The organism is Pseudoxanthomonas sp. 68-E7 (assembly GCF_057773145.1).
In genome coordinates this window covers 485369-540207 of the sequence record NZ_JBYMTI010000002.1, presented here as the reverse complement: position 1 = coordinate 540207, position 54839 = coordinate 485369, and the positions used below count along the sequence as shown (strand labels likewise).

Below are 54839 nucleotides of genomic sequence, written 5' to 3'. Positions count from 1 at the left end.
CCGGCACAGCGCAGCCAGCGCGGGCCAGCCGTCGGCATCGACCGCGGGGATGACCTGGTGGACGACCCCGGCATCGCGCGCGCGACGGATCACCGCGTCGCGATCGCCGTCGAATTCCGCGGCATCCAGGTGGCAATGGCTGTCGATCAGTTGCACGTCAGCGCGACGGCCGGCCGGACTCCAGGGGCGGGGCGGGATCCTTGCGACGCTTCCAGTTCGCCAGCAGCAGCGTACCCAGGCCGAACACCAGCTCGTCCAGGAACGGAATCGGATCGATGCCCGGCGGCAGCAGTACGCTCAGGACGAACAGGCCGGCGGTGATCTTGAACAGGGTCGGGTAACGCAGTTTCCGTGCCCATTCCAGCACGGGCAACAGCAGGGGATTGGCCACGGCGCAGGTCTCCGGAGGGACGATGGGGCGACACGCTAGCACGTCGCGCAGGACTGCGCCGCCGTTCACGAAAAGTACGATTTCGTCTGCAAGAAACGGGGCTTGGTTCAGGTTCGTAGTGGTGGAATGATGCGGTAATGTGACTCGGGCGAGGCCCGCAATGGAGGCTGCGATGAAGAACAACACCACCATGATTCTGGTCGCTGCCGGCGCGCTGCTGGTGGGCGGCGTGGCGACTGCCGCTTTCATGAAGGGCGGTGACAAGGCCGCGGGCACCCCGACGGCGGAGACGGCGCCGCTGACGGATCCGGCGCTGGCCACGGATGACGCCGCGGCGACCGACAACGTGATCCCGGCCGACGCCCTGCAGTACGCGGACGTGCTCAACGTCAAGCCGGTGACCACCAGCGAGAAGCTGTATGCGACCGTGATCGGCACCGAGCCGGTGCGTGAAACCACCACCACCAGCACCCCGCACGAGGTGTGCGAGGACGTGGTCGTGCAGGAGCGCCTGCCCGAGCGTGACGGCAATACCGGCGGTACCGTGGCCGGCGCGGTCATCGGTGGCCTGCTCGGCAACCAGGTCGGCAAGGGCAGTGGCCGCAAGGCCGCGACCGTGGCCGGCGCGGTGGCCGGTGGCGTGATCGGCAACCAGGTGGACAAGCGCCACGTCGGTGGCCGGGTGGTCGAGCGCACCGAGCGCCAGTGCCACACCGAGACCGCCAGTTCCCAGTCCTCGCGGGTGACCGGCTACAACGTCACCTACCGCAATGCGGACGGCACCACCGGCACCATGCGGATGGACAGCAAGCCGGGTAGCCGCATCGCGATGGGCAACGGCGAAAAGGTCGTGGGTTACGACGTGACCTACCGCCTGGACGGCCAGGAGAACACCCTGCGCATGGACCAGAAGCCGGAAAGCGATCGCCTGCCGGTGATCGACGGCAAGGTGGTCACCCAGACCGCTTCCGCGGCGACCCCCGCCAAGGGCTGAGCCCGGTCCCCGACGTTTCCACGCAACACCCCCCGAAAGGCCGGCGAAATGCCGGCCTTTCCTTTACGACCTGAAGGCTTACCGCCCGGACGGAGCAGCCCATACAATGCGGGATTGTCCGAACCGGCACGAATCCCGCATGGCCCTGAACCCGTACGACCTGTTTGATGTCCGTTCCCTGCTGTCCGAAGAAGAGCGCGCGGTGCAGGACACCGTGGCCCGCTTCACCGACGAGCGCGTGCGTCCCATCATCGGCGAGGCATTCGACCAGGGCAGGTTCCCCAAGGAACTGGTGCCCGAAATCGCCGATCTCGGCCTGCTCGGTTCCTCGCTGCCGGAAAAGTACGGCTGCGCCGGCCTGAACGGGGTCAGCTACGGTTTGATCTGCCAGGAACTGGAGCGTGGCGACAGCGGCATCCGCAGCTTCGTCAGCGTGCAGTCCTCGCTGTGCATGTACCCGATCTACGCCTACGGCAGCGAAGAGCAGCGCCAGCGCTGGCTGCCGGACATGGCCGCCGGCAAGGTGATCGGCTGCTTCGGCCTGACCGAACCGCACGGTGGTTCCGATCCGGCCAACATGAAGACCAACGCCCGCCGCGACGGCGACGATTGGGTGATCAACGGCTCCAAGATGTGGATCACCAACGGCAACCTGGCCGACATCGCCATCGTCTGGGCGCAGACCGACGAGGGCATCCAGGGTTTCGTACTGGAGAAGGGCATGCCGGGCTTCACCGCCCAGGAAATCAAGCACAAGATGAGCCTGCGCGCCTCGGTGACCAGCGCGCTGTTCTTCGACAACGTGCGCGTGCCCGATGCCAGCCGCCTGCCCAACGTGAAGGGCCTGAAGGGTCCGCTGGGCTGCCTGACCCAGGCGCGCTACGGCATCACCTGGGGCCCGATCGGCGCGGCCATCGCCTGCCTGGACGAGGCGCTGAACTACTCCAAGGAACGCATCCTGTTCAACCGCCCGGTGGCGGCCACCCAGAGCGCGCAGATCAAGCTGGCCGAGATGGCCCGCCGGATCACCCTGGCGCAATTGTTGTCGCTGCAGCTTGGCCGGCTCAAGGATGCCGGTACCCTGCAGCCGCAGCAGGTGTCGCTGGCCAAGTGGAACAACTGCCGCATGGCCATCGACATCGCGCGCGAATGCCGCGACCTGCTCGGCGGCGCCGGCATCACCACCGAGCACGCGGCGATCCGCCACGCGCTGAACCTGGAATCGGTCATCACCTACGAAGGCACGGAAACCGTGCACCAGTTGGTCATCGGCCGCGAACTGACCGGGATCAGCGCGTTCTGATCCGGACGTGATCCAAACCCGCCGCCGGCGCGATGATCGCATCGGGGCAGGCGACGGTGCGGACGCGTGGTCCGTGCCGTCCGCCATCCGTCGTGACAAAGGTGCAGGCCCATGAGCATCTTCGATCTGCAACTGGAAACCGAACGCCTGTGGTTGCGACCACAGCGCCGCGAGGACTACGAGCCGTGGGCGGCGTTCGTCGCCGACGAGGAGGCCACGCGCTACATCGGCGGGACGCAGGCGCGTTCGATGGCATACCGCAGCCTGGCGGCGATGGTCGGCTGCTGGCAGATGGAAGGGTTCGCGATGTTCTCGGTGATCGAGAAGGCCAGCGGTCGCTGGGTGGGGCGGGTGGGGCCCTGGTGCCCGCTGGGTTGGCCCGGCACCGAGATTGGCTGGAGCATCGCGCGCGAAGCGTGGGGTCGCGGTTATGCGCCGGAAGCGGCGCGCGCGGCGGCCGACTGGGCGTTCGCCGCGCTGGGCTGGGACGAGATCATCCATACGATCGATCCGGACAACCGGAACTCGAAGACGGTCGCGGCCAAGCTCGGCTCGCGCTTTATGCGCATGGGCGAGCTGCCGGCGCCGCATGAGGGCAAGCCGGTCGAGATCTGGGGACAGTCGCGCGAGCAATGGTTCGCTCAAGGAGGAAAAGTCGCATGAGCCAAGGTATCGACGAACTGACGCTGGAAACCGAACGCCTGATCCTGCGTCCGCCGCGACGCGAGGATTTCGATGGTTTCGCCGAACTCCAGGCCGACGAGGAAGCCGCTCGCTTCATTGGTGGCGCGGTCACCCGTCCGGAAGCCTGGCGCCGGTTCCTCTGGCAGCCCGGGTCCTGGTGGCTGAGCGGCTTCGGCATGTTCGCCGTGATTGAACGTGCCAGCGGCGAGTGGCTGGGGCAGTTGGGACCGTGGAAGCCGGAAGGCTGGCCGGGCAATGAAGTGGGGTGGGCATTCCGGCAGGCGGCGCAGGGCAAGGGCTATGCGCTGGAAGCGGCCCGGCCCGCCATCGACTGGGCGTTCGACAACCTGGGCTGGACCGACGTCATCCACTGCATCGACGCGGAAAACCGGCCGTCGCAGAAGCTGGCCGAGCGCCTGGGGTCGCGCAAATTGCGCCAGACCCGGTTGCCGCCGCCGTTCGAGTCGATCGAACTGGATGTCTGGGGCCAGAGCCGCGACGCCTGGCGTGCGGGACGCGGCGGATGACGGCATCCGCGGTCATCGATGCGCGCCTGATGGCCACGCTGGCCGGCCTGATGCCAATCGCACGCGCGTGTTTCCGGGATCCCTGGTGGATCATCGGCAGCGCCGCGATGCAACTGGCGGGTGTCGAGGGGCCGGAGCCGAACGATGTCGACCTGCTGTGCAGCGCGCGGGATGCCGACGCCCTGGCCGAGGCGTGGGCGGCGCATCGCGACGATCACCATCGTCCCGCCGACGACGGCCGTTTCCGGTCCCGCTTCGCGCGTTTCGCGCATCTGCCGATGCCGCTGGAAGTGATGGGCGATCTGGAAGTCCGCGTGGCGGACGACTGGCAGCCCGTACGGGTGGCGTCGGAGTGGCGGGTGGAGGTGAACGGCCATGCGATCAGCGTGCCGGCGCTCTCCGAGCAGCAGCGCATCCTGACCCTGTTCGGCCGCGAGAAGGATCTGGCCAAGGCCGCGCGCATCGCCGGGTTCGTTGCCGCCCGGGGGCCGCATGTCCACTGAAATCCTCACCGTCCATGGCTACTCTGCGTCCGGCAACTGCCACAAGGTGCGCCTGCTGCTGGAACAACTGGGGCGCCCCTACCAGTGGAGGGAAGTCGACAGCCCGAACGGCGCCACCCGCACGCCGGGCTATCTGGCGAAGAATCCCAATGGCAAGGTGCCGATGCTGGAGCGTGCCGACGGCCGCATCCTGACCGAATCCAACGCCATCCTGTGCTGGCTGGCCGAAGGCAGCGCCTACCTGCCGACCGATGCCTGGCAGCGCGCGCAGGCGATGAGCTGGCTGTTCTTCGAGCAGTACAGCCACGAGCCCTACGTGGCGGTGGCCCGTTTCATCCGCGGCTGGACGCCGCCGGATTCTCCGCGTCGCGCCGATCTGCCGCGCCTGATCGAACGCGGCGAGCAGGCGCTGGCGGTGATGGAGCGCCACCTGCGGGAGGCCGACTGGTTCACCGGCGAGGCTTACGGCATCGCCGACATCGCCCTGTTCGCCTACACGCATTGCGCCGCCGACGGCGGTTTCGATCTGTCGAAGTTTCCCCGCATCACCGCCTGGCTTGAGCGCGTCAGCGCCATGCCGGGCTTCGTCCCCCTGCCTGCGGTCGCCGACGACGTCGCCGAACGCCTGGCGAATTCCTGAATCCAGCCACGAGTGCCATGACCGTCCAGACCATTCCCGCCCGCATGAAGGGCCTCAACCGCGCCGAAATCTGTGACCAGAACTTCATCGAGTTCGTGAAGATCTGGAACGGCCGCTCCAACGGCGGCGTCGCCGGCGCGATCCTGCCGGGCAGCGCGCTGGATCGGCAGGGGTTTGCCGAGTTGCTGGAATCGCAGCTGATCTCGCGCCACCTGGACCTGATGGCGCGGGTGCTGCGCGTGCAGAACAAGGTCTTCTACACCATCGGCAGCTCCGGCCACGAAGGCAACGCGATGGTCGCGCGGCTGACCCGGCATACCGATCCGGCGTTCCTGCATTACCGCAGCGGCGGCTTCATGGCCGAGCGCTTCCGCAAGCTGCCAGGGATGGATCCGGTGATGGATTCGGCGCTGTCCTTCGCCGCCAGCGCCGAGGATCCGGCGTCCGGCGGGCGCCACAAGGTCTGGGGCAGCAAGCCATTGTGGGTGCTGCCGCAGACCTCGACGATCGCCTCGCACCTGCCCAAGGCGCTGGGCACCGCGATCGCCATCGAGCAGGCGCGGCGCATCGGCCATGCCTCGCCGATTCCGGAAGACAGCATCGCGATCTGCTCGTTCGGCGATGCCTCCAGCAATCACGCCACCGCGCAGACCGCGTTCAACGCCGCGGCCTGGACGGCCTACCAGAAGCTGCCGGCGCCGGTGTTGTTCGTGTGCGAGGACAACGGCATCGGCATTTCGGTGAAGACGCCGGATGGCTGGGTGGGGCGCAATTTCCGCGATCGCGCCGACCTGGATTATTTCTACGCCGATGGCCTGGATCTGGCCGCCGGTTACGGTCAGGTGCAGGCGGCGGTCGAGCATTGCCGCAACACCCGCCGGCCGACCTTCCTGCATCTGCGCACCACCCGGATCATGGGCCACGCCGGTACCGACTTCGAAATCGAATGGCGGCCGATCGAGGAACTGGTGGCCGTGGAAGCGACCGATCCGCTGTTGCGGTCCGCGGCGATCGCGCTGGAATCCGGACTGATGAGCCGCGAGGAGCTGCTGGCGTTCTACGAGCGCATCCGCCAGCGCTGCTTCGCCGCCGCCGAGGAAGCCGATCGCCGGCCCAAGATCACCACCCTGGAAGAAGTGATCGCGCCGCTGGCGCCATACACCCCGGACAAGGTGGCCGCCGAAGCCGCGCGCGCCGCGCCGCACGACAAGCGCGTGGCCGCGTTCGGCAGCGAGGAGAAGCTGCCGGAGAAGCTGCCGCCGCGCCATCTGGCGATCCAGATCAACAACGCGCTGCACGATCTGTTCTGCAAGTATCCCGAGACCCTGCTGTTCGGCGAGGACGTGGCGCAGAAGGGCGGCGTCTACACCGTCACCAAGGGCCTGCACAAGGCGTTCAAGGGCAGCCGCGTGTTCAACACGCTGCTCGACGAGACCATGATCCTCGGCCTGGCCCAGGGCTATGCCAACCTGGGCATGCTGCCGCTGCCGGAAATCCAGTACCTGGCGTACTTCCACAACGCCTGCGATCAGATCCGCGGCGAGGCGGCCAGCCTGCAGTTCTTCAGCAACAACCAGTACCGCAATCCGATGGTGGTGCGCATCGCCGGCCTGGGTTACCAGCGCGGTTTCGGCGGGCATTTCCACAACGACAACTCGATCACCGCGCTGCGCGATATTCCCGGCCTGGTCGTGGGTTGCCCCTCGCGCGGCGACGATGCGGCGATGATGCTGCGCACGCTCGCGGCGCTGGCCAAGGTGGACGGACGCGTGACCGCGTTCCTGGAGCCGATCGCGCTGTACATGACCAAGGATCTGTACGAGCCCGGCGACGGCCAGTGGCTGTTCCCGTACCCCGCGCAGGATCAGGCGATGCCGCTGGGCGAGGGGCGCGTCTACGACGCCGATGCCGACGACCTGGTCATCTTCAGCTACGGCAACGGCGTGCCGATGAGCCTGCGCGCCGCGCGCAGCATCAAGGCCAGGCACGGCTGGAAGGTGAGGGTGGTGGACTTGCGCTGGCTGGTGCCGCTCAACGAGGCGTTCATCGTCGAACAGGCCGCGACCGCCAAGCGCATCCTGGTGGTCGACGAAGGCCGGCATTCGGCCGGCGTGGGCGAGGGCATCATCACCGCGATTGCCGAAGGCGGCTATCGCGCGCGTCCCTTCCAGCGCGTGGTCGGCACCGATACCTACACGCCGCTGGCCGGGGCCGCGTTCCTGGTGCTGCCCGGCGACGAGGACATCGTGGCGGCGGCGGACCGGCTGGCCTGAGCCGCGCGCGGCATCGCGGCGGGCATGGGGCCCGTCGCGGTGCTGCTATGCTCGTGGCCCGTCCATTGTCGCAGGAGATCCCCATGCCAGCACCGGTCGTGGCCATCATCATCGGCAGCCTGCGCAAGGATTCCTTCAACCGCCAACTGGCGGGCGCGGTGCAGCGGCTGGCCGCGGAACGTTTCGTGTTCCGCACCCTGGAGATTGGCGATCTGCCGCTCTACAACCAGGACGACGACGCGGATTTCCCGGCGGCGGGCCTGCGCTTCAAGCAGGGCATCGAACAGGCCGACGCGCTGTTGTTCGTGACGCCCGAGTACAACCGTTCCATGCCGGGCGTGCTGAAGAACGCCATCGACGTGGCGAGCCGTCCCGCCGGCAGCACCACCTTCGCCGGCAAGCGCGCCGGCATCATCGGCACCTCGCCGGGCATGCACGGAACGGTTTCTTCGCAACAGCATTTGCGCAACGTCCTGGCGGCGGTGGATGTCGCGGTGCTGCCGCAGCCGGAAATCGCCATCCAGTTCAAGGAAGGCCTGCTCGACGCCGAGGGCAATATCGTCGACGAGCGTGCCCGCAGGCGCCTGCTGTCGTTCCTGGATCGCTTCGAGGCCTGGCTGCGCTGATTGATCGGGCGGGATGATCAGGCGCGGCGCGGGAGCAATTGCGCCAATCCCTGCCGCAGGCGCGCGGGCAGCGGCGCGTCCAGCGGGCCCTCATCCACCAGCTGCGCTGCCAGCAGGCGCCGGAACGGCGCGACCTGCTGTCCGGCGCGCAGGATCGTTTCCCGCAGTTTCCGCATCGGCGGGCGGTCATCGGTGAACACGCGGACCACGGCGCCGGTGGCCAGGTACAGCGGCAGGCTGCCGGCGCGGTGCCTGCGCTGGTAGCGTGCCAGCAGCGTATCGCTGCCCAGGTCGCGGCCCTGCGCCCGAGCGATGCGGGCCATCCCGGCCAGCCGTTCCACGCTGGCCAGGCCCAGATTGAATCCGTGCGCGGTTACCGGATGCATGCCCACCGCGGCGTCGCCGGCGACGGCGAAGCGCTGGCCGACGAAGCGGCGCGCGTACACGCCCACCAGTGGATAGACATGGCGGCTGCTTTCCAGCGTCATCGCACCCAGGCGATGGCCGTAGCGTTCGCGCATCTGCGCGGCGAACCCGTCGGCCGGCAGTTCCTGCAGGCGACGCGCCTCCGCATGCGGCACGGTCAGCACCGCCGACGAGAGCTGCTCGCGCAATGGCAGCATCGCCAGGGTCTGGCCGTGACCGAACCACTCCCAGGCGACGCCGTGATGCGGGAGCTCGTGCCCCATCCGGCAGACCAGCATGCTCTTGCCGAAGTCGTACTGGCTCGCGCCGATGCCGAGCGCGCGGCGGGTCTCGGAGAAACGGCTGTCGGCGGCGATCAGCAGCGCGCCCTGGAGACGGCGTCCGTCCTGCAGCGTGACTTCGGCATGCTCTGGCGTGGTCCGCACCGATTCGACCTGCACGTTGGGATGCCAGTCCAGTGTCGGCATGTCCTGGATGGCACGCCAGGCCGCTTCGCGGATGCGGTGGTTGGGAACCAGGCTGCCAAGTTGCTGCTTTCCCACCAGGTCGCCTTCCACGGTCATCCAGTTCGGCGATTCGCCGTCCATGACCCGCGCCGCGCGCAGCGGGGCGATGTCGTCCTGCGGGATGTGCTGCCACACACCAAGTTCGCGCAGCAGCCGGATCGAGGCATGGGTGAGGGCGATTTCACGGCCGTCGAAGGCCGGTGCGGCGATGGCCGCTTCCGGTTGCCGTTCGAGCAGGGCGACCTTCAGTGATTGCTGGCCCAGGGCCCGCGCCAGGCACAGGCCGGCGGGTCCGGCACCGATGATGATCACGTCGTGGCGCATGCAACGTCCTTGCGGAAGGGAACTGTCCGCAGTGTAGGCATCCGCCGGCGCGCGTAATTGACCTGGATCAAGCTGGCGCGGATGGCGTCAATCCAGCAGCGGCGTTTCCTTCAGGGCGATGCCGTCGGCGGCAAGCGTGGCGGATTCCCGCTCCAGCGGCATCACCGCGAGGGACACGGCCGGAACGCCGTCCTGCACGCAGATGACTTCGCCGATGTCGCGGACGCCGTCACCGACCGCGCTGCCCGGATGAGGTGGTGCGTCGCTTTCGAACAGCACCAGTGCGCGCTTGGCCTTGCCGAGGAAATGGGTGCGGGCGACGATTTCCTGACCCGGGTAGCAGCCCTTCTTGACGCTGTAGGCGTGCAGGCGATCCAGCGACAACTGCTGCGGTGTCCATTGCTCGCGCTGGCCCTCGGGCAGGCGCGGCAGGCCATGGCGCAGATCGTGCCGTCGCCAATCGGCGACAGGGGTGATGCCGGCGGTCGCTTGGCCGCCTATCCGCCAATGGCGCGCACCGCCGGCGTCGCTGCGATCCAGTTCCAGGCCGTCGGCGGATTCGCCGAGCAGGGCACCGCTGGCCTGCGCTGGCGGCGCCATCACGCCCCGGACCGGCAGATCCGGGCGTACGGCGATCTTCAACTTTCGTCTGAATACATAGCGTTGCAGGGTGGCCGCGAGGGTGTCGACCGGGAAGTCGGGCACCACCATCAGCAGTTCCTGTTCACCGCGACGGGCGAGGGCGAACAGCGCAATCACGCGCCCTTTGGGCGTCAACCACGCGCTCCACTGCCATTGCCCCACCGCCAGCGAGGCCACTTCGCTGCTGAACTGGGCATGCGCGAAAGCCACGGCATCCGGGCCTTCCAGGCTCAGGACCGCATGGTCGGACAGCGCTGTCGCGGGTGTTTCCGGAGGGGGCAGGTTGTCAGCCAAGGGGGTGGGGATTAAAATTTTGTGCACTGCGAGACCCCTATGATAGGCGAAACAGCTCCCATCCCTGACGCCGACGCCGGAACACTGCCGTCCGAAAACGCGCCTGTCGCCCCTTCCGGCGAACGCGCGCCACCGGCGCCAGCGCAGAAGGAAATAGGGGGGCGTGACGGGCCGGAACCGACGCGCTACGGGGATTGGGAAAAAAACGGGCGCTGCATCGATTTCTGATCCGCAGCATTGAGCCAACGCGGTCGCGTGACCGCCCAGCCGAGAAAGAGTCAGCGAATGGCGACACACCAACGTCCGCTTTCCCCCCATCTGCAGGTCTACCGCTGGCAGATCCAGATGGCGACCTCCATCCTGCACCGGGGGACCGGCATCTTCCTGGCCCTGGGCGCACTGGTGATTGCCGCCGGCCTGATGGCGCTGATGCTGGGACCGGAATCCTGGAACTGCTTCACCGACATCGCCGGCGCCTGGTATGGCCAGGCCTTCCTGTTCGCCTGGACCTGGGCGTTCGCCTACCACCTGTGCAACGGCATCCGCCACGTGGTGCAGGATTTCGCCATCGGCTTCAGCATTCCCGCCTTCATCCGCAGCAGTTGGCTGTCGGTGCTGGGCAGCCTGCTGATCACCGCGCTGGTCTGGGTGTGCGCGCTGTCGGGAGGTGCCGCATGAGCCGCTTCCGTACTCCGCTGAAGAACGTGCGTGGGCTGGGTTCGGCGAAGACCGGCACCGCCCATTTCGTCAACCAGCGCCTGACCGCCACCGCGCTGGTCCTGCTGGGCATCTGGTTCCTGGTGTTCGTGGTCAGCCTGCTCGGCGCCGACTACGTAACCGCCACCGAGGCCGTGTCGCGTCCCTGGAACGCGGTGCTGCTGGTGGGTTTCCTGATCGCCATGTTCTGGCACGCGCAGCTCGGCCTGCAGGTCGTGCTGGAAGACTACGTCCACCACTCGCTGCTGGCCCTGGTGGTCCAGACCGCGGTGCGCTTCATCGCCGTGCTCGGCGCCATCATCAGTGTTTTCGCGGTGGCCCGCATCGCGCTGGGGAATTGACCAAATGTCCGCTTACAAGATCACCGAACACAAGTACGACATGGTCGTGGTGGGCGCCGGCGGCGCCGGCCTGCGCGCGACCTTCGGCCTGGCGGCCAAGGGCCTGCAGACGGTCTGCCTGACCAAGGTCTTCCCGACCCGTTCGCATACCGTGGCTGCGCAGGGCGGCATTTCCGCCGCGCTCGGCAACATGGGCGAGGACGACTGGCGCTATCACTTCTACGACACCATCAAGGGCTCGGATTGGCTGGGCGACCAGGACGCCATCGAGTACATGTGCCGCGAGGCGATTCCGGCCATCATCGAGCTGGAGCACTACGGCGTTCCGTTCAGCCGCACCGAAGAGGGCAAGATCTACCAGCGCCCGTTCGGCGGCATGACCACCCGCTACGGCGAAGGCCCGCCGGCCCAGCGCACCTGCGCCGCGGCCGACCGCACCGGCCACGCGATGCTGCACACCCTGTACCAGCAGTCGCTGAAGCACGATGCGCGCTTCATGATCGAGTACTTCGCGCTGGACCTGATCTTCGACGAGGAAGGCGTCTGCCGCGGCGTGCTCGCGCTGGACATGGCCGAAGGCTCGCTGCACCTGTTCCGCGCCCACGGCGTGGTGCTGGCCACCGGCGGCTACGGTCGCGCCTACTTCAGCGCCACGTCCGCCCACACCTGTACTGGTGACGGCGGCGGTCTGGTGATGCGCGCCGGCCTGCCGATGCAGGACATGGAGTTCGTGCAGTTCCACCCGACCGGCATCTACGGCGCCGGCTGCCTGATCACCGAAGGCGTGCGCGGCGAAGGCGGCATCCTGCGCAACAGCAACGGCGAGCGCTTCATGGAGCGCTATGCCCCGCACTACAAGGACCTGGCGTCGCGCGACGTGGTTTCGCGCTCGATGACCATCGAAATCCGCGAAGGCCGCGGCGTCGGCGAGCACAAGGATCACATCCTGCTCGACCTGACCCACCTGGGCCCGGAAGTGATCAACGAGAAGCTGCCCGGCATCGCCGAAAGCGCCCACATCTTCGCCGGCGTGGACGTGACCAAGCAGCCCATCCCGGTCATCCCGACCGTGCACTACAACATGGGCGGCATCCCGACCAACTACCACGGCGAAGTGGTGCGCAAGGTCGGCGACAACCCGGACGCGGTGGTGCCCGGCCTGTATGCGATCGGCGAGGCCGCCTGCGTGTCGGTCCACGGCGCCAATCGCCTGGGCTCCAACTCGCTGCTGGACCTGGTGGTGTTCGGTCGCGCGGTGGCCAATCGCTGCGCCGAGACGATCAAGCCGGGCGGCTCGCACAAGCCGCTGGCCGGCGACGCTTGCGACAAGGCGCTCTCGCACCTGGACAAGCTGCGCAACGCCAATGGCGACACCCCGACCGCGGTCATCCGCGACCGCATGCAGCGCACCATGCAGGCCGACGCCGCCGTGTTCCGCACCAGCAAGACGCTGAAGGAAGGCTGCGACAAGATGACCGACATCTTCGGCTCCTTCGAGGACGTGAAGGTGAGCGATCGCTCGCTGGTCTGGAACTCGGACCTGATCGAGACCTACGAACTGCACAACCTGCTGCTCAACGCGGTGGCGACCATCAATTCGGCCGAGCAGCGCCACGAGAGCCGCGGCGCCCACGCGCACGAGGACTATCCCGAGCGCGACGACGCCAACTGGCAGAAGCACACCCTGGTCAGCGTCGACGAGCAGGGCAAGTGCAGTTTCGATTTCCGCCCGGTGCACATGTACACGTTGACCGATGACGTCGACGTGGTGCCGCCGAAGCCGCGCGTTTACTGATCGGGAGAGACAGAGCAATGGCCGAATTCGCACTCCCGAAGAACTCGCGCGTCCAGAAGGGCAGGCATTTCCCCGCCCAGGGCGCCAAGAACCCGCGTACCTTCAAGATCTACCGCTGGAACCCGGAAGACGGGCAGAACCCGCGCCTGGACACCTACGAGGTGGACCTGGCGGCCTGCGGCCCGATGGTCCTGGACGCGCTGATCAAGATCAAGAACGAGATCGACCCCACGCTGACCTTCCGCCGCTCCTGCCGCGAAGGCATCTGCGGTTCGTGCGCGATGAACATCGATGGCACCAACACGCTGGCCTGCACGCGCGCCATCAGCGACTGCAAGAAGGCCGAGGTGCCGATCTACCCGCTGCCGCACATGGACGTGGTCAAGGATCTGGTCCCGGACCTGACCCACTTCTACGCGCAGTACGCCTCGATCAAGCCGTGGATCCGCACCCAGACCCCGGCGCCGCCGGATCGCGAGCGCCTGCAGTCGCCGGAAGATCGCAAGAAGCTGGACGGCCTGTACGAGTGCATCCTGTGCGCCTGCTGCTCGACCAGCTGCCCGAGCTACTGGTGGAACGGCGAACGCTACCTGGGCCCGGCGATCCTGCTGCAGGCCTATCGCTGGATCATCGACTCGCGCGACGAGGACACCGGTGCGCGCCTGGACGATCTGGAAGATCCGTTCAAGCTGTATCGCTGCCACACCATCATGAACTGCGCGCGGACCTGCCCGAAGGGCCTGAATCCGGCGTTGGCGATCGCGGAAATCAAGAAGCTGATGATGGAGCGTCGCGCCTGACGCCATGGGCAGCGCTCCCGCCACTGCGATCCTCTGGCCCGCGGTGGCGATGGCGGGACTGACCTTCCTGGTGTGGATCCGGTTGTACCACCTCCGGCTGGGCGAAATGGCGCGCAAGCGCATCGACGCCCAGGCGCTGGCCGGATCCGCCGACGCGGCCCGCCTGCTGTCCGATACCCGCGCTTCGGACAACTTCTGCAACCTGTTCGAAGTGCCGGTGCTGTTCTACGCCGGCGTCCTGGTGGCCGCCCAGCTTGGCATCGATGATCGCGCGCAGCTGGCGTTGGCCTGGGGGTTCGTCGGCCTGCGCGCCGTGCACAGCCTCGTGCAGTGCACGGTCAACCACGTGATGATCCGCTTCGTCGCCTACGCCCTGGCGACGCTGGTCCTGATGGCGTTCTGGGCGCGAACGGCCTGGTTGCTCTGGTTGGCATGACTACACAAGACGTGGAACTCAAGCGTATCCGCTGGCGCTGCCGGCGCGGCATGCGCGAACTGGATCAACTGTTCGAGCGTTACCTCGAGCGCCTCTGGCCGGCATCTTCCGAGGCGGAGCGCGGCGTTTTCCTACGGCTGCTCGATTGCGAGGACGATAAGCTCTGGCGCTGGTTCATGGGCTACGAGCAGTGTCCGGATGGCGAACTCGCCGACCTCATCCAGCGTGTCCGCGCCTTGCCGGCTTGAATGGCGCCCCTCACGCCTGTTGTGCGGCGCACTGATTGGCCTGGGCATGGCCACCGCCTGGGCAGTGCTGGCGAGCGAGATGCCACGCGGCCTGGCCTGGGGGCTGGCGCTGGCCGCCGCCTGGCGGGGATTCCGCTCGGCGCGGCGCGAGATGTCCCGGCCCGCCTGCCTCTGGGTGTTCCTGGCCGATGGCCGGGCGACCCTGGACGGCCAGGCCGTCCGCGAGCCACGGCTGGTCTGGCGCGGGGCGCTGGTGATCCTGCACTGGCGGGACCGCCGGGGCGACCGCCACCACCTGGGCTGGTGGCCGGACACCCTGCCGGCCGCGGCGCGGCGTGAACTGAGGCTGGCCGCGGGCACCGACGGCGCTTCGCGCGACCGCCGGCCGATGGCACCATAGGCCGATGTTCAAACCCGTCCCCGTGGCCATCGGCCTGCGCTATCTCCGCGCCAAGCGTCGCAACGGCTTCATCTCCTTCATTTCCCTGGCCTCCATCATCGGCATCGCGCTGGGCGTGGCGGTGCTCATCACCACGCTGTCGGTGATGAACGGGTTCCAGCGGGAAATCCGCGACCGGCTGTTGCAGATGACCGCGCACGCGACCGTGGCCGGCGCGGGCGAGGACATGCAGGACTGGCCGAAGGCGGTGAAGATCGCGATGCAGGACGCGCGCGTGATCGGCGCCGCGCCCTATGTCGACGTGCAGGCCATGCTGTCCGGCAACGCCGACCCCCAGGGCGCGCTGGTGCAGGGCATCGTGCCGGCGCAGGAGCGCAAGGTATCGGTGCTGGGCGACAAGATGAAGACCGGCCGGCTGGAATCGTTGCAGCCGGGCGAGTTCAACATCCTGCTGGGCCAGGAACTGGCGGCCTGGCTGCGGGTGGGGGTGGGCGACAGCGTGGTCGTCACCGCCGGCAATTTCCAGGGCACGCCGATGGGGGCGATGCCGAAGATAAAACGCTTCACCGTGTCGGGCACCTTCGCGGTGGGCCACAACGACATCGACCGCAACCTCGCGGTGGTGCACATGGCCGACCTGCAGCGGGTCCTGCGGATGGGCGACGGCGTCACCGGGGTGCGCCTGAAGCTGCACGACATGGACCAGGCGATGACGGTCGCCCGGGATCTGGTCTACCGGCTGGGGCATGTCTACCGGGTCAGCGACTGGATGAGCCAGAACGCCAACCTGTACCACTCGCTGAAGATGGAAAAGACGGTGATGGGCATCCTGCTGTCGCTGATCATCCTGATGGGCGCGTTCTCGCTGGTGAACTCGCAGGTGATGCTGGTGACCGACAAGCAGGCCGACATCGCCATCCTGCGCACCCTGGGCCTGACCCCGCGCGGAGTGATGCAGGTATTCATGGTGCAGGGTTCGCTGATCGGCATCATCGGCACGGTGGCCGGCGTCATCGGCGGCATCACCCTGACCATGAACCTGGAACTCATCCTTGACCTGATCGAGAAGCTCTTCAACGTGACCCTGCTGCCGCCGGACGTGTATTACATCACCGGCCTGCCGTACGACCTGCGCACCGACGACGTGACGACCATCGCCTGCGTGGCGCTGGCGATGAGCTTCCTGGCCACGCTCTATCCGGCCTGGCGCGCGGCCCGGACCCAGCCGGCGGAGGCCTTGCGCTATGAGTGAGAAGATTGCGATCACGCCGGGTGCGGACGGCACGGTCATACGCGCCGATCACCTGGGCAAGACCTACGCCGAAGGCAAGATGCGCACGCCGGTGTTCGACGGACTGGAACTGGCGGTGCATCCCGGCGAGACCGTCGCGATCGTGGGCGCTTCCGGTGCCGGCAAGAGCACGCTGCTGCACCTGCTTGGCGGGCTGGACACGCCGACCGCGGGCGAGGTCTACGTCGCGGGCCAGAAGATGTCCTCGTTGTCCGATGCAGCGCGCGGCCAGTTGCGCAATCGCGCATTGGGTTTCGTCTACCAGTTCCATCACCTGCTGCCGGAATTCACCGCGCTGGAGAACGTGATGATGCCGGTGATGCTGGGCGGCATCGATGCCGCATCGGCAAGGCAGCGGGCGCGGGAACTGCTGGAAGTCGTCGGCCTGGGCCATCGCATCGAACACAAGCCTGGCGAGCTGTCCGGTGGCGAACGCCAGCGCGCGGCGGTGGCACGGGCCCTGGTCAACCAGCCGGCCTGCGTGCTGGGCGATGAACCCACCGGCAACCTGGACGAGAAGACCGCCGCTACAGTGTTCGATCTGATGCTCGGCCTCAATCGCGCGCAGAAGACCAGCCTGGTACTGGTCACCCACGATCGCCGGCTGGCACGCCGCCTGGACCGGGTGCTGGAACTGCACGAAGGCAAGCTGCGCCAACTCGCGCACGCCGACGTCTGACCGCCGGGCGGAGCCCGCTCCGCCCGGCATTCGTCCAGCGCAACGGAAAAACAGGCGGCCCTTCGCGGGACCCGAGGCTTGGCGGAGCCACGCATGGGACCGTCATCGTTTTACTGTGCGAAACCGCGTGTTCCCGTATCGCCGGAGACAGGCTCAGGCGCCGAAAAAGTCCTGGTCCCGCGCCTGTTCCAGCCGCGCCTCGAGATAGCGCCACAGCGCCGGGCATCCGGCCTCTATCGGCGGGCCGACCCGCCGGACCACGCGCTCATGGCTGATGCCGTTCTCGCGCCAGCTCTGGCCCTGGTTGGCCAGGTTCAGCAGCACCGGCATGGCCCGATCCACCGCATGCGCGAACACCGCTTCAGGCGTCAACGCCTCGTCGAATTCCTGCCACAGCGCGAGCAGCAGTCCGCCCTCGGAAGCTGGCAGCAGTCCGAAGATGCGCCGGACCACCGCCAGCTCGGCGGCCTTGCGTGCTTCCCAGCCGTCCTCGACGAAGGCCATGGTGTCGCCGGTATCGATCTCGCCGATGTCGTGCACCAGCAGCATGCGAACCACCCGATCCATGTCGATGTCCGTTGGCGCGTACTGCGTCAATGAAGTGGCCAGCAAGGCGAGCTGCCAGCTGTGTTCGGCCGAGTTTTCGTGGCGATCGATCCCGCGCAGCCGGATCTTGCGGGTGACCGCCTTGAGCTTGTCCACTTCCAGGATGAAATCAACGATGGCTTGCATGGGAAACCGGGCGAGGGAGCAAATCAAATGGGGCGCGAGGTGCCATCAGGCCTGGCCCATCGCCGGATCGGAGATCCCGTCGGCGCCGGTTTCCAGGCGCCCGGCGAAGCGGCGCAGGAAACCGTCTGCACCCGTCACGCTGAAATCGTACCAGCCGCCATGGGCAGCGAGCGCCCAGCGCCATTGCCGGTGCTGGCCCGGCGCCAGCGTGGCGGGCCAGGGGCCATCGTCGCGGTAGGCGTTGGCGATGATCGATATCGGGGCGGCCTGTTGGCCGTGGTTGGATGTGTCCAGCAGCAGCGAAGCCGTGTCCACGTCGTAGCTTGCGCTTGTCTCGATGGCGACGCCTGCGCGGATATCGCCTCGGAAATGGCGATGGAATCCATTGGGCCCAAGTATCCACAGATCGTAGCGGCCCTCATCGGCGGCTAGGGTGTCCCAGTCATCGGCGAGCTGTCGGCCGGCTTCAACCGCATAACGCCGGGGAACACGATCCAGGTGCAGCCGATCGTAGACGTGGAACACGGCGCCGGCATGCCCGCTGTTGACGAACGCCAGCCGCATCGCGCCATTGGCCTGTGCATGTCCGTGCACCTGCAAGGCATAGGGAAGCGCGCGGGAAGGCCGGCTGCCGGTCGCCTGCCGGGGCGCCTTCTGCGCGTCTTCCGTGGGCGGCATCAGGGCGGGTAACGCTTCCTGCGCCGCGCGCAGGGCGTCCGCACCGGATCTGCGGCGCTGCGGCAGGCGCGGAAGCGACTCGCCGTTTGGATTGGCGAAATTGAACGCAGTGGTGAGATCCCCGGTCATCGCGCGGCGATAGGCGCTGATGTTCGGTTCGGCCACGCCGAAGCGCGCTTCGAGGAAGCGCAACACGGAGGTATGGTCGAACACCTGCGAATTGACCCAGCCGCCACGGCTCCAGGGCGAGACCACGTACATCGGGACGCGCGGACCCGGACCGTAAGGACGGCCATCGGTGTGGTACTCGCCGGTCGTGGCGACGGTGGAAGCGCCCGCGAGCCTGCCATCGGCATCACGCGCCGGTGCGCAGGGCGGCGGCATATGATCGAAGAACCCATCGTTCTCGTCGAAGTTCACCAGCAGCACGGTCCGGCTCCAGACCGCCGGATCCGCGGTCAGCGCGTCCAGTACTTCCTGCGTGTACCAGCCTCCCTGCACCGGGCTGGAAGGATCCGGATGTTCCGAGTAGGTCGCTGGCGCCACGATCCATGACACCTGCGGCAGCGTGCCGGCGGCGATATCGTCCTTCATCGCCTGCAGGAAGCCGCCGTCGGGCAGGGTATTGCTAATTCCCTTCAACAAGGGACTGATGGACTCGTCTGCCGGCTGGTAGGCCGGGAATCGGGTCGCCTTGGGCGGATTGCCGCGCGCGCGATTGGCTTCGCGGTAACGCCTGAAACCGGCCAGCGGGTTGTCGGTGAAATTGTCCGGGAGGTTCTGGTAGACCTTCCAGCTCACGCCAGCCGCCTGCAGGCGCTCGGGGTAGGTGGTCCAGCGATAGTCGCCGCCTTCGGCGTCGAACGAATCACCGCTGTTGTCGATGACCGGTCCGCCGGCGACGCCGGCGGGATCGTTGGTGCCGCTCCAGTGGAACAGGCGATTGGTGTTGGTGCCGCCATGGAACGAGCAGTGGTAGGCATCGCACAGGGTGAACGCGTTCGCCAGGGCGAACTGGAATTCCAGTTCGGCTTTGGTGTAGTAGCCCATCGAATGCGGTTGCTTGTGGGTGGGCCAGGCCTGCATCCGTCCCAGGTCCCAGGCGGCCTGGGCATCGGGATAGCTATGCGGTGTGCCGGCCACGCGTTGTGCGTTGCCGGCGCGGCCGTCCAGGTGAAAGGGCAGGATGGTGCGCGCGACCTGATCCTGCGCGTAGCGCTGGTGCCAGACGGTGCGATCGCCTGGCGCCGGTATCGGGAAGCGGTCGCCGAATCCGCGAACACCGCGAAAGGTCCCGAAGTAGTGATCGAACGAGCGGTTCTCCTGCATCAGGATCACCACGTGCCGCACGTCGTGGATCGAGCCGGTGGCGCGATCCGCGGGAATCGCCAATGCGCGGCGGATGGCGGGCGGGAACGCGGCGAGCGCCATCGACGCGGCCGCGCCGGCGCCGGCACGCATTAGGAAATCGCGTCGGCTGGAGGAAGTCATGTCAGCGGCATGGAATGAAGTGGAGATTGCGGGGAAGCCGGCGTGGTGTGCAGGGCGGGCCGTTGCCTTTTCACGCCATCAGGCGCAAGGGAAGGGAGTCTCGCGGCCGGATCGAGCGGACGTCAATAGTCCTGCGCGGATTCAATGTGCTCGCGTTTCAATCGAAAGCATACGCGCTACTTTCTTGCGGATGCCCCGACATGGAATGCACAGCCAGTATCGCAGGCCCAACCGGCAGCCATTGCGGATCGCGTCGTGCGTCAACTGATACGCGCATCGGATTTATCCGATGGCGATGGAGGCCATTGGCTGATTCCGCCCTGGCTGCGCGCGACGCTAGTCTGCGCTCATCTCACGGAAGGAAGTCGTCCGCATGGATGCGGGAAGAGCCCGAGGTCGCGCGGCTGCAACGCGGTGCCATCAAGCGAGTGGCTGTGATGCGGGCGGTTCGGACCGGAAGACGGTGCCGTGTCGACTCGGACGGTCGTCGTGTTCCGATGGAGCCGGCCCGGAGCCCCTCCAGTGACGCACGGCAACGCGGATCGTGTTCCTTCGCTGCTCGGGCCGTGGGCCGCGATTGCACTGCTTGCGGGAAGTGGCGCCTGCCTGTCGCTGCCGGCATTGCCGCCGCATTTCCTGCTATGGGGATTGGGCATCACCGGCGTTTGCGGGTGGCTATGGCGCTGGCGCGGACGCTGGCTGGGTGTCCTGCTGTCCGGTTTTGCCTGGGCGGGATTGCAGGCCGGCGGGTCATTGGCATTGCGTGTTCCGCCCGAACTGGAGCGGCGTCCGCTGACCTTGACCGGAGCCATCGCGGAACTCCCGCAGCATGAAGCCCGGCGGACCCGCTTCCTGTTCGTGGTGGAGGAAGGCGAGGGTGCCGCGGCCGAGCTGCGGGGGCGACGGATCATGCTGTCATGGCACGACGACTACGGCGCACGGCAACCCGGGGCGCGATTGAAACTGCGTGCGGGCGAGCGCTGGCGTTTCCAGGCCAAGCTGCGCGCGCCGCGCGGCCTGCGCAATCCCGGTGGCTTCGATAGCGAGAAACATGCGCTGCTGCAACGCTTCAGTGCCACCGGCAGCCTGCATCACCCCGAGCAAGCACACCTGCTTTCTCCGGCAACGGGCGTCGACGCCTGGCGCGAGGTGATGTCCGCGCGCATCGGCCATGCGGTCGCGTCGCCCTCTTCGCGCTTCGTGCGTGCACTGGCATTGGGCGATACCCGTGGCCTGACACAGGACGACTGGTACATCCTGCGCGCGGTCGGCTTGACCCATCTGATCGCCATTTCCGGCTTCCATGTCGGCATGGTCGCCAGTGTGTTCGCCGTGTTGGTCGGAGGCGTGTGGCGCCTGTTCCCGGGGTGGGCCCGGCGCCTGCCGCGTCCCCAGGCCATGGGCCTGGCGGCTGTGCTCGCGGCCCTGGGCTATGCCGTCCTGGCGGGCTTCGCGCTGCCGACCGTGCGCACCGTCCTGATGATGGCGGTGTGGGCGGTCGCGCGCCTCGGACGCCGTCCGGCAAGGGTGGCCGATACATTGGCACTGGCCCTCATCGTGGTGCTGCTGTTCGATCCCTTATCGCCGCTCGCGGCCGGGTTCTGGTTGAGTTTCGGCGGCGTTGCCTGGCTGGCATGGTGCCTGCCGGCGACCGGCACCCAGCATTGGCTGCGCGGGTTCCTGTCCGCGCAGGCCGTGGCCACGGTGGGGCTGCTGCCGTTGACGGTGGTGCTGTTCGACCAGGCTTCCCTGGCCGGTCCGTTGGCGAACCTGGTCGCGATTCCCTGGTGGAGCCTGGTGGTGGTGCCATTGTCCTTGCTGGGCACGGCGGCCGAAGCGCTGGTCCCCGGAGCCGGCACCTGGCCATGGCGGTGGGCGGCTGCCTGTTTCGACCTGAGCTGGCCGGGTTTCCGCTGGCTGGCGGACGGCCGCTTTTCGCTCTGGTGGCTGCCGGAAGCCGCCCCGTGGGCGGTGGGGTTCGCGCTGCTGGGCGCCTTCTGGTTGCTGTTGCCGCGCGGGGTGCCGGGCAAGCCGCTGGCGGCCCTGTTGTGGCTGCCGCTGTTGTGGCCGGATCGCGATTTGCCGCGAAAGGGCGAGGTCGAGCTGGCGATGATCGATGTCGGCCAGGGCCTGTCGGTGCTGGTGAGGACTTCGCGGCACGCCCTGCTGTACGACATGGGACCGGCGATGCGTGGCGGCTTCGATGCCGGCGAACGGGCGGTGGTGCCCGCGCTGCATGCCTGGGGCGTACCGCGCCTGGACCGGGTCGTGGTCAGCCATGACGACAATGATCATGTCGGCGGCCTGGCGAGCGTCCTGCGCGCGCTGCCGGCCGGGATGGCCCAGGCGCCGGCCGGGCAGGGCGCCAAGGTGGAGGCTGCGTTGCCTGCGATGCCCAGGCGGCCGGAACGGCGTGATTGCCTGGCAGGGGAGAGTTGGGAATGGGACGGCGTGCGTTTCCGCTTCCTGCACCCGCGCCCGCACTTCCCGAACCTGGGCAACGAATCCAGCTGCGTACTGCGGATCGAGACCGACCACGGCGCGGCGTTGCTGACCGGCGACATCGGCGAGGTGATCGAACGCGAACTGGTCCGGAGATTCCCGGCGGACCTGCGTGCCGCCGTGGTGTTCGCGCCACACCATGGCAGTGCCGGTTCTTCGGATCCCCGTTTCGTCGCCGCCACCGGCGCACGCCTGCTGCTGGTGTCCAGCGGTCATCGCAACCGGTTCGGCCACCCCAAGCCGCAGGTGGTCGCGCGCTGGCGGGCCGCCGGGGCCGAGGTGGTCGATACCGCCGACAGCGGCGCGGTCCAGGTCTGGCTGTCGCCGCAGGGGCTGGCGCTGCGTGAACGGCGTCACGCCCGGCCGAGACTGTGGGACGCGGCGCGGCGCTGAGGAGCGCGTGGGCTATCCTATCGCCCATTGATGAGACGGCCCTCCGGGGTCCGAGGACTGAACGTGCTTGAACTGGTCAAGGCCGGCGGCTGGCCGATGATCCCCCTGCTGCTGCTGGCGGTGCTGGCGCTGGCGATCGTGGTGGAACGCTTCTGGACACTGCGGCGCAAGGAAATCATGCCTCCGGGCCTGGGCGAGGAGGTCCGCAACTGGGCGGGCCGCGGGCAGCTTGAACCGGCCCACATCGAGTCCCTGCGCCGGACCTCGCCGCTGGGTGAACTGCTGGCGGCCGCGCTGGACGTCCGCCAGCGCCCGCGCGACCAGATCCGCGAACGCATCGAGGACACCGGCCGCCACGTGGTGCACCGGATGGAGAAGTTCCTCAACGCCCTGGGCAGCATCGCCTCGGCCGGTCCGTTGCTGGGCCTGCTGGGTACCGTGGTCGGCATGATCCAGATGTTCCTGGGCATCCAGGACAGCGGCGTCGGTGACGTCAACCAACTGGCCGGCGGCATCGGCAAGGCGCTGGTGTGCGCGGCCACCGGCATGATCGTGGCGATTCCGGCGTTGATGGCGCACCGCTATTTCCGTGGCCGCATCAACGGTTACGTGGTGGAGATGGAGAAGGAAGCCATGCAGTTGCTCGATGCGCTCGACGCCCGCCAGCCGCGTCCTGCCGCCGGCGTGCGTCCTGCCGCCGCTGCCGCCAGTGCGGCGGTCGGAGCCTGAGCCGCGCATGAGGATCCGCGACGACCGCGCCCACGAGGAGCCGGAGATCAACCTGGTGCCGTTGATCGACGTCATCCTGGTGCTGATCATCTTCTTCGTCATCACCACGACCTTCGATTCGCGCTCGATGCTGCAGCTGCAACTGCCCAGCGCCAAAGGCGAGCCGGTGGCGGCGCAGGCCAAGACCCTCAGCGTGCTGGTCAATGCCGACGGCCATTACTTCGTCGACGAACACGAAGTGCTGCGCACCGACGTGGATGCGCTCAAGCAGACCATCGCCCAGGTCGCCGGCGACGATCGCTCGCGCCCGGTGCTGCTGCGCGCCGATGCGCGCACCCCGCACCAGGCGGTGGTGACCGCCTACGACGCGCTGGCGCAATCGGGCTTCCGCACCATCCAGATCGCCACCGCGCCGGAGGTGAAGCGGTGAGCGCGCAACCTGCTTCCGCCTGGCAGACCTACCGTCGGCTGATCCGCCTGGCCAAGCCCTACCGGGCCCTGTTGCTGCTGGCGTTGCTGGGCATGCTGATTGAAGCGGCAGCCAGCGGGGCCTTCAGCTACCTGATGAAACCGGTGGTGGACGGGACATTCGTCGCCCGTAACACCAGCATGGACCTGACGTTGCCATTCGCCATCGTCGGCCTCTTCCTGGTTCGCGGCCTGGCGGGTTTCCTCACCGACATGAGCATGGGCAAGTCCGCGCGCAGCATCGCCCGCGACATGCGCGTGCTGGTGCTGGGCAAATACCTGCGCCTGCCAGGCATGCGTTTCGACAGCGAGCCGGTTCCCTCGATGCTGGTCCGGCTGGGCTCCGACTGCGACCAGATCGCGCAGGCGGCGGTGGACGCGACCAAGGTGGTGCTGCAGCAGTCTTTCCAGATCATCGCGATGCTGGCGGTCATGTTCCACAACAGCTGGCAGGTGACGCTGGCGATCCTGTTGCTGGGGCCTCCGCTGGCCTGGGTCATGGACAAGGTCGCCCGGCGCTACCGCAAGATCAGCCATCGCATCCAGGAGAGCAGCGCGCAGTTGCTGCAGGCCGCGGACCAGACCCTGAGCAGCCAGCAGGAAGTGAAGGTCTACGGCGCCCAGGCCAGCGAGATGGATCGCTACCGCAAGCTGGCCGACAACAATCTGCGCCTGGCGATGAAGGTGGAAGCCACCCGTGGCGTGTCCTCCGCGCTGGTCCAGATGATGGGCGCGGTCGGCCTTTCGCTGCTGTTGGTGGTGGCGGGTTACCAGGCCATGCAGGGCCGATTGACCGCGGGCGGCTTCGTATCTTTGATGGTGTCGATGATTGCCATCATCCCCGCGCTCAAGCAGCTGACCAACGTGCAGAACATGACCCAGCGCGGGGTGGCGTCGGCCGAACGGCTGTTCTCCGTGCTGGACGCGCCCGACGAGGTCGATGCCGGCACCCGCCCGCTGGCGCGGGCGCAGGGGCTCATCGAGTTCCGCGATGTCACCGCGCGTTATCCCGGCCAGGTGCGGCCGGCGCTCAGCGGCATCAGCTTCACCGCGCGCCCGGGCACCGTCACCGCTATCGTCGGTCGATCCGGCAGCGGCAAATCCAGCCTGATCAAGCTGATCCCGCGCTTCTACGAGCCCGAGACCGGACAGATCCTGGTCGATGGGCATGCCGTGCAGGAGTATCCGCTGGCGGATCTGCGGCGCCAGATCGCCCTGGTCGGCCAACAGGTCATGCTGTTCGACGGCACGGTCGCGGCGAATGTCGCCTTCGGTGAAATGCAGGACGTGCCGGAGCCGGCGCTCGTGCAGGCGGTGGAAGGCGCCAACGCGATGGAATTCGTGCGCGAACTGCCGGAAGGATTGCAGGCCCAGGTCGGCGCCAAGGGCGGCCGCCTGTCCGGCGGCCAGCGCCAGCGCCTGGCGATCGCGCGGGCGATGCTGAAGGATGCGCCCATCCTGATCCTGGACGAAGCGACCGCCGCGCTGGACAACGAATCCGAGCGCCTGGTGCAGAACGCGCTGCAGAAGTTGATGCCGGATCGCACCACGCTGGTGATCGCGCACCGCCTGTCGACCATCGAGCACGCCGATCAGGTGCTGGTACTGGATCAGGGCAGGCTGGTCGAGCAGGGCACCCACGCCGAGTTGCTGGCCCGCGACGGCCTGTACGCCCACCTGCACCGCATGCAGTTCCGGGAAGGCGATGGCGAGTGAGTGAAGTGAGCAAGTCCCGCCACGTTCCACCCGACTACTGGTATTCCGATGCCCCCGTTCCCGTCCATGCGCGCGCGCTGGCGGCGATCTACGGGGGGCTGATCGGCCTGCGCGCGCGGCTGTACCGTTGGGGCGTGCTGCGCCGGCAACGACTGGCCGTGCCGGTCATCGTGGTCGGCAACGTCACCGTCGGCGGCACCGGCAAGACCCCCCTCACCATCGGCCTGGTGCAGCGCCTGCGCGAAGCCGGATTCAAGCCGGGCGTGGCCAGCCGGGGGTACGGGCGCGCCAACGAGGAGCAGCCCCTGTGGGTGGAGGCGGCCACGCCACCGGATCGGGGTGGTGACGAGCCCGTGCTGATCGCGCGCCGGACCGGCGTGCCGGTGCGGGTGGATCGGGATCGGGTCGCCGCCGGCCGTGCGCTGATCGCGGCGGGCTGCGATGTCGTGGTGTGCGACGACGGCTTGCAGCATTACCGCCTGCGGCGGGACATCGAGATCGAGGTCATCGACGGGCAGCGGCGTTACGGCAATGGCCGGCTGCTGCCGGCCGGCCCTTTGCGCGAGCCGATCGAGCGCGGTGCGGCCTGCGATTTCCGCGTGCTCAATGGCGGCGAGCCGGCGTTCGGCGAATGGCCGATGCTGCTCCACACCGATGCGGCGCAGCCGCTGCGTGGCGGCCGTCCGCGTCCGCTGGCCTCGTTCGCCGGCCAGCGCGTGCATGCGGTCGCCGGCATCGGGCATCCGCAACGCTTCTTCGACAACCTGCGTGGCCTGGGCATCGGCGTGGTGCCGCATGCCTTCGATGATCATCATGCCTACCGAGGCGAAGACTTTGCCTTCGGCAGTGAATTGCCGGTATTGATGACCGAGAAGGATGCGGTGAAATGCGCCGCCTTCGCCAAGGACTGGTATTTCAGCGTGCCGGTGTCGGCGCGGCTGCCGGAGGCTTTCTGGGTGGCCTTGCTGGACCGTCTGCCCAGGACCGAATCTCCTAACCCATGACGACGGGCGACATGACGACAGGATTCATCGTGGCCATCCCGGCCCGCTACGCCGCTTCACGGCTGCCCGGAAAACCGCTGCGCCTGATTGGCGGCGACCCGCTGGTGCTGCACGTGGCCCGCCGCGCGCTGGCCGCCGGTGCGGACGAGGTCTGGGTCGCCACCGACGACGAGCGTATTCGCGAGGCCCTGCACGGCACCGCGGTGCGGGTGGCGATGACCCGGCCGACCCATGCCTCGGGCAGCGACCGTCTCGCCGAATGCGCCGATATCGCCGGCTGGCCGGATGACGCGGTGGTGGTCAACCTGCAGGGCGACGAGCCGTTCGCGCCGGTGGCCGGGATCCGGACGGTCGCGCGGACGCTGGTCGACAGCGGCGCCGAGATGGCGACCCTGGCCACACCGGTCGAGACGGCCGAGGCCCTGTTCGATCCCAATACCGTCAAACTGGTGCGCGCGGAAAGCGGCGACGCGCTGTACTTCAGTCGCGCGCCGATTCCCTGGCACCGCGATGCCTTCGCCCGGGAGCGCGACACGCTTCCGCAAGGTTCCTGGCTGCGCCACATCGGCATCTACGCGTATCGCGCGGGCTTCCTGCGGCGCTTCACCCGCCTGCCGCCCGGGCAACTGGAGCAGATCGAATCGCTCGAGCAGTTGCGGGTGCTGGAAGCCGGGCACCGCATCGCGGTGGCACTGACCCCGGAACCGTTCCCGCCGGGCGTGGACACGCCCGAGGACCTGGCCCGCGCCGAACAGCACTGGGCGCGCGGGGCATGAGGCTGCTGGTGATCTGCCTGGGCAATATCTGCCGCTCGCCGATGGCCGAGGGCGCGTTGCGCCATCACCTCGCCGCCTCGCCGCTGGCGGGTCGGGTGGAAGTGGATTCGGCCGGCACCGGCCATTGGCACCTGGGCGAACCGCCGGACCACCGGGCAATCGCCTGCGCGCGCCAGTACGGCGTGGATATTTCCGGCCTGCGCGCGCGCCAGTTGCGGCCGGAGGACTTCGACAATTTCGATTGGCTGCTGTGCGCGGACGGGCAGAACCTGCGCGACGTGCGGCGATTCGCGCCCGCCGAGATGGCGCACAAGGTGGAACTGCTGCTGGAGTGGAGCGGCGTCGAGGCCGGCGGCAGCGTGCCGGATCCCTATACCGGCGGCCCCCGTGATTTCGACCGGGTCTGGCAACTGGTCGATTCGGCGGCACGGGCGGCGGTCCGGCGCCTGTCCTCGGGATAGGACTACGGCATAATCGGGGCGAACCATGAATGCGACGACCGCTCCCGAACTTCCCCAGGGACTGCCCTGGCTCAACGCGCCCTCCGGATCGCTGCTGGAACAGCGCGGCCGGATCGTGGCGCTGGCCTTCGTCAACGCGGCCTCGGCCTGGTGCGGGCAGCGCCTGAACGAACTGGCGGCGCTGCAGGCCCGCCACCTGGGCCGCCTCCAGACCCTGGTGGTCAACGTGCCGCGCTTCGACAGCGAGCGCGATCCGCAGACCGCGCTCAAGCGGCTGCGCCGGCACGGGATCGGTTTCCCTATCGCGCACGACGCCAACTGGGCGGCCTGGCAGGCGTTCGGCATCGAGGCCTGGCCGACCGTGCTGCTGATCGATGGGGAAGGCGTCATCCGCCATCGCCTGGTCGGCGCCGACAACGGCACCGAACTGGAGCGTTCGGTATCCGCGCTCTGTGAAACGCTGGCCCGGCCCACCGATGACGATCTCCGCGGTCCGCGCGAGAGTCATCCCGAGCCGCGCCTGGCCTTGCGGTTCCCGACCGGTCTTGCAGCCACGCCGGATCGCCTGTTCGTGGCCGACAGCGGCCATCACCGCATTCTCGAATGCACCCACTCGGGCCGGGTGCTGCGCCAGTTCGGGCTGGCGGCCGCCGATCTCATCGATGGCGATCATACCCACGCCGCGTTCCGCAATCCGCATGGCCTGGTGGCGTTGCGCGAATCGCTGTATGTGGCCGACACCGGCAATCACGCGTTGCGCAGGATCCACTTGGCGACCGGCGCGGTCGATACCCTGTGCGGCAATGGCCGCGCGGGCGAGCCGGTGGAAGGCGTGGTCGGCCAGGCGCGTGGCGTGCCGCTCAACCAGCCGCTCGCGCTGGCGACCAGCAACAACCAGATCCACATCGCCATGGGCGGCGACAATCGCATCTGGAGTTATGACCTGGCCACCCGCGAACTGCGCGCGCGCGCCGGTTCGGGGCAACTGGAAGTACGCGACGGCAGTGGTCCGATGGCGGCGTTCGCCCAGCCGGCCGCGCTGGCGGCGGTGCACCAGACGCTATATGTCTGCGACGCGCTGGGGTCCGCGATCCGCTCCCTGCAATTGCGCACCGGCATCGTGCAGACGCTGGTCGGGCAGGGACCCTGGGTGTTCGGGACCGAGGACGGGCCACGCGAGGCCGCGCGCCTCCAGCATCCGCAGGGCATCGCCATCAGCACCGACGCACCGCTGATGTGGATTGCCGACAGCGGCAACAGCAGCCTGCGCACGCTGCGGCTGGGGGGCGGCGAACTCAGCAGCGTGGCCTTGCCGCGGCCCCTGCACGGGCCGACCGGCCTGGCGCTGTCGGAAGGCACGGTCTGGATCGCCGAAACCGACGCGCACGCCGTGCTGCGCTACGACATCGCCAGCGGCGAATTGAGCCACGTGCCGATCGACGAATGAGCGGTCGCAAGTCCCCGGATTTCGATGGCAAGGCGTTCGCGGCGGGCTTGAGCCTGGCGCCCGGCGTCTACCGCATGTACGCCGCCGACGACAGCCTGCTGTATGTCGGCAAGGCCGGCGCGCTGCGCAAGCGCGTGTCCAGTTACTTCAGCAACACGCCGAAGACGCCACGCATCCTGTCGATGCTGTCGCAGGTGGCGCGGATGGACGTCACCGTCACCCGCACCGAGGCCGAGGCGCTGCTGCTGGAAAACCAGCTGATCAAGTCGCTCGCACCGCGCTACAACGTGCTGCTGCGCGACGACAAGAGCTATCCCTATGTCCTGCTGACCCAGGAAGGCTGGCCGCGGATCGGATTCCATCGCGGGCCGCGGGCGGTTCCGGGCCGCTACTTCGGTCCGTACCCCAGCGCCGGCGCGGTGCGCGAAACGCTGAACCTGATGCAGAAGCTGTTCAAGATCCGCAACTGCGAGGACAGCGTCTTCCGCAATCGCTCGCGCCCGTGCCTGCAGTACCAGATCGGCCGTTGCAGCGCGCCCTGCGTTGGCCTGGTGGAACCGGACAGCTATGCCGAATCGGTGCGACAGGCGGGCCTGTTCCTGGACGGCCGAAGCGACGAGCTCACCGGAGAGCTCAGCCGGGCGATGGAGAGCGCCAGCGAACGGCTGGAGTTCGAGGAGGCCGCGCGCCTACGGGATCTGATCGGCTCCATCCGCAGCCTGCAGGCGCGCCAATACGTGGATGGGCACGCCGCCGACCTGGACGTGCTCGCCTGCGCGATGCGTGGCAGTTCGGCCTGTGTCCTGCTGCTGGCGTTCCGCGACGGCCGCAATCTCGGGACGCGCACCTTCTTCCCGCGCACCAACGGCGAGGAGAGCGCGGAGGAGGTGCTGGCCGCCTTCGTTTCGCAGTACTACGGCGAACAGACCCCGCCGCAGGAAATCATCCTGGACAGGGAAATCCCCGACGCCGAACTCATCGAGACCGCGCTCAGCACATCGGCGGGGCGCAAGGTCCAGCTCAAGTGGAACGTGCGCAGCGAACGCGCCGGCTATCTGGACCTGGCGCGGCGCAACGCCGAGATCGCGCTGGTCACCGAACTCACCAGCCGGGGCGCGCAGACCGCACGCAGCGAAGCGCTGCAGGGACTGCTGGGACTGGCCGAACCGGCCCAGCGCATCGAATGTTTCGACATCAGCCACACCATGGGCGAGGCCACCGTGGCGTCCTGCGTGGTGTTCGACGCCAACGGGCCGGTCCGCGCGCAATACCGGCGCTTCAACATCACCGGCATCGAGCCCGGTGACGACTACGCCGCCATGCACCAGGCCATCGAGCGCCGGTTCCGGCGCGCGGTGGAGGAGGGGGGCGTGCTGCCGGACGTGCTGTTGATCGACGGTGGCGCCGGCCAGTTGGCGCAGGCACGGGGCGTGCTGGCCGATCTGGGCGTGGACAGCGTGGTGCTGGTGGGCGTGGCCAAGGGCGAGGAACGCCGGCCCGGCCACGAAACCCTGGTCCTGGCCGACGGCCGCGAGGTCCGGCCAGGAGCGGCGTCGCCGGCCCTGCAACTGATCCAGCAGGTCCGCGACGAGGCGCACCGGTTCGCCATCACCGGGCACCGCGGCAAGCGGCAGAAGGCGCGGATGACCAGCAAGCTGGAGGACATCCCGGGCATCGGCCCACGCCGTCGCGCCAGCCTGCTCAAGCATTTCGGCGGTCTGGCCGGGCTCAAGGCCGCGGGCGCGGACGAGATTGCCCGCGTCGAAGGCATCAACGCCGCGCTCGCCGAGCGGATCTACGCTAACCTGCACGGGTTGCCGGCGCCGATTGCGGGAAACGAGTAGAGAAGCAATGAAGTTGACTATCCCCACCTGGCTCACCCTGTTGCGGATCGTGCTGATCCCGGTGCTGGTGATGGTGTTCTACCTGCCGCACAAATGGACCAATTTCGCGGCGGCCTTCATCTTCATCCTGGCGGCGGTCACCGACTGGCTGGATGGCTGGATCGCGCGGCGCTACCACCTGTATTCGGCGTTCGGCGCGTTCCTGGATCCGGTGGCGGACAAGCTGATGGTGGCGGTGTCGCTGTTCCTGATCGTGCAGGACAACCCGACCATGTGGATGGCCATCTGGGCGGCGGTGATCGTCGGGCGTGAAATCGCGGTGTCGGCGCTGCGCGAGTGGATGGCCGAACTCGGCCAGCGCGCCCGGGTCAAGGTGGCCACCATCGGCAAAATCAAGACCATCGTGCAGATGGTGGCGTTGGGCTGCCTGCTGTACGCGGCGACCCCGGGGCCGGTGGATCGGGCGGACATCTGGCTGGGTGAATGGATTTTCAGGATCGGCGACTGGCTGCTCGCGATCGCGGCTATACTTACGCTCTGGTCCGGTTTCCAGTACCTGCATGCGGCATGGCCGATTCTGCGGGCCGACGAGAAAAAAGCAGTTGACAGTTCTCGGGATACCGGTAGAATTTCCAACTTCACCACGCGGGAATAGCTCAGTTGGTAGAGCACGACCTTGCCAAGGTCGGGGTCGCGAGTTCGAGTCTCGTTTCCCGCTCCATATTCAGGACAAAACCCCGTTCGCGGGGTTTTGTTTTGTAAGGCGCTTGAAATGGCGCCGTGATTGCGCCAGTCTCGCGCAATCGCCATCGGCCTGGTGGCAGAGTGGTTATGCAGCGGACTGCAAATCCGCGTACGCCGGTTCAATTCCGACCCAGGCCTCCATTTCTGAAAACCGACCTCGTGGTCGGTTTTTTTGTGCCTGACGGACGGAAGGGTTCGCGACTTTCCATCCCGTCCTGGCTCAGGCACGCTATCGGCATGCCCGGATGGCGAAATTGGTAGACGCATCGGACTTAAAATCCGCCGGCCGCGAGGCCATGCCGGTTCGATTCCGGCTCCGGGCACCATGATGGAGAAACGGGATTCCAATGCGGAATCCCGTTTCGCGATCGGGATTCGTCCGGGACGCCCGCGCCGGGCAACGATCGGCAGGGGGCTTGGCCAGCGACGTGGCGATCATCCATTCCCACCGCAAAGAATGATATCCATGAAGCAGGCACGGAGATGGACAACCTCGCGATGGGCAGGTCGTTTGATCTTCCTGCTCGTGCTGCTTGCCACGATGGCGATCGCGTTGCAGATGCGGGATGCGGTTGAACGCCGATGGCTGGACCATGCAGTCAGCCAGCAGGGCGCGCGGGTCGTCGATCAGATCGACCAGGTGTTCGATACGGTGGCCCGCATGCTGGCTGAAGCGGATCGCTCGACGCGTGCCGACTGTTCGGCGGAGGAACTGCGGCGGCTGCGGGCGGTTTTCATGCGGGCCAAGTTCACCAAGGATCTCGGCCGGTACGTGGAAGGGAACCTGGCATGCACCGCCGTGCTCGGAGTCCTGGCGAAACCGGTCGTGTCGCGCCAGGAACCCCTCGTGCTGGGGGCCGGGTTGACCGGCTACTGGACGGCGCTCTCGCTGACGGATCAGGATTCCTTTGCCTTGGTGGTGCGCACGGAGAAGTCGAGTGTCCATGTGGACTTCGACGCATTCCGGGTGACGCGATGGCCGGGCCTGTATTACGTGGTCGGCCTGCGGGACCGGGCGACGCGTCTTGTCATCGGGCTCGATGCGCAGCACTTGCCTGGCTTTGTCGAAGCCGGAAAAGGGCAGGGCCGCGAGGATCGTCGATTCTGTTCGCGGCGTTTTCCCATCTGCGCCACAGTCCTGGTCACGGCCGTGGCCGACGAACGCGCGCGGACGAGCGCCCTGTGGACGGTCCTGATCCTGGGGGGGCTGCTGGGAACCTGCCTGGGCTGGCTGGCGTTGGCCGCGCACCGTCGCTGGAGCGCGCTGCCCGCGCGGATGCGCCGCGCGCTGGCAGCAGGACGATTCGCGCTTCGTTATCAGCCCATCGTCGCGCTGGAGACGCCTCCCCGCATCGTCTCGGCCGAGGCGCTCATCCGCTGGATCGATGGCCCCGCATCACCGGAGGTGTTCATCGCTGAGGCGGAGCGCACGGGGATGATTGCCGAGATCACCGCGTTCGTCGTGCGCACGGTGCTGGACGAGAACCGCGAACTGTTCGAGGCCTTTCCCGATTTCCGGGTGACCATCAACGTGAGCTCTCCCGAACTGGTGGATGGCAGCCTGATGGAGACCCTGGACTTCCATTGGCCGCCTGGCCTGCCGCGACGCCATATCGGCTTCGAATTGACCGAGCGTTCCACGGCGGAACTGCAGGACATCCTGCCGGAGCTGGAACGCCTGCGCTGGCTCGGCCATCCCATCTACATGGACGACTTCGGTTCCGGCTATTCCAGCCTGAGCCAGCTGCAGCACCTGCCAATCGATTACATCAAGGTCGACCGCTCGCTGTTGCCAGAAGCGACGGCGCAACTGCAAGGTTCGATCCTGCCGGAAATCCTCGCCATTGCCCGCCGACTTCAGGCGGACCTGGTGTTCGAAGGCGTCGAGACCGGCGAACAGGCGCGGATGCTGGAGTATCCGGATCAGATCGTGCTTGCGCAGGGGTGGTACTTCGGCCGGCCCGATACCGTCGAGGTGTTGACCCGGTTGATGACGCCGGACATTTCCGGAGCGGCCTGACACCCCGCCTGTCGATGCACTAGCATCGACGAACGTCTTGGTGTGACGGATTGCGCGAATCCGGGGTTGAACCATGACGACAGCCCTGCCAGGGCTGTCGTCACGAAATCATGGCAACGACGTCAGAACCGGTACTTCACCCCGAGCGAGACGAACTGGCCGCGCAGGTTGTACTGGGTGATGTCGAAACCGTTGGAGCCGCCGGCCGGATCGAACGGCGGGTCCTTGTCGGTGAGGTTCTGCACCGCCAGCGACAGCGTGGTCTTGGGAATGCCCTGGTAGGCCACGTAAAGATCCAGCTGGTGATACGGCTTGACCTTGTCGCGCAGGCCCGGATTGCTGGCCTGGGTGGATACGCGCTGGTCGTAGCCGGCGATGTACTGCAGGATCAGCGTGCTTTCCCAGTTGCCGGCTTCCCAGCCGAGCGAGGTGGTGCCGCGGTTCTTCGGCAGCGCGCCCAGACGGTTGTTGCCGGCACCGTCGTAGGGCGCCTGTCCGGCCACCAGCGGCTGCTTGAACTCCAGCAGGTGGGTCCAGCTTCCGCTCAGGGTGAAATTGCCGGCCGAAGCGGTGCGGAAGGTGCGGCTGAAATCCAGATCGATGCCGGAAGTCTTCAGTTCTCCCTGGTTGGAATACTGGTTGGTGATGATCTGGATGCGACCCTGCGCGTCGCGGATGACCCGGCCCGGGAACTGGGTGGGATTGTTGACGATGAACTGCGCATTGTCCGGCTTGATCAGGTTGTCCTGCTCGATGCGGTAGTAGTCCAGGCCGATGCTGGTGTCCGCGTCCGGCGACCACACCGCGCCGATGTTGAAGTTCTTCGAGCGTTCCGCGTCCAGATCCGGGTTGCCGGTGCGCACGTTGGTGACGCCGCGGCTGCCGCCCGGCGACAGCGGATCGTAGGGATCCACCACGGTGCCGTAGCTGATGGTCTGGCCGGGCGCGATTTCCGGCAGCGACGGCGCGCGGAAGCCGCGCGAGAACGAACCACGCAGCAGCAGCGACTCCAGCGGCTGCCAGCGCAGCGCCACTTTCGGCGAAAAGGCGTTGCCGAAGTCGTCGTAGTGATCGGCGCGGCCGGCCAGTTGCAGCTCCAGGGTCTGGTGCAGCGGCACGCTGAACTCGGCGTAGGCGGCGCTGACCTTGCGTTCGCCCTTGACGATGTTGATGGCCGGGCGCAGTTCGGTGCCGGACAGCACCTGACGGCTGGTGCGCGCGTCCAGCGACTCGCGGCGGAATTCCGCCCCCCAGGCGAAGCCGATCGAACCGGCCGGCAGTTCCAGGAAGGACGTCGAAGCCTTGGCGCTGATCCCGTCCAGGCGGTAGTAGCCCGGACGCTTGGTCTGCAGGCGCAGATCGTTCAGCGGCGCCGGCGTGCGGGACGGATCCAGGAAGTCGTAGCTGCCGTCGGCGAGGATGCGCTGGAACGCGTAGCGGTTGATGAAGTTGTCGACGTATTCGCGTTGCAGGCTCTGCGAGGTCTCCGCGGCCACTTCCCAGTCCCAGCGTTCGGTCTGCCCACGCAGGCCGGCCAGGGCGCGGTAGAACACCTGGGTGTTGTCCTTCAGGCGCGGGCCGAGATCGAAGAAGGTGTATTCGAACGGCAGCGGCACGCCGTTGGGGTTGTTGGGATGGCCGACCGGCAGCGCCACCGGGATGTCCACCAGGGTGCCGGTGGCGGGGTTGTAGGCGCGCAGGCCGGGACCGACCGTGAGCGGCGCGCTGAAGATCTGATCCGCCTGGTTGTGGCTGTAGAGCAGGTCGGCGAACAGTTCGGTGCGCTCGCCCAGGCGGAAGGTCGCGCTCAGTGACGCCTGGATGCGTTCGGCGCCCGGTTGCAGGGTCTTGTATGGCTGCGCGTTGAAGGCGCAGGCATTGCCGGGCAGGGTGCTGCCGAAATCGCTGTACGGACGCAGCACGCTGCCATCGGGGCACGGCGAGAACGGGGTCGGCTGGCGCGGATTGAGCAGCCAGTTGCCACCGGCGGTGGACCAGCCGGCCAGGCGCCCGCCGGGCTTGTCGCGGAAGTCGCCGCTGCGGGTGAAGGCGCGTTCGTCCGCGTCCAGGCGCTCGCGCTTGAGCAGATCCAGGCCGAACAGCACGTTCCAGCCCTGCTGTTCGAGATCGCCGAAGCCGAGCAGCAGGTTGGCCTTCTGTTCGTCCAGGCCGCCGCGGGTGGCGCCGCCGACCGCGCCGCCGACCTCGATGCCCTGGAAGTTGCGGCGCAGGATGATGTTGACCACGCCGGCAATCGCATCGGAACCGTACACGGCCGAGGCGCCGTCCTTGAGCACTTCGATGCGCTCGACCGCGCCGATCGGCAGCGCGTTGAGGTCGACGAAGGTGTCCTGGGTGTTCAGCGCGAAGCCAAAGTTGGCCACGCGGTAGCCGTTGACCAGCACCAGGGTGTTCTTCGGGCTCAGGCCGCGCAGGCCGATCGAGGCCGAACCGGCGGAGAAGCTGCCGGTGTACTGCTCGTCGTAGCTGTTGCCGGCGTTGGCCGACAGCGAGCGCAGCACGTCGGTCAGGGTGGATTTGCCGGTGCGTTCGATTTCCTCGCGGGTGACGACCTGCACCGGGTTGGGACCGGCGGTATCGCTGCGCTTGATGTTGGAGCCGGTGACGACGACCGCGTCGAGGGTCTTGTCCGGTGCGGGCGCGTTGGCGTCGGTGTCCTGGGCGTGGAGGAGGGGAGGGAGGATGGCCAGCGAAATGGCCAGGGCGAGCGGGGTGGTTCGCGACATCGAAAGGCATCAAACAGTGGGCGCATGATTACCGCACGCCAATGCTGCACTGCCGAATGACCTGCGATTATCCCGACATGACCGATTGGCATGTCTTCGCGCTTGACCTGGTTTGTCCGACCGGCCCGCGACCGAAAACCACCCGTACAGGTGGCGGTCGCACGCCGGTGGCGGCGGGACATTAAGATGCCCGGGCCGCAAGGTCCGGCGCTCCTGGCGCGGGTGGTAGAGGATTTGGCGGGCAGGGAGCGCGGCGGCCCGGCCCGATGAGGAGCGTGATGAATCGTTATCTGGCCTACGGGCTGAGCATCCTGCTGGCGTTGCTGTCGCTGGCGCTGTCCTTCCATTGGCCCGCCTGGGGCTGGCTCGCCGGCCTGTTCGGCGCATTGGCGCTGCTGGGGACCTGGGATCTGTTGCAGACCCGCAGCACCCTGCGCCGCAACTATCCGGTGCTGGCGCACTTCCGCTACGGGCTGGAATCGTTCGGCACGGAGATACGCCAGTACTTCATCGAGAGCGATATCGCCGAGGTGCCGTTCTCGCGCCAGCAGCGCTCGCTGGTGTACCAGCGCGCCAAGGGCGTGATGGACGTGGTGCCGTTCGGCACCCAGCAGGACGTGTATGGCGTGGATTACGAATGGATCAACCATTCGCTGGCGCCCACCCAGGTGGATTCGCACGATTTCCGCATCACCATCGGCGCCAACACCGCGCATCCGTATTCGGCCAGCGTGTTCAACATCTCGGCGATGAGCTTCGGTGCGCTGTCATCCAACGCGATCCGTGCGCTCAACGAGGGCGCACGGCGCGGCGGCTTCTACCACGACACCGGCGAGGGCTCGATTTCCCCGTACCACCTGGAACACGGCGGCGATCTGGTGTGGGAAATCGGCTCCGGCTATTTCGGCTGCCGGGACGAGCAGGGCCGGTTCAGCGAGGAACGCTTCGTGCAGAACGCGCGCCTGCCGTCGGTGAAGATGATCGAGATCAAGCTGTCGCAGGGCGCCAAGCCCGGTCATGGCGGGGTGTTGCCGGCGGCCAAGGTCAGCCCGGAGATCGCGGCGACCCGCGGCGTGCCCATCGGACACGACTGCGTGTCGCCGGCGCGCCATTCGGCGTTCTCCACGCCGGTCGAACTGTTGCAGTTCGTCGCTCGCCTGCGCGAGCTGTCGGGCGGCAAGCCGACCGGCTTCAAGCTGGCCATCGGCCATCCCTGGGAGTGGTTCGGCATCGCCAAGGCGATGCAGGAAACCGGCCTGCTGCCGGATTTCATCGTGGTGGACGGCGCCGAGGGCGGCACCGGCGCGGCGCCGGCCGAGTTCATCGACCATGTCGGCGTGCCCATGCACGAGGCCCTGCTGCTGGTGCACAACACCTTGGTCGGACTGAAGCTGCGCGAACGCATCCGGGTAGGCGCCGCCGGCAAGATCATCAGTGCCTTCGACATCGCCCGGACCATGGCGATGGGCGCGGACTGGTGCAATTCCGCGCGCGGCTTCATGTTCTCGCTGGGGTGCATCCAGTCGCAGAGCTGCCACAACGATCGCTGCCCGACCGGCGTGGCGACCCAGGACCCGAGCCGCTGGAAGCACCTGGATGTCGGCGACAAATCCGTGCGGGTGCAGCATTTCCACGACAACACGCTCAAGGCCCTGCGCGACATGCTGTGCGCGGCGGGGCTGGAACATCCGCAGCAGCTCGGGCCGGAGCACATCCTGCGCCGGGTCTCGCCGATCGAGGTGCGTTCGCTGGCCATGCTGTACCGCTTCCTGGAACCGGGCGAACTGCTGGACAGGATTCCGGCGCACGCGGTGTTCCAGCAATTCTGGATCGAGGCGCGCAGCGATGCGTTCAGTCCACCGGCGCGCGTGCGTGCGCTGCAGGACAGCAAATGTTGATGGCACGGACGTTGATGCGGGAGCGGCATGAGGTCATGCCGACGCGTTCGCACGAACTGTGAACGGAAGCTGCGTTTGTCATCGCAGTGAAGTCAAACGCTAACCGAATTTCAACGTCCCGCTTTGTATCTTACGCGCACGCCCCGCTATCGCTGCGCGCAGGTTCTCTCCAGCCTGCCGCAGCCATCGCGGGCGACCAGGCAAGGGCGACGATGCGTTTCATGCGGACAGGAAGTCCCGGGGTGGAAACGAAATGCGGAACCTGAAGGCGTGTGGTGTGGAAGACCCGCCATCCATGTCCTGCCCGAGGGGCAGGCATGGATGGCGGTGATCTGATCGGCATGGCGACGAAGGCGGCGCGCCCATCACGATCGAAAGCCGCCAGCCGATTGTTCTTTCGCTCCGCCGCCAGCCGTTGAACGGGACACGCCGTTTCAATCCGATGCGATCCCGCGTTCCTTCAACCAGGCCAACACGCCCTCGGCGGCACGCCCGCCGCTCGCGAAACAGGCCGTGAGCAGGTAGCCGCCGGTGGGGGCTTCCCAGTCCAGCATTTCGCCGGCGGCGAACACACCGGGCAGGGCATTGATCATCAGCCCCGCATCCAGCGCTTCCAGGCGGATGCCGCCGGCGCTGCTGATGGCCTCGTCGATGGGGCGGGCACGAAGCAGTTTCAACGGAAGCCGCTTGAGCGTGCTCGCCAGGGCGGCCGGATCCTGCATCGCCTCCCGCGTCATCACTTCGTACAGCAGCGCGGCACGCACGCCGGACACGCCGGCTTCGCGGCGCAGGTGATCGCTGAGGCTGCGGGCGCCGCGCGGCTTGCCGAGGTCGCGGCGCAGCCGCGCCTCGTCGCGACCCGGCACCAGGTCCAGGCACAACGTCGTTTCGCCGTCCCGCGCGATCGCGTCGCGCAATGCGGCCGACAGCGCGTAAATCAGGCTGCCCTCGATGCCGGTGGCGGTGACCACGCATTCCCCCTGCAGCGATTGCCACTGGCCATCGGCGCCCTGCCAGTGCGCCACCACGGGCTTGAGCGGACTGCCGGCGAAACGGCTGGACAGGTGTTCGCTCCAGTCGATGTCGAATCCGCAGTTGGCGGGCTGCAATGGCGCGACATCGACACCGCGCCCGGTGAGCAGCGGCACCCAGCCGCCGTCCGAGCCCAGCTCCGGCCAACTGCCGCCGCCGAGCGCGAGGACCACGGCGTCGGCGTTGACGGAGACTTCCCCCGCCGGGCCACCGAAACGCAGGCGCTTGTCGTCGTTCCAGCCAAGCCAGCGGTGCTGCATGTGGAAACGCACTCCCTGGTCGCGCAGCCGGCGCACCCAGCCCCGCAGCAGCGGCGCGGCCTTCAGGTCGCGGGGGAAGACCCGCCCCGAACTGCCGACGAAGGTGTCCACGCCCAGTCCCAGCGCCCAGCCGCGCAGGGCGTCGGCGTCGAATCCGCGGAGCCAGTCGGCCACCTCCGCGTGGCGGGCGCCGTAGCGGAAGACGAACAGGGGGAAGGGATCGGAGTGGGTCAGGTTCAGCCCACCCTTGCCGGCGATCAGGAACTTGCGGCCGACCGAGCCCTTGGCGTCGTAAAGATCCACTTCCAGGCCGGCCGCGCGCAGGCGCTCGGCGGCGAACAGCCCGGCCGGCCCTCCGCCGACGATGGCGACGCGTGCGGGAGAACGGGTGGGCGGGGAGGGCGGGGCGGCGGACATCGCGCCATTATGCCAAGCGGGCTTCCCCGGCCGGTCCATGGTGACCATCGGCAGGGGGACGCGGGCGCTGGGCTGCCGTATCGTTGGCGGTCGTCTTTGCTTTCCAAGGGGCTCAATGATGCGGATTCCGCTGATCGCCGGGCAGGCCGGCGCGCTGGTGCTGTCGATCGGACTGTGGACGGGCGCGCACGCGCAGGACGCGGCCACGCCGGCGCAGCTGCAGGATTTCGACGCCTATGTCGAATCGGTGCGCAAGCAGTTCGACGTGCCCGGTATCGCCGTGGCCATCATCCAGGACGGCAAGGTGGTGTTGGAGCGCGGTTATGGCGTGCGCGAACTGGGCAAGCCGGAGAAGGTGGACGAGCACACCCTGTTCGCCATCGCCTCCAACACCAAGGCCTTCACCGCCGCCTCGCTGGAGATGCTGGCCGACGAGGGCAAGCTGGACATGGACGACCGGGTGATCGACCACCTGCCGTGGTTCCGCATGTCCGACGCCTACGTAACCCGCGAGATGCGCATCCGCGATCTGCTGGCCCATCGCAGCGGCCTGGGCCTGGGCGCGGGCGATCTGCTGTATTGGCCGACCACGAGCTACACCAACCGCGAAGTGGCCGAGCGCCTGAAGGACGTGCCGCTGACCGGCGGTTTCCGCGCCCAGTACGCCTACGACAACATCCTGTTCGGCGTCGCCCAGCTGGTGATCGAGCAGGTCAGCGGGATGAGCTACGAGCAGTTCCTGCGCAGCCGCATCTTCCAGCCGCTGGGCATGGACCAGACCCGCTTCAACAGCGACGCGCTCAAGCCCGGCGACAACGTCGCCAGCGGCCACGCCAAGGCCGACTTCAAGGATCTGCAGCCCGCGCCCCGGATGACCTGGTCGAACGTGGCCGGCGCCGGCGGCATCTATTCCAGCGTGCATGACATGACCCGCTGGATGGGCATGCAGTTGGCCGGCGGCACCTACACCGACAAGGACGGGCGACAGCAGCAACTGTTCACCCCGAAGCGGCAGCGCGACATGTGGTCGATGATCACGCCGATTCCGGTGTCCGAGCCGAAGATCGAGACGCTCAAGTTGGCCAAACCCAACTACCTGGGCTACGGCGAGGGCTGGATGCTGTCGGACTACCGCGGCCAGAAACTGGTCTGGCACACCGGCGGCTGGCCGGGCATGGTTTCGCGGGTGACCCTGGTGCCGGAACGCAAGCTGGGCGTGGTGGTGCTGACCAGCCAGGAAGTCGGCGCGGCGTTCAATGCGGTCACCCTGCGCGCGCTCGATGCGATGCTGGATGCGCCGAAGACCGACTGGCTGGCGGCCTACGCCGAGGCGGTGGCCAAGTCGCAGGACAACGCCGACGAAAGCTGGCAGAAGCACCTGGCCGCGCGTGACGCCAAGTCCAAGCCTTCGCTGCCGCTGGCGAAGTACGCCGGCACCCTGCGCGATCCCTGGTATGGCGATGTCGTGATCAGCCAGGAAGGCGGCAAGCTGGTGCTGCGCTTCAGCAAGACCGCCGAACTGGTGGGCGACCTGAGCCACTGGCAGCACGACACCTTCGTGGTGCGCTGGCGCGAGCGCTGGCTCAACGCCGACGCCTTCCTCAACTTCGCGCTGACGCCCGACGGTGAAATCCGCGAAGCGCGGATGGAGGCGATTTCACCGTTGACCGACTTCAGCTTCGATTTCCATGACCTGCGGCTGGCGCCGGTGAAGAAGAAATAAGCTCCATCCCCTGTAGGAGCGACGTCAGTCGCGACCCGGCAACGAAGCGCCCGTTGGGCGTGGGTCCAGGGGAAGATTCCGGTCGCGACTGACGTCGCTCCTACGGGAGAGGGTGGAGCCGAGCCCTAGTGCGGCTTCACGTCCAGCAGTTCCACTTCGAACACCAGCGAGGCGTTGGGCGGAATCACGCCGCCCGCGCCATCGCGGCCGTAGGCCAGATCGGCAGGAATCAGCAGCACGCGCTTGCCGCCGACCTTCATCCCGGCCACGCCGTCGTCCCAGCCGCGGATGACACGCCCGGCGCCGAGCAGGAAGGTGAACGGCTCGGCGCGATCCACCGAACTGTCGAACTTCTCGCCGCGCTGGTTGGGCACGCGCTTGTCGTAAAGCCAGCCGGTGTAGTGCACGGTGACATCCGAACCCTTCGCGGCGATGGCGCCGGTACCGACGCGCTCGTCGATGCGTTGCAGTTCGGCCACGCTGCCACCGGGGGGCGGACCGGGATCGGCACAGCCGGAAAGCAGGAGCAGGGCGAACGGCAGCAGGAAACGGCGCATGGAGGCATCCGGTGGAATGGGTGCGCCGAGGTTACCTGATCGCCTCACGCGGGTCAGTCCACCAGTGAGCCGCAGCTGAGGTTGGCGATGGCGCCGGTCATCGCGCCGGCGCGGTCCGAGGCCGCGAACACCGCGAACCCGGCCACCTGCGCCAGCGTGGGCAGGCGCTTGAGCAGGGTCGCGCCGGCCGCGCGTTCGGCCAGCATGGCATCGATGGAGACGCCCGTGTCGCCGGCCGCGGCGGCGAACACCTTGCCCGAATGCGATGTCGCGACGGCCTCGGGAATCGCATCCGGACGCAGGCAGATCACCCGGATGCCGTGCTCGCCGAGTTCCCCGGCCAGCAACCGCGAGAACGCCTCGACCGCGGCACTGGCCACGCCGTTGCCGAGGAAGCCCGCGCCGCTCAGGCGCGCGCCCGGGGTGGACAGGGTCAGCAGTACGCCGCGCTTGCGTCGCGCCATGTGGCGCGCGGCGGCCTGCGCGGTGTTGAAGTTGGCGCGGGCATAGGCATCGACGGGGTGGCGGTAGTCGTCCAGCGCGAGATCGAGGAACCCGGTACCCTGCACATGGAACACGCCGATCGCATTGAGGCTGACGTCGATGCCGCCGGCCCGTGCGGCCACGCCGTCGGCATGGCGCCGGGTGGCCGCCGTGTCCAGCACGTCCAGGACGTCGAACGAAGCTCGTCCGCCCGCCGCGACGATGTCGTCCGCGACCTGTCGCAGCGGCGCGGCGGTGCGGCCGGTGAGGAATACCCGCGCGCCTTCCTGCGCGAACGCGCGTGCGCACGCGCCGCCGATGGCGCCGCTGCCGCCATGCACGATCGCCATCTTGTCTTGCAGTAGCATGTCCGCCTCTCTCCTGGGAATCCGGGCCTGGCCCGATGTCGAAACGACTGTTCAACCTGCGCGCCGTGCCGGACGACGAAGCCGGCGAGATCCGCGAACTGCTGGATCGCGAGGGCCTGGCCTGGTACGAGACCCCGCCGAGCCCGTGGGGCATTTCGCATGGCGCGTTGTGGCTGTCCGATGCGGGCCAGTATCCGCGGGCCAAGGCCCTGCTCGATGACTACCAGCGTCAACGCCGCGATCGCGCGCGCGACGCGCATGCGCAGGCGGTGCAGGCCGGGACCGCACAGACGTTCGCGCGATTGCTGCGCGAACGCCCGGTGTTCGTGCTGGTCACGCTCGGCGCGATCCTCTTCATCCTGGCGCTGACGCTGGCCTTGCCCTGGTTGCTGCTGGGCTGAAGCTGCGCGCATCCGCGCGTCGCGCTATGCGTTTTCCGGGTGCGGCAGGCGCCGGTCGTACTCGGCTTCCAGCCCGTCGTGCACGCGCCAGAAGTTGCGCGGCTCGCGGCCTTCCAGGCGATCGAGCAGGATGCCCAGGTGCGCATGCCAGCCACCGGCGACGCTGACCATCTCCTCGCGATCCCGCAATTTGGCGTGGGTGACGGTGAGCAGTACGCGGTCTTCCTGCGGGGCCAGTTCGAACAGCACCTCCGAGGTGCTGCCGTCGCTTTCGCCCCAGGTGTAGCCGAGCCGCCGCGGCGGTTCGCAGACGGTGACGTGCCCGTCCATGCCCACGCCATCCTCCATGTCCTGGTACTTGGCGGGCGCCCGGCCGGGTTCGCTGGAGAGGCTGGCGTGGTGGAAGAACAGGTGCACGCGGCCACCGACGCGCAGTTCCATGTCGCCGCGCGCCATCCATTCGCCGCGCTTGTCCGATTCGGTCAGGTAGGCCCAGACCCGTTCAATCGGGCCCGGCAGCGAACGCTGGATGCGCAGGGCATCGTGGGCGATGGGTTGGCCGTAGTCGTCGTTCATCAAGGCATCTCCTCGTGGGGGCGAATGTCGTTTCGTCGCCGGTGGTGGAATCAGAACAGCCGGCGCAGCGCGTCGAGCATGGTGGTCCAGCCCTGTTGCGTGCGCGCGGCGTAGTCGGCCCATCGCGCGGGCAGGGTGTGGGTGAGGGTCAGCATGCAACCCTCCGGCGTGGCGGCCAGATCGATGGCGACCGTGCTGCCGTCATCATCGGATTCGCCACGAATGGCCCAGGTGAAGACCAGCCGGCGCGGGCGATCGATTTCCAGGTAGGTGCCGATGTGATCGATGCGTTGGCCCTGGCGTTCCACCAGAAAGGAAAAGCGGCCGCCGACCCGCGGTTCGGTCTGCAGGTGCAGCACGGTTTCCGCGCGCGCGCCGGGACCGAACATCCAGCGGCCCAGCCAGGCCGGATCCAGCCAGGCATCGAAAACCGCTTCGGGCGAGGCGGCGAAGGCGCGGCTGACCCGCACGTCGATGGTGGCATTCATGGGGTTTTCTTCCTGCGCGAGGCCAGGGGAGCCGGGGAGGCGGGAGGCGGGGTTTCCTCGCCCAGCGCGTCGGCCAGCGCGTCGAGGCGTTCGGTCCAGAACCGCTCATAGAAGCGCAGCCAGTCCCGCCCGGCGGCGAGCGCCTCCGGTTGCAGGCGGCACAGATGGGTGCGGCCCTGCACGGTGCGGGTCACCAGACCGGCGCGTTCCAGCACCTTGATGTGCTTGGAGGCGGCCGCCAGCGAGATCTGGAACGGGGCGGCAAGCTCGCCCACGCTGCGGGCCTGGCCGCCAAGGCTGCGCAGCATGCGCCGGCGGGTGTGGTCCGACAGGGCGTGGAACAGGCTGTCGAGCTGGGTGGGAGAATATTCAACCATAAGGTTGATGATTCTCCGTTGCGGGTCGATTGTCAACCGTTTGGTTGAATTAATTCGGGCGCCGCGCCGGAGCGCCGCCGGGGGCCGGGTAAAATGCGTGGATGATCGTCAACATCGCCGCCTACCACTTCGCCGTCATCGACGCCCCGGAAGCCTTCGCCGACACGCTGCGCGCGCGTGGCGAAGCGCTGGACCTGCGGGGCACGATGCTGGTGGCCGGGGAGGGCATCAACCTGTTCCTCGCCGGCAGCGAGGCCGCCATCGAGTCCTTCCTGTCGCCGCTGCGCGCGGATCCGCGTTTCGCCGATCTGCGGGTCAAGTACAGCCGTAGCGCGCAGCGGCCGTTCGCCCGGCTCAAGGTGAAGGTGAAGCCGGAGATCATCAGCTTCCGCCGCGACGATGCCTCGCCGCTGGCCGGGCGCGCACCGGCGGTGTCGCCCGCCACCCTGCGGCGCTGGCTGCAACAGGGCGGCATCGACGACGACGGTCGGCGGGTGGTCCTGCTGGACACGCGCAATGCCCAGGAAATCGCCCACGGCACCTTCGCCGGCGCGCTGACCCTGCCGATCACCCGCTTCACCGAATTGCCGGAAGCGCTGGCGCCGCATCGCGCCGACCTGCGCGACGCCACCGTGGTCAGTTTCTGCACCGGCGGCATCCGTTGCGAGAAGGCCGCGCTGTGGATGCGCGCCGACGGCATGGACAACGTGCTGCAACTGGACGGCGGCATCCTCGGTTATTTCGAGGACGTTGGCGGGCACGGCTACGACGGCGGCTGCTTCGTGTTCGACGCGCGGGTGGCGCTGGATCCGGCACTAAAACCGATGGCCGACGGAATGGCGTGACCGCCATGCAGGCGCTGAATTTCGACAATGCCTTCGTGCGGGAACTGCCCGGGGATCCGGAGCAGGGACCGCGGCGGCGCGAAGTGCGGGGCGCGCTGTGGTCATCGGTGGCGCCAACGCCGGTGGCCGCGCCGCGCCTGCTGGCCTGGTCGCGCGAGATGGCGAGGACGCTGGGTTTCAGCGATTCGGATCTGGCCGATCCCGCATTCGCCCAGGTGTTCGGCGGCAATGCCGCCTTGCTGGGCATGCAGCCGTTCGCCGCCAACTATGGCGGCCACCAGTTCGGCGCGTGGGCGGGCCAGTTGGGCGATGGCCGCGCCATCACCCTGGGCGAGGCCCTGGACACGCAGGGACGGCGCTGGGAACTGCAACTGAAGGGGGCGGGACCGACACCGTATTCGCGCACCGCCGACGGCCGCGCGGTGCTGCGTTCGTCGATCCGCGAATTCCTGTGCAGCGAGGCGATGCATCACCTCGGCGTGCCGACCACGCGCGCACTGAGCCTGGTGGCGACGGGCGAGGCGGTGGTACGCGACATGTTCTACGACGGCCATCCGAAAGCCGAACCCGGTGCGATCGTCTGCCGGGTGGCGCCCTCGTTCCTGCGCTTCGGCAACTTCGAACTGCCGGCTTCGCGCGACGACGTGCCCTTGTTGCGGCAGCTGGCGGATTTCTGCATCCGCCGCGATTTCCCGGAACTGGCGGGCGAGAGGGAAACGCGCTACGGCGACTGGTTCGCCGCCATCTGCGAGCGCACCGCGCGATTGATGGGCGAGTGGATGCGGGTGGGCTTCGTGCACGGCGTGATGAACACCGACAACATGTCGGTGCTGGGCCTGACCATCGACTACGGTCCCTACGGCTGGATCGACAACTACGACCCGGACTGGACCCCCAACACCACCGACGCGGCGGGGGGCCGCTATCGTTTCGGCTGGCAGCCCAGGATCGCGTATTGGAACCTGACCCGGCTGGCGCATGCGCTGTCGCCGCTGTTCGGAACGGTCGAACCCTTGCAGGACGGCCTGCAACGCTACGCCGATGCCTACGCCGCCACCGACCGTGACAACACCGTGCGCAAGCTCGGCCTGGATGCGCATCGCGAGGATGACACCGAGCGGATGCGTCGCCTGCATGAGCTGCTGTGGAACGGCGAAGTGGACATGACCCTGTTCTTCCGTGCGCTGATGGACGCGGATCTGGCGTCACCCGGGCTGGCGCACTTCGAGGCCGCCTTCTATGACGCTGGCAGGCGCGATGCCATCGGCGACGCGCTGTTGGACTGGTTGCGCGGCCTCGGCGCGCGCGTGGCCGCCGACGGCATGGCGCCCGCCGAGCGCAGGGAGCGCATGCGCCTGGCCAATCCGCGCTATGTGTTGCGCAACTATCTGGCCCAGCAGGTGATCGACCGCGCCGAAGCCGGCGACGAGAGCGGCATCGCCGAACTGCTGGAGGTGATGCGCAAACCCTATGACGATCAGCCCGGCAACGAGCGTTTCGCCCTGCGGCGGCCGGATTGGGCGCGCGAGCGCGCCGGCTGCTCGATGCTGTCGTGCAGTTCCTGAGCGGCGCCGTCAGCCGCTGCGTTCGCCGGGGAGCAGGTGCGGCGCCATCAGTTCGCTGAACCAGTCCGAGAACGCCAGCACCCGCGCGGTGCGCTGGCGGCGATGGGGATAGACCAGCGACAGCGGCATCGGCGCAGGCCGACGGTCCGGCATCACTTCGACCAGGCGGCCTTCGTCCAGCAGATGCTGGACGTCGAAGCGGGGCACCTGGATCAGGCCCAGCCCGGCCAGGCAGGCGGCAATGTAGTTTTCCGCGTTGTTGACGGTAATCATGGCCGGCGCGCCCAGGCTGAGCGGAACCCCGTGCGGGGTGACGTAGTCCCATTCGGCCGCGCGCGGCGCGCTGGTGATGGAATAGCCGATGATCCGGTGCAGCGGGGCGAGGTGCTCCGGATGCTCCGGATGACCGTGCGCCTGGAGGTAGGCGGGGCTCGCGCAGTTGATCAGTTCCAGCTTGCCCAGCGAGCGCACCACCAGGCTGCTGTTCTCCAGTTCGCCGACCCGGATGGCGCAGTCGATGCCTTCTTGCACCAGATCGACGAAACGATCGCTCGATCCGAGGAACACCTCCAGTTGCGGATGCCGGGCCAGGAAGTGGGACAGCTGCGGCACCAGCAGGCGACGGACGATCCGGCTGGGCGCATCGATGGACAGGCGGCCCGACACGCGCGAGCGGCGATCGCGGAACTGTGCTTCCAGTTCCTCCACATCGGTGACGATCGGCCGGATGTGTTCGAGCAACTGGATGCCGTCGGCGGTGAGCTGGGTCTGCCGTGTGGTGCGATGGAACAGCCGTGTGCCGAGGCTGGATTCCAGTTGCTGGATGGCCGCCGAAACCGTTGCCCGCGGCAGGCCCAGCGCCTTGGCCGCGCCGATGAAGCTGCCGAGCTCGGCGACCTGCATGAAGATCTGGTAGCGATCGATTCTGTCCATGGTCCGGTGCGGTCAAGCGATGCCGCCAGTATGGCGGCGCGGCGGTGGCGTCGTCCAAGCCGCAAAGAACGCAGGTGTACAGGCACTGTCGGCGGCGGAATGCCGCCGACGGCCCGGGTCATGCGGACGCCGGCTTACTTGGTGGTGTAGCCGCCGTTGATCAGCAGCGTCTGCCCGGTCACCCACCAGCCATCGCTGACCAGGTGGCGGATGAAGGGCACCACGTCCTCGATGTGGGTCAGGCCGGTCGGAGTGAAGCCCGACAGCGCGGCGGCGGTTTTGTGGTAGGCCACCGCGTCCGCGCCCTCGGCCGGATAGAAGAACGGCGTGTCCATCGGGCCCGGTCCGACCGCGGTGACCGAGATGCCGCGCGCGCCGAACTCCTTGGCCGCCGCGCGGGTGAAGTGTTCCACCGGTGCCTTGGTGCCGGCGTAGGAGGAATAGAACGGCGTGAACGCGCCGAGCAGAGAGGTCACCAGGGTGCAGATCTTGCCGTTGTCGTTGACGTGCCTGCCGGCTTCCTTGAGGAAGAAGAACGCGGCCTTGCTGTTGACCGCGGTCATCTCGTCGTATTCGGCTTCGCTGATGTCCACCATCGGCTTCTTCAGCACCTTGCCGACGGTATTGATGGCGATGTCCGGACGGCCCACCGCGGCGATGGTGTCGGCGAACAGTTTTTCGACCGCCGCCGCGGTGGTCAGATCGCCTTGCAGGGCGACGGCCCTGGCGCCGGCGGCCTGGATCGCGGCCACGGTCCTGTCGGCGTCGGCCTGGCTGGCGGCGCTGTTGTAGTGGATGGCCACGGCGGCGGCGCCATGCCGGGCCAGATCGGTGGCCAGCAGGCCGCCCAGGTTCTTGGCGCCGCCGGCAATCAGCACGGTCTTGCCCTGGATGGAGTGATCGCTCATCGGAATGTCCTGCGGGTTGGGGAAGCCGCAGTCTAGGAGCGCCCTCCGCGCGAATCAGCCGCCCGCCGTTGGATGCACTGTCCAGGAATCGCGAACAGTCCCTCCCGTGGCGCAGAAGCGACGTCAGTCGCGACCGTGATCCCGCCCCATGCGGAAGATTCCTTGGCCGGCAGGATGCGCGGTCGCGGCTGACGTCGCTCCTACGGGTATCGAAGCCGCCACGGCGCGCACTAAGATGTGCCATCCCCCGGAGGCCACCGCGTGATCACCGTCCACCATCTCAACAACTCCCGATCCCAGCGGGTGCTGTGGCTGCTGGAAGAACTGGGCCTGGACTACACCGTGGTCCGTTACCAGCGCGATCCCGCCACCCTGCTGGCGCCGCCGTCGCTGCGCGCCGTGCATCCACTGGGCAAATCGCCGGTGCTGGTGGACGGCGGCAACACCCTGGCCGAATCCGGCGCGGTGCTGGAATACCTGGTCGAGCGCTACGATGCCGCGCGCGCGTTCGCGCCGTCGCCGGGTACGCCCGAACACCTGCGCTACCGCTACTGGCTGCATTACGCGGAAGGCTCGGCGATGCCGCCGATGCTGTTGAGCCTGGTGTTCTCGCGGATCAAGCAGGCGCCGATGCCGTTCTTCGCGCGCCCGATCGCCCGTTCCATCGCCGACAAGGCCCTGCAGGGCTTCGTCGCCCCGCAGGTCCGGCTGCACCTGGACTACATGGAAGCAGAACTGGGCAAGGCGCGCTGGTTCACCGGCGAGAACTTCAGCGCCGCCGACATCCAGATGAGTTTCCCGGTGGAAGCCGCCGCCGCGCGTGCGGGCCTGGGCACGTATCCGAAGCTGGCCGATTTTCTGGCCCGCATCCACGCGCGGCCGGCCTACCAGCGGGCGCTGGAGCAGGGTGGTCCGTTCGATCTGCTCGCTTGACCGGCTCGCCAACACGGGAGATGGGGTAACCGGGATTCAGTATCCCGAATGCCGGGCTGGAAACGGTCCGCGGCCATCCCCACGACGGAGGCATCGTTCGCCAGGAGTTGCCATGATTGCCTATTCGCTGCTCGATCTCGCCCCCGTCTGCGAAGGCAGTGACATCACCCGGGCCTTCGCCAACATGCGCGATCTGGCGCAGCACGCCGAAGCCTGGGGCTATCAGCGCTACTGGTTGGCCGAACACCACAACATGCCGGGCATCGCCAGCGCCGCCACCGCGGTGCTGATCGGCAACGTCGCCGGCGCCACCTCACGCATCCGGGTGGGGGCGGGCGGGGTGATGCTGCCCAATCATTCGCCGCTGCAGGTGGCCGAGCAGTTCGGCACCCTGGCGTCGCTGTATCCGGGCCGCATCGATCTCGGCCTGGGACGCGCCCCCGGCACCGACCAACCGACCGCGCGCGCGTTGCGCCGCTACTTCGACAATGCCGAGCAGTTCCCGCAGGATGTCAACGAACTGCTGCACTACTTCGAGCCCGCGCAACCCGGGCAGGCGGTGCGCGCGGTGCCCGGCGCCGGTGTCGACGTGCCGGTGTGGCTGCTCGGGTCCAGCCTGTTCAGCGCGCAGCTGGCGGCGGCGCTGGGGCTGCCGTTCGCGTTCGCCTCGCATTTCGCGCCCGATGCGATGGATCAGGCGTTGATGATCTACCACCGCAACTTCCAGCCTTCCGCGCGCCTGGCCAATCCCCACGCCATGCTGGCGCTGAACGTGGTCGCGGCGGAGACCGACGAGGAAGCGCGCTACCTGTTCACCACCCAGCAGCAGGCGTTCGTCAACCTGCGGCGCGGCAAGCCGGGCCTGGTGCCGCCGCCGATCGACGACATCGAGGCGTTCTGGCAGCCGCACGAGAAGCTCGGCGTGGCGCAGGCGCTGGCCTGTTCGGTGATTGGCAGCCCTGACACCGTGCGCGCCGGCATCCGCGCCTTCATCGAACGCCATCGTCCGGACGAAGTGATGCTGACCGCCAACATCTTCGACCACGACAAGCGCCTGCGCTCGTTCGAACTCGCCGCCCAGGCCATGCAACCGTAGCGCGGAGGTTCGCTCCGCTGCCCGCAAGGGCAAAAGATTGTTCGGCCATCCTGTAGCAGAGCAACTTCGGCTCTACAAGCGCAAGGGTCGTCCTGTCATCCCGTCAGCCGAGCAGGTTGGGCGCTACGCCTCCCCCTTCGAAGATGGGGGACCGAGGGGGATTTGCTTTGGCTTGCCGGAACGCCCTAAACCGCCATCCCCGCCGCATGGCCCGACGCCCAGGCCCATTGGAAGTTATAGCCGCCCAGCCAGCCGGTGACGTCGACCACTTCGCCAATGAAGAACAAGCCGGGAACGCGGCGCGACATCATCGTGCTGGAGGACAGGCCATCGGTGTCCACCCCGCCCAGGGTGACCTCGGCGGTGCGATAGCCCTCGGTGCCACTGGCCACCAGCGGCCAGGCTTCCAGCAGGCCGGCGATTTCGCGCAACTGCGGTTCATTGAACTGGCGCATCGGCCGGTTCGGCAGCCAGACCTCGCACAGGCGCTGGGCGAACCGGCGCGGCAGCGCGTCGGACAGCACCGTCTTGAATTCGGCGGCGGGCCGCTGCGCCTGTTGTTGCTTCAGCCAGTCCAGCGCGTCCTGGCCCGGCAGCAGGTCCAGGCGCAGGTCGTCACCCGGTTGCCAGTACGAGGAGATCTGCAGGATGGCCGGACCGCTCACGCCGCGATGGGTGATCAGCATGAAATTGCGGAAAGCCTGCCTGCCGCAGCGCGCCTCGACCGGCACCGCCACACCGCTGAGATCATGCAGGCGTTCCTGGTGTTTGCCGCTGAGGGTCAGCGGCACCAGCCCTGCGCGGGTGGGCAGTACCGCATGGCCGAACTGGCGCGCCAGCTCGTAGCCGAAGCCGGTGGCGCCCATGCTCGGAATCGACAGGCCGCCGGTGGCGACCACCAGCGACGGTGCGGCGAAGCCACCCTGCGAGGTCGCGACCCGGAAACCGCCATCCACCGCCTGCACCCGTTCGACGGCGCACTGGGTCTCGATGCGCACGTGGGCGGCCTGGCATTCGTCCAGCAGCATCTTCACGATCAGCTTGGACGAGACATCGCAGAACAGTTGGCCCAGTTCCTTCTCGTGATAGGCGATGCGATGGCGCTCGACGAGTTCGATGAAGTCCGCGGGCGTGTAGCGGGCCAGCGCGGACTTGCAGAAATGCGGATTGGCCGAGAGGTAATTGGCCGGGCCCGTGCCAGTGTTGGTGAAGTTGCAGCGTCCGCCACCGGACATCAGGATCTTCTTGCCGACCTTGTTGGCGTGCTCGACCACCAGCACCCGCAGGCCGCGCTGGCCGGCGGTCAGCGCGCACATCAGGCCGGCCGCGCCGGCACCGATGACGATCACATCATGGGTGGGCGCCATGTCAGGCCGCGGCGGTTTCCGCGCGCTGGCGGTACACCGGCGTGACCGTGACGGTGCGGGCGTCGTCGATCAGCTGGATCTCGCCGTCCTGGATCATCACGCTCAGGCGCATGCCGCGGGCGAACAGGGCGGTCAGCGCATCCAGGTCGGCCGCCGACAGATCCAGCACGCTCAGGTTGCGCAGCCGGGCCAGGCCGCCCGCGTTCTTTTCCCACCACAGGTCCGCGGCGCGGCCGCCGTAGTTGAACACGATCACCTCGCGGGCCCGGCCGCAGGCGCGGCGGATGCGCGATTCGTCCGGCTGGCCCAGGTCGATCCACTGCTCGACGTCGCCGGTGTAGTCGCGGCGCCACAGGTCCGGGTCTTCCTCGGTGCTCAGGCCACGGCCGAATTCCAGCCGTTCCTCGGCGAACAGGGCGAACGCCAGCAGCCGCACCATCAGCCGGGCGTCCGTCTCGGAGGGGTGCTGGGCCAGGGTCAGGCCGTGGGAGGCGTAGTAGTGCCGATCCATGTCGCTGATCTGGAGGTCGGCTTTGACGACGGTGGCCTTGAGCGCCATGGGAGGGGTCGGGAGGGGCGGAAAGGGGCGCCATGATACGGGTCTGGCGGCCGGATCCGGCCCCGAAAGCCGTTGAAACCCCCGAAACTGAAGAAAAAGGGCCTCCAGGCGTCGGAAACCTGTCGCTTTTGGTCCGCAGGACCGGTAGAGTGCGCGAACTGTGCTTGCCAGGGTCACCGTGAATCGTGAGCCTGATGCGGTAGATACATCTGCTACATCTTCCCGCTTTACCAACGCCTGCAAACTCAGTCTCGGTCCGGAACGTTCCGGCGCCGCGATTTTTCAACCCAAACCATGTTTCAGGAGTTAGTAAAGATGTCTGAGCGTCAGACCGGAACCGTCAAGTGGTTCAACGATGCCAAGGGCTTCGGCTTCATCACCCCGCAGAGCGGCCCCGACCTGTTCGTGCACTTCCGCGCGATCCAGGGCACCGGCTTCAAGTCGCTGAAGGAAGGCCAGGCGGTCACCTTCGTCGCCGTGCAGGGCCAGAAGGGCATGCAGGCCGACCAGGTGCAGCCGCTGTAATCCAGCGCGCCGACCTTCGCGTCGCAAAGAAAAAAACGCCGGGGCTTGCCCCGGCGTTTTTCTTTTCCGGCCCGCTGGCGCCGGGGTTCAGATCCGGCGCACCCGGAAGCTGCGGCCCTTGATCCGGCCGGCATTGAGCCGGGCCAGCGCCTGCGCGGCCTTGCCGCGTTCCACCGCCACGTAGGAACGGGTGGCGTAGATCGCGATCCTGCCGATGGATGCGCCCGGCAGGCCGGCATCGCCGGTCAGCGCCCCCAGGATGTCGCCGGGACGCAGCTTGTCGGTCTTGCCCGCGTCGATCCGCAGGGTGCTCATCGCGGCGGGGGGCGCGCTGCCCGCGCGTGGCGCGGGCGGCAGGCCGCGGTCCCAGCGCAGCGGCTGGCCCAGCCGCTCCTCGATGGCCGCCGTGCGCGGGCGCTCGCGCGGGGTGACCAGACTGATGGCCAGCCCTTCGCGGCCGGCGCGGCCGGTCCGGCCGATGCGATGGACATAGGTGTCCACGTCGCTGGGCAGGTCGTAATTGAACACCGCGGCCAGATCGTCGATGTCCAGGCCGCGGGCAGCCACGTCGCTGGCGACCAGCACGTTGCAGCTGCGATTGGCGAAACGCACCAGGACTTCCTCGCGGTCGCGCTGTTCCATCTCGCCATGCAGGGCCAGCGCGGAAAAACCGAAGTGCTGCAGCGAGGTCGCCACCTCGTCGGTGTCCTTGCGGGTATTGCAGAACACCACCGCCGACTCCGGCCGCTGCGCCGCCAGCAAGCTGGCCAGGACAATCTGCTTGCGCGCGGGCTCGACCTCGACGAAGCGCTGCTCGATGCCGGTGCGCGCATCCTCCGGCGCGGCCACGGTGACTTCCAGCGGCTCGCGCAGGCTGGTGCGGGCCATCGCCCGGATCGGATCCGGGAAGGTCGCCGAGAACAGCAGGGACTGCCG

55 protein-coding genes and 3 tRNA genes (2 of these 58 running past the window's edge) are annotated in these 54839 nt (G+C 67.8%); 40 read left to right on the top strand and 18 right to left on the bottom strand.

From position 1 onward, the window contains the following. Both AC3DE2_RS06985 and AC3DE2_RS06980 read right to left on the bottom strand, forming a co-directional pair. Nucleotides 1–156 carry the start of a TatD family hydrolase gene (locus AC3DE2_RS06985; RefSeq protein ID WP_488425595.1) on the bottom strand. It extends 612 nt beyond the left edge of the window, so only the first 156 of its 768 coding nucleotides appear in the window; it begins with the start codon at nt 154–156; its stop codon lies off the left edge, out of view. Between the two features lies 1 nt (nt 157). After that, complete coding sequence (locus tag AC3DE2_RS06980; protein WP_295377233.1) at nt 158–391, bottom strand: DUF6116 family protein; 234 nt, start codon at nt 389–391, stop codon at nt 158–160. A 172-nt stretch (nt 392–563) separates the two neighbouring features. Here AC3DE2_RS06980 and AC3DE2_RS06975 point away from each other — a divergent pair, with 172 nt between their 5' ends. From AC3DE2_RS06975 to AC3DE2_RS06940, 8 genes are all read left to right on the top strand, one after another. After that, a complete protein-coding gene (locus AC3DE2_RS06975) occupies nt 564–1385 on the top strand; it encodes a glycine zipper 2TM domain-containing protein (protein ID WP_295377236.1) in 822 nt (273 codons plus the stop codon). A gap of 139 nt (nt 1386–1524) precedes the next feature. Beyond that, nucleotides 1525–2688 (top strand): acyl-CoA dehydrogenase family protein, encoded by a 1164-nt coding sequence (locus tag AC3DE2_RS06970; protein ID WP_488425594.1) that lies wholly within the window; start codon nt 1525–1527, stop codon nt 2686–2688. 111 nt (nt 2689–2799) lie between these two features. Next, nucleotides 2800–3351 carry a GNAT family N-acetyltransferase gene (locus tag AC3DE2_RS06965; RefSeq protein WP_295377243.1) on the top strand — a complete coding sequence of 184 codons (552 nt, stop codon included), beginning with the start codon at nt 2800–2802 and terminating at the stop codon, nt 3349–3351. Continuing rightward, the gene (locus tag AC3DE2_RS06960; protein WP_295377247.1) at nt 3348–3899 is read left to right on the top strand and encodes a GNAT family N-acetyltransferase; all 552 of its coding nucleotides are present in this window, start codon (nt 3348–3350) and stop codon (nt 3897–3899) included. The genes AC3DE2_RS06965 and AC3DE2_RS06960 overlap by 4 nt, the downstream gene beginning before the upstream one ends. Further along, complete coding sequence (locus tag AC3DE2_RS06955; protein ID WP_295377250.1) at nt 3896–4402, top strand: nucleotidyltransferase family protein; 507 nt, start codon at nt 3896–3898, stop codon at nt 4400–4402. The genes AC3DE2_RS06960 and AC3DE2_RS06955 overlap by 4 nt, the downstream gene beginning before the upstream one ends. After that, nucleotides 4392–5042 (top strand): glutathione S-transferase family protein, encoded by a 651-nt coding sequence (locus tag AC3DE2_RS06950; RefSeq protein ID WP_488425593.1) that lies wholly within the window; start codon nt 4392–4394, stop codon nt 5040–5042. The genes AC3DE2_RS06955 and AC3DE2_RS06950 overlap by 11 nt, the downstream gene beginning before the upstream one ends. 17 nt (nt 5043–5059) lie before the next feature. Further along, nucleotides 5060–7315, top strand: coding sequence for a thiamine pyrophosphate-dependent enzyme (locus AC3DE2_RS06945; protein WP_488425591.1), 2256 nt, complete (start codon nt 5060–5062; stop codon nt 7313–7315). Between the two features lie 83 nt (nt 7316–7398). After that, a complete protein-coding gene (locus tag AC3DE2_RS06940; RefSeq protein ID WP_488425590.1) occupies nt 7399–7941 on the top strand; it encodes an NADPH-dependent FMN reductase in 543 nt (180 codons plus the stop codon). A 17-nt stretch (nt 7942–7958) separates the two neighbouring features. Here the strand turns inward: AC3DE2_RS06940 and ubiM are convergent, their stop codons facing one another. Together ubiM and ygfZ are read right to left on the bottom strand one after the other, a co-directional pair. After that, the gene (ubiM, locus tag AC3DE2_RS06935; protein ID WP_488425589.1) at nt 7959–9197 is read right to left on the bottom strand and encodes a 5-demethoxyubiquinol-8 5-hydroxylase UbiM; all 1239 of its coding nucleotides are present in this window, start codon (nt 9195–9197) and stop codon (nt 7959–7961) included. Nucleotides 9198–9284: 87 nt separating this feature from the next. Continuing rightward, nucleotides 9285–10133, bottom strand: a complete 849-nt coding sequence (gene ygfZ / locus AC3DE2_RS06930; RefSeq protein ID WP_488425587.1) for a CAF17-like 4Fe-4S cluster assembly/insertion protein YgfZ — start codon at nt 10131–10133, stop codon at nt 9285–9287. Between the two features lie 39 nt (nt 10134–10172). Here ygfZ and AC3DE2_RS06925 point away from each other — a divergent pair, with 39 nt between their 5' ends. The 10 genes from AC3DE2_RS06925 to lolD are packed head-to-tail and all read left to right on the top strand — an operon-like array spanning nt 10173 to nt 16840. Continuing rightward, a complete protein-coding gene (locus tag AC3DE2_RS06925; RefSeq protein ID WP_440471478.1) occupies nt 10173–10361 on the top strand; it encodes a DUF1674 domain-containing protein in 189 nt (62 codons plus the stop codon). Nucleotides 10362–10418: 57 nt separating this feature from the next. Beyond that, a complete protein-coding gene (gene sdhC, locus AC3DE2_RS06920) occupies nt 10419–10811 on the top strand; it encodes a succinate dehydrogenase, cytochrome b556 subunit (protein WP_488425586.1) in 393 nt (130 codons plus the stop codon). Beyond that, a complete protein-coding gene (sdhD, locus tag AC3DE2_RS06915) occupies nt 10808–11191 on the top strand; it encodes a succinate dehydrogenase, hydrophobic membrane anchor protein (RefSeq protein WP_440471476.1) in 384 nt (127 codons plus the stop codon). Before sdhC ends, sdhD begins: the two co-directional genes overlap by 4 nt. 4 nt (nt 11192–11195) lie before the next feature. Next, nucleotides 11196–12986, top strand: coding sequence for a succinate dehydrogenase flavoprotein subunit (gene sdhA, locus AC3DE2_RS06910; RefSeq protein WP_295377271.1), 1791 nt, complete (start codon nt 11196–11198; stop codon nt 12984–12986). A 17-nt stretch (nt 12987–13003) separates the two neighbouring features. Then, entirely contained in the window at nt 13004–13786 is a 783-nt protein-coding gene (locus tag AC3DE2_RS06905) for a succinate dehydrogenase iron-sulfur subunit (protein WP_295377273.1), read from the top strand. Between the two features lie 4 nt (nt 13787–13790). After that, nucleotides 13791–14222, top strand: a complete 432-nt coding sequence (locus AC3DE2_RS06900) for an MAPEG family protein (RefSeq protein WP_295377277.1) — start codon at nt 13791–13793, stop codon at nt 14220–14222. After that, nucleotides 14219–14470, top strand: coding sequence for an FAD assembly factor SdhE (locus AC3DE2_RS06895; protein WP_295377278.1), 252 nt, complete (start codon nt 14219–14221; stop codon nt 14468–14470). Before AC3DE2_RS06900 ends, AC3DE2_RS06895 begins: the two co-directional genes overlap by 4 nt. 46 nt (nt 14471–14516) lie before the next feature. After that, nucleotides 14517–14870, top strand: a complete 354-nt coding sequence (locus AC3DE2_RS06890; RefSeq protein WP_488425585.1) for a hypothetical protein — start codon at nt 14517–14519, stop codon at nt 14868–14870. A 4-nt stretch (nt 14871–14874) separates the two neighbouring features. Then, nucleotides 14875–16122 carry a lipoprotein-releasing ABC transporter permease subunit gene (locus AC3DE2_RS06885; RefSeq protein ID WP_295377283.1) on the top strand — a complete coding sequence of 416 codons (1248 nt, stop codon included), beginning with the start codon at nt 14875–14877 and terminating at the stop codon, nt 16120–16122. Beyond that, on the top strand, nt 16115–16840 hold the full coding sequence (lolD, locus tag AC3DE2_RS06880; protein ID WP_488425584.1) for a lipoprotein-releasing ABC transporter ATP-binding protein LolD: 726 nt from the start codon (nt 16115–16117) through the stop codon (nt 16838–16840). Before AC3DE2_RS06885 ends, lolD begins: the two co-directional genes overlap by 8 nt. Before the next feature lie 153 nt (nt 16841–16993). Here lolD and AC3DE2_RS06875 read toward each other — a convergent pair whose 3' ends face one another. Continuing rightward, a complete protein-coding gene (locus AC3DE2_RS06875) occupies nt 16994–17572 on the bottom strand; it encodes an HD domain-containing protein (protein ID WP_488425583.1) in 579 nt (192 codons plus the stop codon). A 45-nt stretch (nt 17573–17617) separates the two neighbouring features. Further along, nucleotides 17618–19741, bottom strand: a complete 2124-nt coding sequence (locus tag AC3DE2_RS06870) for a phosphocholine-specific phospholipase C (RefSeq protein ID WP_488425582.1) — start codon at nt 19739–19741, stop codon at nt 17618–17620. A 522-nt stretch (nt 19742–20263) separates the two neighbouring features. On the opposite strand from AC3DE2_RS06870, the gene AC3DE2_RS06865 reads away from it, so the two are divergent. The 14 genes from AC3DE2_RS06865 to AC3DE2_RS06800 all read left to right on the top strand — a co-directional run bounded on the left by AC3DE2_RS06865 (nt 20264) and on the right by AC3DE2_RS06800 (nt 33845). Further along, complete coding sequence (locus tag AC3DE2_RS06865) at nt 20264–22636, top strand: DNA internalization-related competence protein ComEC/Rec2 (RefSeq protein WP_488425581.1); 2373 nt, start codon at nt 20264–20266, stop codon at nt 22634–22636. Between the two features lie 63 nt (nt 22637–22699). Next, nucleotides 22700–23365 (top strand): MotA/TolQ/ExbB proton channel family protein, encoded by a 666-nt coding sequence (locus AC3DE2_RS06860; protein ID WP_295377292.1) that lies wholly within the window; start codon nt 22700–22702, stop codon nt 23363–23365. Nucleotides 23366–23372: 7 nt separating this feature from the next. Next, on the top strand, nt 23373–23795 hold the full coding sequence (locus AC3DE2_RS06855; RefSeq protein WP_295377294.1) for an ExbD/TolR family protein: 423 nt from the start codon (nt 23373–23375) through the stop codon (nt 23793–23795). Further along, on the top strand, nt 23792–25549 hold the full coding sequence (gene msbA, locus AC3DE2_RS06850) for a lipid A export permease/ATP-binding protein MsbA (RefSeq protein WP_488425580.1): 1758 nt from the start codon (nt 23792–23794) through the stop codon (nt 25547–25549). Before AC3DE2_RS06855 ends, msbA begins: the two co-directional genes overlap by 4 nt. Before the next feature lie 5 nt (nt 25550–25554). Continuing rightward, nucleotides 25555–26553: a tetraacyldisaccharide 4'-kinase gene (lpxK, locus tag AC3DE2_RS06845; protein ID WP_488425579.1), complete on the top strand. Its 999-nt coding sequence runs from the start codon at nt 25555–25557 to the stop codon at nt 26551–26553. A gap of 11 nt (nt 26554–26564) precedes the next feature. After that, entirely contained in the window at nt 26565–27329 is a 765-nt protein-coding gene (gene kdsB, locus AC3DE2_RS06840) for a 3-deoxy-manno-octulosonate cytidylyltransferase (RefSeq protein ID WP_488425578.1), read from the top strand. Next, nucleotides 27326–27790 carry a low molecular weight protein-tyrosine-phosphatase gene (locus AC3DE2_RS06835; RefSeq protein WP_295377305.1) on the top strand — a complete coding sequence of 155 codons (465 nt, stop codon included), beginning with the start codon at nt 27326–27328 and terminating at the stop codon, nt 27788–27790. The genes kdsB and AC3DE2_RS06835 overlap by 4 nt, the downstream gene beginning before the upstream one ends. 25 nt (nt 27791–27815) lie before the next feature. After that, on the top strand, nt 27816–29237 hold the full coding sequence (locus AC3DE2_RS06830; RefSeq protein ID WP_295377307.1) for a redoxin domain-containing protein: 1422 nt from the start codon (nt 27816–27818) through the stop codon (nt 29235–29237). Beyond that, the gene (gene uvrC / locus AC3DE2_RS06825) at nt 29234–31081 is read left to right on the top strand and encodes an excinuclease ABC subunit UvrC (protein ID WP_488425577.1); all 1848 of its coding nucleotides are present in this window, start codon (nt 29234–29236) and stop codon (nt 31079–31081) included. The genes AC3DE2_RS06830 and uvrC overlap by 4 nt, the downstream gene beginning before the upstream one ends. A 7-nt stretch (nt 31082–31088) precedes the next feature. Then, nucleotides 31089–31736: a CDP-diacylglycerol--glycerol-3-phosphate 3-phosphatidyltransferase gene (gene pgsA / locus AC3DE2_RS06820; protein ID WP_488425576.1), complete on the top strand. Its 648-nt coding sequence runs from the start codon at nt 31089–31091 to the stop codon at nt 31734–31736. Continuing rightward, nucleotides 31727–31802: transfer RNA gene (locus AC3DE2_RS06815), tRNA-Gly, on the top strand. Before pgsA ends, AC3DE2_RS06815 begins: the two co-directional genes overlap by 10 nt. A 90-nt stretch (nt 31803–31892) precedes the next feature. After that, nucleotides 31893–31966: transfer RNA gene (locus AC3DE2_RS06810), tRNA-Cys, on the top strand. A 98-nt stretch (nt 31967–32064) separates the two neighbouring features. Further along, nucleotides 32065–32151 (top strand) — tRNA-Leu (locus tag AC3DE2_RS06805). Between the two features lie 140 nt (nt 32152–32291). Then, nucleotides 32292–33845: an EAL domain-containing protein gene (locus tag AC3DE2_RS06800; RefSeq protein WP_488425575.1), complete on the top strand. Its 1554-nt coding sequence runs from the start codon at nt 32292–32294 to the stop codon at nt 33843–33845. 122 nt (nt 33846–33967) lie between these two features. On the opposite strand, the gene AC3DE2_RS06795 is transcribed toward AC3DE2_RS06800, so the two are convergent. Next, nucleotides 33968–36592: a TonB-dependent receptor gene (locus tag AC3DE2_RS06795; RefSeq protein ID WP_488425574.1), complete on the bottom strand. Its 2625-nt coding sequence runs from the start codon at nt 36590–36592 to the stop codon at nt 33968–33970. A gap of 278 nt (nt 36593–36870) precedes the next feature. On the opposite strand from AC3DE2_RS06795, the gene AC3DE2_RS06790 reads away from it, so the two are divergent. Next, a complete protein-coding gene (locus AC3DE2_RS06790; RefSeq protein ID WP_488425573.1) occupies nt 36871–38490 on the top strand; it encodes an FMN-binding glutamate synthase family protein in 1620 nt (539 codons plus the stop codon). 434 nt (nt 38491–38924) lie between these two features. On the opposite strand, the gene AC3DE2_RS06785 is transcribed toward AC3DE2_RS06790, so the two are convergent. Further along, nucleotides 38925–40199, bottom strand: coding sequence for a TIGR03862 family flavoprotein (locus tag AC3DE2_RS06785; protein WP_295383298.1), 1275 nt, complete (start codon nt 40197–40199; stop codon nt 38925–38927). Nucleotides 40200–40317: 118 nt separating this feature from the next. Here AC3DE2_RS06785 and AC3DE2_RS06780 point away from each other — a divergent pair, with 118 nt between their 5' ends. Next, a complete protein-coding gene (locus AC3DE2_RS06780) occupies nt 40318–41922 on the top strand; it encodes a serine hydrolase (RefSeq protein WP_488425572.1) in 1605 nt (534 codons plus the stop codon). 125 nt (nt 41923–42047) lie between these two features. Here the strand turns inward: AC3DE2_RS06780 and AC3DE2_RS06775 are convergent, their stop codons facing one another. Together AC3DE2_RS06775 and AC3DE2_RS06770 are read right to left on the bottom strand one after the other, a co-directional pair. Further along, entirely contained in the window at nt 42048–42479 is a 432-nt protein-coding gene (locus AC3DE2_RS06775) for an FKBP-type peptidyl-prolyl cis-trans isomerase (RefSeq protein WP_295383032.1), read from the bottom strand. 53 nt (nt 42480–42532) lie between these two features. Next, nucleotides 42533–43330, bottom strand: coding sequence for an SDR family NAD(P)-dependent oxidoreductase (locus AC3DE2_RS06770; protein WP_488425571.1), 798 nt, complete (start codon nt 43328–43330; stop codon nt 42533–42535). 35 nt (nt 43331–43365) lie between these two features. Here AC3DE2_RS06770 and AC3DE2_RS06765 point away from each other — a divergent pair, with 35 nt between their 5' ends. Then, on the top strand, nt 43366–43731 hold the full coding sequence (locus AC3DE2_RS06765) for a DUF6164 family protein (protein ID WP_488425570.1): 366 nt from the start codon (nt 43366–43368) through the stop codon (nt 43729–43731). Nucleotides 43732–43755: 24 nt separating this feature from the next. Here AC3DE2_RS06765 and AC3DE2_RS06760 read toward each other — a convergent pair whose 3' ends face one another. Genes AC3DE2_RS06760 through AC3DE2_RS06750 form a run of 3 tightly spaced genes read right to left on the bottom strand, consistent with a single transcriptional unit; the run spans nt 43756 to nt 45172 of the window. Continuing rightward, nucleotides 43756–44307, bottom strand: coding sequence for an SRPBCC family protein (locus AC3DE2_RS06760; protein WP_488425569.1), 552 nt, complete (start codon nt 44305–44307; stop codon nt 43756–43758). A 50-nt stretch (nt 44308–44357) separates the two neighbouring features. Then, complete coding sequence (locus AC3DE2_RS06755) at nt 44358–44795, bottom strand: SRPBCC family protein (protein ID WP_488425568.1); 438 nt, start codon at nt 44793–44795, stop codon at nt 44358–44360. Further along, nucleotides 44792–45172, bottom strand: a complete 381-nt coding sequence (locus AC3DE2_RS06750; protein WP_488425567.1) for an ArsR/SmtB family transcription factor — start codon at nt 45170–45172, stop codon at nt 44792–44794. Before AC3DE2_RS06750 ends, AC3DE2_RS06755 begins: the two co-directional genes overlap by 4 nt. Nucleotides 45173–45273: 101 nt before the next feature. Here AC3DE2_RS06750 and AC3DE2_RS06745 point away from each other — a divergent pair, with 101 nt between their 5' ends. Continuing rightward, entirely contained in the window at nt 45274–46017 is a 744-nt protein-coding gene (locus tag AC3DE2_RS06745) for a sulfurtransferase (RefSeq protein ID WP_488425566.1), read from the top strand. A 5-nt stretch (nt 46018–46022) separates the two neighbouring features. Then, entirely contained in the window at nt 46023–47582 is a 1560-nt protein-coding gene (locus AC3DE2_RS06740; RefSeq protein WP_488425769.1) for a protein adenylyltransferase SelO, read from the top strand. Nucleotides 47583–47591: 9 nt separating this feature from the next. Here AC3DE2_RS06740 and AC3DE2_RS06735 read toward each other — a convergent pair whose 3' ends face one another. After that, nucleotides 47592–48515 carry a LysR family transcriptional regulator gene (locus AC3DE2_RS06735; RefSeq protein WP_488425565.1) on the bottom strand — a complete coding sequence of 308 codons (924 nt, stop codon included), beginning with the start codon at nt 48513–48515 and terminating at the stop codon, nt 47592–47594. A 134-nt stretch (nt 48516–48649) separates the two neighbouring features. Further along, nucleotides 48650–49423, bottom strand: a complete 774-nt coding sequence (locus AC3DE2_RS06730) for an SDR family oxidoreductase (protein WP_295383331.1) — start codon at nt 49421–49423, stop codon at nt 48650–48652. Between the two features lie 261 nt (nt 49424–49684). Between AC3DE2_RS06730 and AC3DE2_RS06725 the strand changes: the two genes are divergently transcribed. Together AC3DE2_RS06725 and AC3DE2_RS06720 are read left to right on the top strand one after the other, a co-directional pair. After that, nucleotides 49685–50356, top strand: a complete 672-nt coding sequence (locus AC3DE2_RS06725; RefSeq protein ID WP_488425564.1) for a glutathione S-transferase — start codon at nt 49685–49687, stop codon at nt 50354–50356. 112 nt (nt 50357–50468) lie between these two features. Continuing rightward, the gene (locus AC3DE2_RS06720) at nt 50469–51452 is read left to right on the top strand and encodes an LLM class flavin-dependent oxidoreductase (RefSeq protein ID WP_488425563.1); all 984 of its coding nucleotides are present in this window, start codon (nt 50469–50471) and stop codon (nt 51450–51452) included. 185 nt (nt 51453–51637) lie between these two features. Here the strand turns inward: AC3DE2_RS06720 and AC3DE2_RS06715 are convergent, their stop codons facing one another. Both AC3DE2_RS06715 and AC3DE2_RS06710 read right to left on the bottom strand, forming a co-directional pair. Next, complete coding sequence (locus tag AC3DE2_RS06715) at nt 51638–52819, bottom strand: BaiN/RdsA family NAD(P)/FAD-dependent oxidoreductase (protein ID WP_488425562.1); 1182 nt, start codon at nt 52817–52819, stop codon at nt 51638–51640. Between the two features lies 1 nt (nt 52820). Next, nucleotides 52821–53378: a YaeQ family protein gene (locus AC3DE2_RS06710; protein WP_295383324.1), complete on the bottom strand. Its 558-nt coding sequence runs from the start codon at nt 53376–53378 to the stop codon at nt 52821–52823. 315 nt (nt 53379–53693) lie between these two features. Here AC3DE2_RS06710 and AC3DE2_RS06705 point away from each other — a divergent pair, with 315 nt between their 5' ends. Beyond that, nucleotides 53694–53903 (top strand): cold-shock protein, encoded by a 210-nt coding sequence (locus AC3DE2_RS06705; protein WP_079722614.1) that lies wholly within the window; start codon nt 53694–53696, stop codon nt 53901–53903. An 87-nt stretch (nt 53904–53990) separates the two neighbouring features. Here the strand turns inward: AC3DE2_RS06705 and dbpA are convergent, their stop codons facing one another. Continuing rightward, nucleotides 53991–54839, bottom strand: the 3' portion of a protein-coding gene (dbpA, locus tag AC3DE2_RS06700) for an ATP-dependent RNA helicase DbpA (RefSeq protein ID WP_488425561.1). It continues 531 nt past the right edge of the window; the window shows 849 of its 1380 coding nt (coding positions 532–1380); its start codon lies beyond the right edge, outside the window — the gene reads right to left on this strand; the stop codon is at nt 53991–53993.

Bases quoted from the DNA above. Each gene is read 5' to 3' on its own strand.
- AC3DE2_RS06975 (WP_295377236.1), top strand. From the start codon at position 564: ATGAAGAACAACACCACCATGATTCTGGTCGCTGCCGGCGCGCTGCTG.
- AC3DE2_RS06970 (WP_488425594.1), top strand. From the start codon at position 1,525: ATGGCCCTGAACCCGTACGACCTGTTTGATGTCCGTTCCCTGCTGTCC.
- AC3DE2_RS06965 (WP_295377243.1), top strand. From the start codon at position 2,800: ATGAGCATCTTCGATCTGCAACTGGAAACCGAACGCCTGTGGTTGCGA.
- AC3DE2_RS06960 (WP_295377247.1), top strand. From the start codon at position 3,348: ATGAGCCAAGGTATCGACGAACTGACGCTGGAAACCGAACGCCTGATC.
- AC3DE2_RS06955 (WP_295377250.1), top strand. From the start codon at position 3,896: ATGACGGCATCCGCGGTCATCGATGCGCGCCTGATGGCCACGCTGGCC.
- AC3DE2_RS06950 (WP_488425593.1), top strand. From the start codon at position 4,392: ATGTCCACTGAAATCCTCACCGTCCATGGCTACTCTGCGTCCGGCAAC.
- AC3DE2_RS06945 (WP_488425591.1), top strand. From the start codon at position 5,060: ATGACCGTCCAGACCATTCCCGCCCGCATGAAGGGCCTCAACCGCGCC.
- AC3DE2_RS06940 (WP_488425590.1), top strand. From the start codon at position 7,399: ATGCCAGCACCGGTCGTGGCCATCATCATCGGCAGCCTGCGCAAGGAT.
- ubiM (WP_488425589.1), bottom strand. From the start codon at position 9,197: ATGCGCCACGACGTGATCATCATCGGTGCCGGACCCGCCGGCCTGTGC.
- AC3DE2_RS06925 (WP_440471478.1), top strand. From the start codon at position 10,173: ATGATAGGCGAAACAGCTCCCATCCCTGACGCCGACGCCGGAACACTG.
- sdhC (WP_488425586.1), top strand. From the start codon at position 10,419: ATGGCGACACACCAACGTCCGCTTTCCCCCCATCTGCAGGTCTACCGC.
- sdhD (WP_440471476.1), top strand. From the start codon at position 10,808: ATGAGCCGCTTCCGTACTCCGCTGAAGAACGTGCGTGGGCTGGGTTCG.
- sdhA (WP_295377271.1), top strand. From the start codon at position 11,196: ATGTCCGCTTACAAGATCACCGAACACAAGTACGACATGGTCGTGGTG.
- AC3DE2_RS06905 (WP_295377273.1), top strand. From the start codon at position 13,004: ATGGCCGAATTCGCACTCCCGAAGAACTCGCGCGTCCAGAAGGGCAGG.
- AC3DE2_RS06900 (WP_295377277.1), top strand. From the start codon at position 13,791: ATGGGCAGCGCTCCCGCCACTGCGATCCTCTGGCCCGCGGTGGCGATG.
- AC3DE2_RS06895 (WP_295377278.1), top strand. From the start codon at position 14,219: ATGACTACACAAGACGTGGAACTCAAGCGTATCCGCTGGCGCTGCCGG.
- AC3DE2_RS06890 (WP_488425585.1), top strand. From the start codon at position 14,517: ATGGCCACCGCCTGGGCAGTGCTGGCGAGCGAGATGCCACGCGGCCTG.
- AC3DE2_RS06885 (WP_295377283.1), top strand. From the start codon at position 14,875: ATGTTCAAACCCGTCCCCGTGGCCATCGGCCTGCGCTATCTCCGCGCC.
- lolD (WP_488425584.1), top strand. From the start codon at position 16,115: ATGAGTGAGAAGATTGCGATCACGCCGGGTGCGGACGGCACGGTCATA.
- AC3DE2_RS06875 (WP_488425583.1), bottom strand. From the start codon at position 17,572: ATGCAAGCCATCGTTGATTTCATCCTGGAAGTGGACAAGCTCAAGGCG.
- AC3DE2_RS06870 (WP_488425582.1), bottom strand. From the start codon at position 19,741: ATGACTTCCTCCAGCCGACGCGATTTCCTAATGCGTGCCGGCGCCGGC.
- AC3DE2_RS06855 (WP_295377294.1), top strand. From the start codon at position 23,373: ATGAGGATCCGCGACGACCGCGCCCACGAGGAGCCGGAGATCAACCTG.
- kdsB (WP_488425578.1), top strand. From the start codon at position 26,565: ATGACGACAGGATTCATCGTGGCCATCCCGGCCCGCTACGCCGCTTCA.
- AC3DE2_RS06835 (WP_295377305.1), top strand. From the start codon at position 27,326: ATGAGGCTGCTGGTGATCTGCCTGGGCAATATCTGCCGCTCGCCGATG.
- AC3DE2_RS06830 (WP_295377307.1), top strand. From the start codon at position 27,816: ATGAATGCGACGACCGCTCCCGAACTTCCCCAGGGACTGCCCTGGCTC.
- uvrC (WP_488425577.1), top strand. From the start codon at position 29,234: ATGAGCGGTCGCAAGTCCCCGGATTTCGATGGCAAGGCGTTCGCGGCG.
- pgsA (WP_488425576.1), top strand. From the start codon at position 31,089: ATGAAGTTGACTATCCCCACCTGGCTCACCCTGTTGCGGATCGTGCTG.
- AC3DE2_RS06800 (WP_488425575.1), top strand. From the start codon at position 32,292: ATGAAGCAGGCACGGAGATGGACAACCTCGCGATGGGCAGGTCGTTTG.
- AC3DE2_RS06795 (WP_488425574.1), bottom strand. From the start codon at position 36,592: ATGTCGCGAACCACCCCGCTCGCCCTGGCCATTTCGCTGGCCATCCTC.
- AC3DE2_RS06790 (WP_488425573.1), top strand. From the start codon at position 36,871: ATGAATCGTTATCTGGCCTACGGGCTGAGCATCCTGCTGGCGTTGCTG.
- AC3DE2_RS06785 (WP_295383298.1), bottom strand. From the start codon at position 40,199: ATGTCCGCCGCCCCGCCCTCCCCGCCCACCCGTTCTCCCGCACGCGTC.
- AC3DE2_RS06780 (WP_488425572.1), top strand. From the start codon at position 40,318: ATGCGGATTCCGCTGATCGCCGGGCAGGCCGGCGCGCTGGTGCTGTCG.
- AC3DE2_RS06775 (WP_295383032.1), bottom strand. From the start codon at position 42,479: ATGCGCCGTTTCCTGCTGCCGTTCGCCCTGCTCCTGCTTTCCGGCTGT.
- AC3DE2_RS06770 (WP_488425571.1), bottom strand. From the start codon at position 43,330: ATGCTACTGCAAGACAAGATGGCGATCGTGCATGGCGGCAGCGGCGCC.
- AC3DE2_RS06765 (WP_488425570.1), top strand. From the start codon at position 43,366: ATGTCGAAACGACTGTTCAACCTGCGCGCCGTGCCGGACGACGAAGCC.
- AC3DE2_RS06760 (WP_488425569.1), bottom strand. From the start codon at position 44,307: ATGAACGACGACTACGGCCAACCCATCGCCCACGATGCCCTGCGCATC.
- AC3DE2_RS06755 (WP_488425568.1), bottom strand. From the start codon at position 44,795: ATGAATGCCACCATCGACGTGCGGGTCAGCCGCGCCTTCGCCGCCTCG.
- AC3DE2_RS06750 (WP_488425567.1), bottom strand. From the start codon at position 45,172: ATGGTTGAATATTCTCCCACCCAGCTCGACAGCCTGTTCCACGCCCTG.
- AC3DE2_RS06745 (WP_488425566.1), top strand. From the start codon at position 45,274: ATGATCGTCAACATCGCCGCCTACCACTTCGCCGTCATCGACGCCCCG.
- AC3DE2_RS06740 (WP_488425769.1), top strand. From the start codon at position 46,023: ATGCAGGCGCTGAATTTCGACAATGCCTTCGTGCGGGAACTGCCCGGG.
- AC3DE2_RS06735 (WP_488425565.1), bottom strand. From the start codon at position 48,515: ATGGACAGAATCGATCGCTACCAGATCTTCATGCAGGTCGCCGAGCTC.
- AC3DE2_RS06730 (WP_295383331.1), bottom strand. From the start codon at position 49,423: ATGAGCGATCACTCCATCCAGGGCAAGACCGTGCTGATTGCCGGCGGC.
- AC3DE2_RS06720 (WP_488425563.1), top strand. From the start codon at position 50,469: ATGATTGCCTATTCGCTGCTCGATCTCGCCCCCGTCTGCGAAGGCAGT.
- AC3DE2_RS06715 (WP_488425562.1), bottom strand. From the start codon at position 52,819: ATGGCGCCCACCCATGATGTGATCGTCATCGGTGCCGGCGCGGCCGGC.
- AC3DE2_RS06710 (WP_295383324.1), bottom strand. From the start codon at position 53,378: ATGGCGCTCAAGGCCACCGTCGTCAAAGCCGACCTCCAGATCAGCGAC.
- AC3DE2_RS06705 (WP_079722614.1), top strand. From the start codon at position 53,694: ATGTCTGAGCGTCAGACCGGAACCGTCAAGTGGTTCAACGATGCCAAG.